We start from the raw sequence: 56,475 nt of genomic DNA on the forward strand, positions 1-56,475 counted from the left end.
GTGGCCGGTCACGTCGAGCGACTCGGCCGCGAGCTCGATCCGCCGGGCGTGCGCGACCTCCCGCTGCCACGCCTCGAACGCCTCCGCGCGGTCGGCGTCGCGCGCGTCGTACGCGGCCTGGAAGTCACCGGTGTCCGACCAGACCAGCGGGATGTCCTCGGCCGCGATGACGCGGCGGAACCAGGTGCGTTCCACCTCGGCCATGTGCCGGACCAGGCCGAGCAGGGACAGCGTGGACGGCGGCGAGGACTGCCGGCGCAGCTGCTCGTCGGTCAGCCCCTCGCACTTGCGGGCCAGCGTGGCGCGGTGGAAGTCGAGGAACGCGCGCAGCGTCTCCCGCTCGCCGGCCCGCAGCGGCGGGCCGATCCGTTCGATGGTCACGGGAGGTCCTTCCGGGGCGGGTCGGTCCCCCGGAGCCTAACCGTCGTGGATCATGAGGCAACCGGGTTACCGCAGCGAGGAGCGGGCTACCGGGAAGTCGAACCAGGTGTCCGGGTACGGCTCGTCCACGTACCGGTAGTGCCACCACTCGCGCGGGTAGTTCTCGAAGCCCTGCGCCGTCATCAGCTCCTTCAGCAGGGCCCGGTTCCGGCGGGCGGTGTCGGTGAGCCCGGGGGCGGCGGTGTGGGCGCGCGGGTCGAAGCAGTCGAACCCGGTGCCCATGTCGACCGAGTCGTCGGCGAAGCGCCGGCCGGCGGGCGCGGTGCAGGGCAGCAGCGGCTGGCCCGGCGCGTAGCCGGGCTGCGCGGGGGTGGGCACCGGGACCAGGGTCAGGTCGAGCGTGCTGCCCCGGCTGTGCGCGGTGGGCGCGCCCAGGTAGCCGTCGGCGAAGAGCCGGTCCTTCGGCACGTCGGGGTAGAACTCCGCCTTCATCTGTTGCTCCTGCGGGCGCTTCGCCCAGGCGACGAACTCGTTCACGGCCCGCTGCGGGCGGTAGCAGTCGTACACCTTCAGGCTGTGGCCGCGGCCGAGCGCGGCGGCCTGCACCCGGCTCAGCGCCTCCGCGGCCCGGCGGGTGAGCAGGCAGAGCGGCTCGGGGTAGCCGTCGATCGGCCGGCCGACGAAGTTGTGCGCGCCCGCGTACCGGATGTCGGTGCGCACGCCCGCGTCGACGGTGGCCAGGTCGACGATGTCGGCCGGGGCACGGGGGCCGGTCGGGGTGGCCGACGGCGTCGGGCGCGGCGCCGGTCGCTGGCAGCCGGCGGCGAGGGCCGTGACCACCACGACCAGGACCATTGCCGTACGTCTGCGCACGCTGCCGTGTCTACCACGGTGTAAGGAGGGGCCCCTTGTTAACAGACGTCTGTTAACAAGGGGCCCCTCCTTACACCAGCGTCGCGTGGAGGAAGTCGACCGCGGCGGCGTCGTCGTCGATGCCGCCCGCCTCGTGGCCGTTGAAGCGCCAGACCGTCAGCTCCTTCTCGCCCCGGTAGTCGTGGTAGGCGGCGTAGACCGTCGACGGCGGGACGATCTCGTCCATCAGCGCGACGGAGAAGCGGGCCGGCACGTCGGCGCGCCTGGCGAACGCGACCCCGTCGACGTAGCCGAGCGTGTGGAACACCTGTTCCGCCCGGTCCCGGTGCACGGCCAGGTAGTCCCGGATCTCGCGGAACGGCGCCGAGTCGGTGAGCCCCACGGCGCGGGGGATGTCGCAGAGGAACGGCACGTGCGCCACCGCCGCGCGCACCCCCGGGGCCAGCGCGGCGGCGGCCAGCGCGGCGGCCCCGCCCTGGCTGTGGCCCAGCACGGCGATCCGGGTCGGGTCGACGCCCGGCAGCTCGCGGGCCGCGTCGACGGCCCGGACCGCGTCGGTGAGGAAGCGCCGGTAGTAGTAGCGGCGGGGCTCCTCCACGCCCCGGGTGGCCATGCCGGGCGCCTGCGGCCCGGCCGCCGCGACGTCCGGGGTGTCGCCGCGGCTCCACCCCGAGCCCTGGCCACGGGTGTCCATCTGGAGGTGGGCGAAGCCGGCGGCGGACCAGAGCAGGTTCTCCAGCGGGTGGCCGCGTCCGCCGCCGTAGCCGACGTACTGCACCACGGTCGGCAGCGGCGTGGGCGCGCCGCGGGGCACCCGCAGCCAGGCCCGGACCGGCTGCCCGGCGAACCCGGGGAAGGTCACGTCGAAGACGTCCACCGCCGCCAGCGGGGTCGGCACCGGGGTCGCGGTCACCGGGTCGCCGCAGGAGCGGGCCTCGGCCAGCGTCTCGGCCCAGAAGGCGTCGAAGTCGGCGGGTTCGCGCAGGTCGCTGCGGTGCTGGCGGAGCTCGGCCTCGGTCAGGTCGGTGAACACGCCTGGCTTCCTCGTCGGGTCGGCGGGGGCGCGTCGCGGCACGGTCGCCGACGCGTTTCCGGAAGGTTTCCGCAAGTTGTCCGAACGCTAGGGCCGGGTCGATCTGTCGTCAAGCCCTCGGCGTACGGCAAGATGTCCGTGGGGCGGAACGGTTTTCCGGTCGGTCCGGCAGCCGGCGAAGGGAACACGGGTGAGCGCGGACGACGAGCGCAGGGTGACCATCACCGCGATCGCACGGGAGGCCGGTGTCTCCGTGCCCACCGTGTCGCGGGTGCTCAACGGGCGTTCCGACGTCGCGCCGGACACCCGGGAGCGGGTCGAGGAGCTGCTGCGCCACCACGGCTACCGACGCCGCAACAGCCGCACGGTACGCCGGGCGGACCTGGTCGACCTGGTCTTCAACGACCTGGACAGCCCCTGGGCCGTGGAGATCATCCGCGGGGTGGAGGACGTCGGCCACGCCGCCGGGGTGGGCATCGTCGTCTCGGCCGTGCACCGCGAGTCCAGCTCCACCCGGCAGTGGCTGCACAACCTGCGGGCCCGCGCCTCCGACGGGGTGATCGTGGTGACCTCGCACCTGAGCCCGGCGGTGCACGCGCAACTGCGCCGGCTCAACGTGCCGGTGGTGGTGGTCGACCCGGACGCCGGCGTGGCAGGGACGGACGTGCCGGCGATCGGCGCCACCAACTGGACCGGCGGCCTGGCCGCCACCGAGCACCTGTTGAGCCTGGGCCACCAGCGGATCGGGTTCGTCGCCGGCCCGCCGCACCTGCTGTGCAGCCGGGCCCGGCTGGACGGCTACCGGGCCGCGCTGGCCGCCGCCGGCGTGCCGGCCGACGACCGGCTGGTCCACCCCGGCGACTTCTACCACGCCTCCGGCTACACGGCCGGCGGCACCCTGCTCGACCTCGACGACCCGCCCACCGCGATCTTCGCGGCCAGCGACCAGATGGCCTTCGGCGTCTACGAGGCGGTGCGCCGCCGCGGCCTGCGGGTCGCCGACGACGTCTCCGTGGTCGGCTTCGACGACCTGCCCGAGGCGCGGTGGGCCTCGCCGCCGCTGACCACCGTGCGCCAGCCGTTGGTGGAGATGGGCCGCCTCGCGGCCCGCACCGTGCTGCGCCTGGCCCAGGGTGAGGAGATCGAGTCGCCCCGGATCGAACTGGCCACCGAACTGGTGGTGCGGGACAGCACCGCCGCCCCCGCCGGCCGCTGACCAGTCGGACTTTTCAGTCGCCTTCCGGAATTTCCGGCTTCCGCAGGCCGGGCGCGGCCGACAGCGCCACCGCCGCGGCGTGCCGACGGCGACGGGCCAGCAGCACCGCTCCCCCGGCCACCACCACCGCGCCCACCGTGAGCGGCACGCCGACGCCCGACCCGGCGCCGGGCCGCGCCGCGCCGCCGCCCAGGCCGGCGTGCCCGGCCAGCGCCGACGCGGCCCCGGTGGCGGGCGTCGGCGAGCGGTCCAGCTCGCCCGGCTCCACCAGACGGCCGACCGCCGCGTCCCGGGGCAGCCCGAATCCCCAGTCCAACAGCGCCGCGCCCTGCTGCCAGCCGCGCTGGGTGGGGATCTCCGCGCCGAGCAGGGTCACCACCAGCCGGCGCCCGCCGCGCTCGGCCGCGCCGACGTACGTGTGCCGGGCCAGATCGGTGAAGCCGGTCTTGCCACCCAGCGCGCCCGGATAGTGGTCCAGCAGCATGTTGTCGTTCTGGATCTGGAACGCCTTCTCGTGCAGCGCCGGCTGGGCCGGCACCTGCGCGGTGCGGGTGGCGGTGTAGCGCCGGAAGGCCGGCTCGCGGAAGCACACCCGGGCGATCAACGCCAGGTCGTACGCGCTGGTGAACTGCCCCGGACCGTCCAGCCCGGACGGCGTGACCGCGTGCGTCTGCCGCGCGCCGAGCCGATGCGCCTCGTCGTTCATCGCGCGGACGCCGCCGGCCAGCCCGTCCGGGCCGCCCCCGAGCCGGGCCAGCGCGTTGGCCGCCTCGTTGCCCGACTTCAGCAGCAGACCCAGCCAGATCGTCTCGATCCGGTAGCGCCCGCCCTCGGCCAGCCCCACGGCCGAGCTGCCCGGCTCGATCGCCAGGTCGCCGGCGGTCATGGTGACCTCCCGGTCCGGGTCCAGCCGGGGCAGCACGGTGGCGGCCAGCAGCAGCTTCTGCACGCTGGCCGGGACGCCGTACTCGTGCGGGCCGCAGCCGCCGAGCACCGCGCCGGTGTCCAGGTCGGCGACCAGCCACGAGGTCGCGGTCACCGGCGGCGGCGTCGCGGTCGCCGCGGGCGGCACGACGAGTCCGGTGGTGTCCAGCGCCGCGCCACCGACGGACCGGGCGGCCGGGTCGGGCGGCGGCGGGGCCTGCGGCGGACGGGTCGCCGGGGCCGGCACGTTCGGGCAGGGCGGCGCCCCACCGGGCAGCCGGCGGGCCGGCCCGCCGGTCCGGGTCGCCGCCACGACGGGTGTCACCGGCGCCGACAGCGGCAGGAGCAGGGCGGCGGCCAGCGCCACGGACGGTCCCCAGGTCCTCATGTCCCGCACGCTAGCCACGCCGACCCGAACGGGTCACCGGCTCCGGGATTCGCGCCCCGGTGGCGGTGTCGTGGCGTAGGGTCCCGCCCCTGCGGTCAGCGCGCCGCGAGCCCGTGGCCGCTGAGCGGGCCGACCCGCCACCCCCGGTGGCGGCACTCCGCGAGCAGTCCGGGCAACGCGGCGAGCCCGGCCCGCCAGGCGCCCGGCGCGGCGGCGCAGGAGGAGTCGTGCAGCAGGACCGTGCCGCCGCCGCGCAACCCGGCCAGGACGCGGCGGCGGACGCCGTCCCCGGTCGCCGACGCGGTCCAGTCCCGACCCCAGCAGCTCCACAGCACCGGCCGCAGACGCAGTCGCCGGGCGGCGACCAGGGCCGCGCCGGTGAGCACCCCGTACGGCGGGCGCAGGAACGCCGGCGGCCGACCGGTCACGTCCGCCACCAGGTCGTACGCGCGGGTCAGGTCGCGGACGGTGCCGGCCGGCCCGCGCAGCAGCAGGTTGTCGTGCGCCCAGCCGTGCAGCGCGACCTCGTGTCCGGCCGCCACCAGCCGGCGGCCCAGGTCCGGTCGGCGCCGCAGCATCACGCCGAGCACGAAGAACGTGGCCCGGATCCGGTGCGCGGCCAGCACGTCCAGGAAGTGGGGCGTCGACTCCGGGTCCGGGCCGTCGTCGAAGGTCAGCGCGACCCGGTCGGGCGACCCGACGCCGTGCAGACCGGGCAGCAGGCGCTGCCGGAGGGCCGGCAACGCGGTGACCGCCGGCGCCGCGTGGGCCAGCGGCAGCGCCACCGCCGCGGCCAGGGCGGCGGTCCTCACCGCAGTCCGCCGGTGGACTGGAGCAGCGCGGCGACGACGGCCACCGCGTCGCCGACCGGGTCCAGCAGCGGCCGACGCCCCGGGTCCGCCGGACCGGCCGGGGCGGCCCGCCGGGCGGCCTCGGCGACCAGTCCGACCGGGTCCTCCGGCATCGCGCCGGCGCGCGGCCCGGCCGGATCCCCGGACGCACCGCCGGCACACCGCCCGGCCGGGCCCTCGGGCCCGGGGTCGGGGCGCGACCCGGCGGTCGCCGGCGGCGGGGCGCGGTGCGGCGGCGGGGCCGGCGGGCCGGCGTCGAGCACCGCCGCAAGCACCGGGCCGAGCTGTTCCGGGGTGCCCGCCCACCGGGTGAGGCCGGACCGGGCCAGGACGTCGGCGTTCGCCCGCCCGTGCCCCGGCAGGGGACGATAGGTGACCACCGGCACCCCGGCCGCGAGCGCCTCCTGACAGGTCAACCCGCCGGCGTTCTCCACCACCACGTCCACGGCCCGCATCAGCGTCGGCATGTCGTCCACCCAGCCCAGCACGTGCCGGCCGGGACCACTCAGTCGCCGGCGCAGCGACCCGTTGCGCCCGCACACCACCACCGGCCGGGCCCCGGTCGCGCCGACCTCCGCCACCGTGGCCGCCATCTCGCCGACGCCCCAGGACCCGGCCACCACGAGGGCGAGCACGCCGTCGTGCGGCAGGCCGAACCGCTCCCGGGCCCGCCGCCGGTCGAGGCCGGCGCTGCCGGCGAACGCCCGGGAGACCAGCGGCTCCACCACCGCGACGTCGACGTCGGCGTCCCGTCGCAGCTCGGCGTGCCGCATCGTGCAGTAGACGTCCACGCCCGGCGCGAGCCAGGTCGGGTGCACCACGAAATCGGTCACGTAGGTGAGAATCGGGACACGGAGCCGGCCGCCGCGCCGCAGCGGGCCGAGAAGCTGGTTGGCGAACGGGTAGGTGGTCACCACCGCCCTCGTGTCCGGCGGGATGCGGCGGCGGATCCGGGCCCGGAACGGGCGCAGCAGCGCGCGGATGACGCGAACGGACACCCGGGACCGGCTGGTCAGCCGGAACAGCAGGTGGTAGCCCTGGGGGAGCCGGTGCAACACCCCCCGGTACGTCTCCCGCACCGCCCGGTGCACCGGCCCGGGCAGCAGGTGGAGGAGGTTCAACCGGTCCACCTGGAAGCCCCGACCGCGCAGGCGCTCCGCCAGCTCGTCGGCGGCCCGGTCGTGTCCGGCGCCGATGTCCGCGGAGACCACCACGATCCGTCCCGGGTGCGCCATGGGCGGCGCATACCCACCCGGACGGCGTCCACGCGGCGGGACCGGGACCGGTCAGGGCCGGCGAGCGGTCCGAGCGGGGACCGAACCCGGTCAGCGGGCCGACGGACGGATCCGAGCGGGAGCGGCGCGGCGGTCAGGCGCGGCGGCGGCCGGACCGCCGGAGCCGGCCCCGCCGGGCGGCGAGCGCCGCCACCGTTCCGCCGACGACGAGCGCCAGCAGGCCGGCGGCCGGCACGATGAGCGCCCAGTCGCCGTCGGCCATCCGGTGCAGCGCGGTGCCGGCCGGCCCCCGCCACGGTCGCGACGTCGGTGTCGCCGGCGCGTCGGCCGCGGGTTCCCGGGTCGCCGCCGGCGCGGCCGGCTGGTCCAGCTCACCCGGGTCGACCAGCCGGCCGACCGACGCGTCCCGGGGCAGCGTGAAGCCCCAGTCGAGCAGTTGCGCGCCCTGCTGCCAGCCGCGTACCGGGCGGGCCTCGGCGCCGAGCAGCGTCACCACCAGCCGGCGCCCGCCGCGCTGGGCGGCGCCGACATAGCTGTGCCGGGCCAGCTCGGTGAAGCCGGTCTTGCCGCCCAGCGCCCCGGGATAGCGGTAGATGAGCTGGTTCTCGTTCTGGATCTGGAACCCGCCCTTCTTCAGCGCGGGCTGGGCCGGGATCTGGGCCCGCTCGGTCATCGCGTACCGGCCGAAGCGGGGGTCGGCGAAGCAGGCGCGGGCGATCAGCGCCAGGTCGTACGCGCTGGTGAACTGCCCGGGGCCGTCCAGGCCGGACGGCGTGACGGCGTGGGTCTGGAGCGCGCCGAGCCGGCGTGCCTCGGCGTTCATCTGGTCGACCCCGGCCCGGGCACTGCCGGCGCCGAGCCGGGCCAGCATGTTCGCCGCGTCGTTGCCGGACTGGAGCAGCAGGCCCAGCCAGAGCGTCTCCACCGGGTAGCGCCCGCCGACCAGCAGGCCCACCGCCGAGCTGCCCGGCTCGATGTCCAGATCGGCGGCGGTGGCGACGGCCACCTGCCTCGGGTCGAGGCGGTTGAGCATGGTGGCGGCCAGCAGCAGCTTCTGGGTGCTGGCGGGGGTGCCGTACGCGTGCGGCCCGCAGGCGCCCAGCACGGCGCCGCTGTCCAGGTCGGCGACCAGCCAGGTGGTGGCGGTGACCGCCGGCGGCGCGGGACTGCCGGGCGGCGTGACGAGGCCCGGACCGGCCAGCGTCTCGCCGCCCACCACCTGCTGTTCGGGCACCGACGCCGGTGGGACGGGACGCGGCGGCCGGGACACCTTCGGCGCGGGCAGCCGTGGGCAGGGCGCCACGGCGCCGGGAGCGGGAGCGCCCCGCGCCGGGGCGGGCGCACCGGCTGCGAGCAGGGTGACGGCGGTGACGGCGGCCAGGACCCGGGCTCTCATGGAGAGGCACCTTACCCAGCGCGGCTCCGCCGGCGGCGCGGCTCACCGGGCCGGTGACGGTGTGCCGATCGTCCGGCCCCGCGCCGTGGTCGAGCCGGCGGAGCCGGGCGGTCCCGACCGGCCCGCCGCGACCGGCGGTCAGTCAGTGGACGCCGCGCAGCCACCGTCGCTGCCACGGCGTCTCCACCGCACGCGGATGGTAGTGCGCGCGCACCCAGGCGACCGCCCGCCCGGGGTCCAGCCCGTCCAGCACCGCCAGGGCGGCGAGCGCGGTGCCGGTGCGGCCCACGCCGCCGTGGCAGGCGACCTCGACCCGTTGACCGGCGTACGCGCGTCGCCGCGCCTCGCGCAACGCGTCCAGGGCGTCGGCGCGGTCCAGTGGGAGCCAGAAGTCGGGCCAGCGGATCCGCCGGACCGGCCAGGCCGGCTCGGGCCCGCGCGCCAGCAGCAGGGCGAAGTCGGCCGGGGAGGCCGGGGCGGCGACGCGGCGTCCTCGTACGGTGGCGCCGCCGGGCAGCGTGAGGAGACCGGCGGGTTCCGTCCACGGTGGCGTCGGGTGCACCAGCTCATTGTGCGGCGTGCCCCGGACACGCGGGTGCCCGCCGGAGCTTCTCCGGCGGGCACTCGCGATCGGCCCGGGGTCTCCCCCGGCGCGCCTGGCGTCAGCCGAGGCGACGGCGGCGCCAGGCCAGGGACCCCAGCAGCAGCACCGCGCCGGCACCGGCCAGGCCACCGCCGAGCTTCAGCGGCGTGCCGATGCTGTCACCCGTGACGGGCAGGTGACCGCCGTGGTGTGGCGGACGCGTCGGCCGCACCGGGAGTACCGTACCGGTCGTGCTGGCGGTCCGGCCGGTCGTCTGACCGGTGGCGGTGAACGTGTAGCGACCGACGCGGGTCGGACGGTAGGTGACGGTGAAGTTGCCGCTCCCGTCGGCGCGCACGGTGAAGTGCGTCGGCGGCGATTGCGGCGCGGCGAGGTTCGACGTGTGTGCCACCGACGCCATCACCACCGTGCTGCCGTCGCTGCGCCGCGCCGTTCCCTCGGCCGGCGCGGCGACCGGAAGGTTGGAGATGGCGACGTCGATGTCCACCAGCTCGTTGGGACCGAAGCCACTCCCCTCAAGGGTGAAGGTCTCACCGAGCGTGATGGTCGGATCGACCACGACGAGCGACGGTTGCGCGGGCGGATAGACCGGTGGCTGCGGCTGCGCCGCTCCGGCCGCGGTCGGCGCGGCCACGACGGCCAGGCCCACCGAGAGCGCCATGATGATGCGGGATAGCCGCATGATGGTTTCCCTCCTACTGTTCACATCTGGGTGCGGTGGTTATCTGGGTGGTCCACGGGGTGACGGTGGGAGTGAGCACCAGATCGGCCGTGCCGGCGCCGTTCTGGCCGGTGAGCAGCGTGACGTCGAGCGTCCGGGTCTGCCCGGGGCCGACCTCCACGTTCGCCACCGCGACCTGACGTCGACGGTCGAGCCCGCTGCCCATCGCGGTGTCGCGGCCGTCCAGCCGGCCGGCGAGGACCGCGCCGCCGCTGGGGGTGTGCACCGAGACGAACGTGCGGGCGGTGTACTTGTCGCCGGACAGGGCCATGCCCGTGACCGACTCCGTCAGACCCGACCGCGGGGCGGTGGAGTGCACCGTGACCCGCAGCCGCAGTTCGCGGCGTCCGTCCGGCTGGCATGTGCCGACCGTCAGGGTGGCCGAGAACCTGAGGTAGTAGCCGAGCTTCGCGCCGCTGCCGTCGTTGAGGAACACGCCGACCGTCGGCACGGTGTCCCGCTCCGGGAGCTGCCCGGCCAGCCGGGTCCCGGCCACCGCGCGTTGCTCCTCAGAACGGACACTCCAGAACAATATCCGACGTTCCTGTATCGAGCGGCTAATAACGGTTAGAAGCGCCCTCGGGTCAACCGTCCTGGTGAACAGCGCGTCGAACACCCCCGACGCGGCCCGCGCGTAGAACGCGTCCTGCGCCTTCACGTCCAGGTCCCGGTACGAGTCGCTGAGCAGCGTCCGCACGGCGGTGCCGCCGGCCAGCGCCGGACCGTCCGGCACCTGCACCGGGCCGATGACGTTGAGCAGGTACGACAGCATCACCGGGTCGACCGCCAGCACACCGTCCACCGTGATCCCGGTGCGCCGGCGCACCATCTCGCGGTAGAGCGCGGCGGCGGTAGGGAAGCTCGGGCTCAGATTGACGTCCGCCGGATACATCCCCGGCAGCTCGGACCAGAGCCGGCGCATCTCCGGGTCCACCTTGAGCGGTGGATCGAAGTACTGCAGATCCGTCGCGTTGCCCTGCCCCGCCAGTCGGATCCGGCCGGAGTCCGCGCGCAGCACGGCGTACGCGCCGAACATGCCGCCGGTGGCCCGCAATTCGGCCGGGTTCTGCGAGACGAGCAGGTAGCTGCGCGGGCCGTCCGCGCCGAGCAGCGGCGGCAACAGGCGGACGCCGCGGTCGGCGGCGGAGGTGAGCCCGCCCAACCGGTCCAACTCCTCCCGCAGCGCGGTGACCGCGTCACGTACCTGGGCCACCAGGCCGCGGGTCGGCACCGCCCGTAGCCGGTCCGCTGTCCGGCGGACCGCCTGGTCGGCGGCTGACACCTCGGCCGCGACCGCACGCAGCCGGCCCACGTCGAGCCGGCCCTGCTTCGGCACCAGCGAGGCGAGGTCGACCCGGAGCAGGGTGGGGAAGGCGAGCCGGGCCAGGTCGTCCACCGCCACCGAGATCTGCCGCACCGCCGTCAGGTTGTCCCCGGCGTACGGGACGCCCTGGCCGAGCCACCAGACCGGGTCGCCGGTCGCTGCGCGCGCGGCGCCGGCCTGCTCCTGGAGCGCGGCCAGGGTCCGCTGGGCCCGGGCCACGTCACCGTCGAGCACCTGGGCGCTGAGGTCCTTGGCCAGGCCGGCGGCGTTCACCAGGTGGGCCCGGGCCTGCCAGCCCCGGAACGTGACCCAACCGCCGGCGGTGGCCAGCACCGAGACGACGACCAGCCCGACCAGCAGGACACGACGGACGCGGGCCCGGCGGCGTCGCCGTGAGTGTCGGCGTCGGCGGTGCGACGCCGCGTGTTCCGTCACGTCACTCTCCTCGGGGTCGACCGGCCTGCGATCACCATTCGGTGCTCGTGTCGGATAGGAGTATGTATCGCATGAACTACACTTCTAGTCGCTTTTCGTGTTTTTCATCCTAACCGTGGCCACGTCGCGCAGCAGCGCCTCGATCCGGTCGACGCCGGCCCGCAGCGACATCTGCCGCAGGTAGGCGTCCCGCCCCCGGCGGCCCATGTCGGCCCGGGCGGCTGCGGGAATCGCCGCGGCCAGCCAGAACCGGTCGGCCAGGGCCGCCCAGTCCTCGGGCGGGCAGGACAGCCCGGCTCGGGCCCGCTCCACCAGCTCCGCGGTGTCGCCGCCGGCCGAGGCGACCACCGGCGCGGCGCAGGAGAGCGCGGCCGGCAGGGTGCCGGGCACGGTGCCGCGCAGCTCCGGCCGGTCGCGCAGCATGACGAGCTGGTAGTCGGCGGCCGCGTAGAGCTGGGGCATGTCCGCCGGCGAGCGCCGCTCGACGAACCGGACGTTGTCCGCGCGGAGTTCGGCGGCGAGGTCCCGCACCCGCCGCTCCTCCGCGCCCGAGCCGACCAGGACCAGGTCCATCCGGTCCCCCAGCGCCGCCGCCGCCCGGACCGCGGTCTCCAGACCCTGCCGTACGCCGATCGTGCCGGCGTGCATCACCACGCAGCGGTCGTCCCGGCGGATCAGCCGACGTGCGGCGGGACCGGGCCGCGCCGGGCGGAACAGTCGCTCGTCGGTCCAGTTGAGCACCGTGCGCACCCGGTCCGGTTCGGCCCCGCCGGCGAGCACCAGCTCGCGCATGGACGGTGCGCTGACCGCGATCGCGTCCGCCTCCCGGTACAGCCGGCGCAGGCCGGCGTCCAGCCGCCCCGACCAACCACGTGCCGCCCGCGACCGGGCCGGCTCCTCCTCCGCCCAGACGTCCTGCACGTGCAGCACCGTCGGCACCCCGGCCAGCATCCGCAGCAGGCCGGCCGCGGCGAAGGTCACCGCGGGGAGCTGGAGGACATACAGCGCGTCGAGGTCCCGCAGGTAGCGCCGGCCGGCGAGCGTCGCACTGCCGGCGAAGGAGAGCCAGCCGGCCGCCCGCGCGCGGGCGGAGCCCGCCCCGCCGGCGTACCGGGGCACCCGGCGGACGGTCAGCCGCTCGCTGCGCGTCCGGTGCCCCCACCGTTGCCGCCAGCCCGGATAGAGCTGGCCGCCCGGGTGGTCCGGGAACCCGGTGAGCACGCGTACCTCGTGGCCCCGGGCGGCCAGCTCCTCGGCCAGGCTGCCCGGGATGAACGCCGGTTCCGGCGGGAAGTGGTACGACAGGATGCCGATCCTCATGGCCGCGCTCCCGGCGCGGCCTGCCGGACCCCGGTCCACCGTGGCGCGTACGATGCCGGCATCCCCTCGCTGTCCGGCCGCGACCGCCGGCAGCCCACCGTCGCGGCGCCGCCCCGCGCGACCGCGCCGACCAGAGGGGTCCAGATGCCCGACGGGGTGCTCTTCGTCTGCCACGCGAACATGTGCCGGTCACCGATGGCCGAGTTCATCGCCCGCCGGTTGCTGGCCGGGCTCCCGGTGACGGTGGCCAGCGCCGGCACCGACGCGATCGACGGGGCGGGCATGCACCCGTACGCCGTCGAGGTGGCCGCCGGGGACGGCGCGGACGTGACCGCCTTCCGCACCCGCCGGCTGCGCCCGGAGCACCTCACCTCGGCGGCGCTGGTGCTGACCGCGACCCGGCGGCAGCGTTCGGCCTGCGCGGCGCTGGCCCCGGCCGCGTTGGGCCGGATGTTCACGCTGCACCAGTTCGCCCGCCTGGCCGCCGCGGCCCGGCCGGACGGCGCGCCCGGGACCACCCCGCTGCGGGCGGCCGTGGTGGCGGCCGTCCGTGCCCGGGGGCGGCTGCAACCCGCCCCCGACGGCACGGACGACCTGCGGGACCCGATCGGCGGCTCCCCGGCCGACTTCCGCCGGTGCGCCGAGGAGATCGAGCGGTCGATCCGGCCCCTGCGCGCGCTCATCGCGACAGCCGGGTGAGTTCCTGAGTACGGTCACCCACGACGGTCTGCGCACCCCGCTGGGTCGCCCCGACCCGGCCGGTGGGCACGGTGGGCGCGGCCGGCGGCACGACCACCTTGTACGTCTCGTACTGGTAGGCGTCCGCCTTGCCGACCTTGGCCATGTTGAGCACGCAGCCGAGCAGGCGCACCGACACCGAGCTGAGCGCCCGCGCCGCGGCGGCCACCTGGCCGCGCGAGGTCCGCCCCTGCTGGGTGACCAGGAGCGCGCCGTCGGCCTGCACGGCCACCACCACGCCGTCGGTGACCGCCAGCAGCGGCGCGGTGTCGATGATCACGATGTCCGCCGACTCGCGCAGCGCCACCAGCAGGTCCGCCATCGCCTTGGAGCCGAGCAGCTCACTCGGGTTCGGCGGGGTGGCGCCGCTGGGCAGGACCAGCAGCGACTTCTCACCCCACCGCTGCACCACGTCACCGACCTGCACGTCGCCGACGAGCACGTCGGTCAGCCCGACCCCGCCGTCGAGACCGAGGTAGTCGGCGGCCTTGGGACGGCGCAGGTCGGCGTCGATGAGCAGCACCCGCCAGCCCGCCTCGGCCAGCGCGATGGCGATGTTGCAGGCCATGGTGGTCTTGCCCTCGCCCTGCAGGGCGCTGGTGACCGCGATGACCCGGGCCGGCTCGTGTACGTCCACGAAGCGCAGGTTGGTGCGCAGCTTGCGGACCGCCTCGGCGCGGACCGAGGTGGCCGCGTCACCGACGATCAGCGGGGCGGCCTTCGCGCCGGCCTCGAACGGGATCTCGCCCAGCAGCGGGCTGCCGGTCACCCGCTGCAACGCCACGGCGTCGCGCATCCGCACGTCGGCCATGCCCCGCAGCACGGCCAGCGCGGCGCCGGCCAGCAGGCCGAGCAGCCCGCCCAGGACCAGGTTGCGCGCCGGTCGCGGCGAGACCGGGCTGGAGGTGACCCGCGGGCCGCTCACCACCTCGATCTTGATCGGTGGGGCCTTGCCGTCCGCCGGGGTCTCCACCTTCCGCACCAGCTCGGTGAACTCGGCCGCCAGGGTCTCGGTGAGCTTCAGCGCCCGGGTCTGGTTGGTGTCGGTGACCGAGGCCTTGAGCAGCACCTTGTCGGGCAGCACGTCCGTGGAGATCTTGCCGCGCACCTGGTCGGCGGTGAGTCCGAGCGGCGCGTCGGCGACCACGCTCTGCGCCAGCCGGTCGCTGGTGAGCAGGTCGGCGTAGGACTTCACCCGCTGTTGCAGGAACAGGCTGCCCTGGTAGGCGTCCATCACGCCCGGACTGGCCGTGGTGACGAAGAACGTCACCGAGGCCTGGTAGCGAGGCACGGAGCGAACCGTCACCAGGGCGGCCACGCCCAGCGTGAGCATGACCGTGACCAGCACGATCCACCAGTGGCGTCGGACCAGGCGCAGGTAGCCGAGGATGCTCATCCCGCTCCTCCTCGCGACACGCCGACCTGCCGATGAAGTTGCACAAAAGCCCCCTAAAAGCCCCAGTAGCCGTGCCAGGATCGAATCGCCTATTCACCCCGTTAGGTGACCAGACGAATGTAAACGACCGGAAAGCACGGACGACGTAAATCCGCTCATTCCGGATGAACACGTAGAGGGCAACCATGGATCGTGAAGCCACCGCCGCCGACGAGGCGCTGCGGACACGCAGTCACACCACCCACCGCGCCGCCACTCTCTCCCTGTTAACGCTGGACACGGCCGCGTGGTGCGGAGGATTTCTCGGCGCCGCCTGGACCCGCTACGAGTTCGACCTGACCGCCGCCGCGACCGGCCGCGCGCTCACCGTCGCGCTCGCCTGCGCCGCGCTCTACGCGCTGCTCACGCTGCTGCGCTCCCGGCTCTACGGCCGCTATCCGATCGGCAGCGCCGGGGACGCCCGCGGGCTGGCCGGCACCGCGGCGATCGCCGCCGCGATCACGCTCGCCGGCGTGCTGCCCTGGGCCGAACGACCGGTCCCCGCGACCACCCCGCTGGTCGGCGGCACCGTCGCGTTGGTGCTGATGGCGGCCGGCCGCGGACTGTGGCGGTTGCACGCCGACCGGCACCGCCCGGCGGCACGACACGCCGAGCGGTGCCTGGTCTACGGCGTGGACGCCGCCAGCGAACGGCTGGTCCGCGTGCTGCTGCGCGACCCGGACAGCAGCTACCGTCCGGTGGGTCTGCTCGACGACGCCCCGGAGAGCCGCGGGCTCCGGCTGGAAGGGCTGCGCGTGCTCGGCGGGCGGGAGCAGGTCGGCGCCGTGGTCCGGGCCACCCAGGCGCGTACCGTCATCTTCTCGATGACCGGCGGCGACCCGCGGCTGCTGCGCGACGTGCGCACCCGCACGCTGGAGGCCGGGGCCACGTTCAAGGTCCTGCCCCCGGTCCGTGAGGTGCTCGACCGCCCGGTCCACGCCACCGACGTCCGCGACCTCCAGCTCACCGACCTGCTCGGCCGTGCCCACCGGGTGGCCGAGCTGGCCGTCGAACGCGGCGGGCTGGCCGGCCGGCGGGTGCTGGTCACCGGCGCCGGCGGCTCGATCGGCTCGGAGCTGTGCCGGCAGATCGCCCGCTGCGAGCCGGACGAGCTGATGATGCTCGACCGGGACGAGTCGGCGCTGCACGCGCTCCAGATGTCCCTGCACGGCCGGGCGCTGCTGGACGGCCCCGAACTGATCCTGGCCGACATCCGGGACGCCGACGGCATCGCCCGGGTGATCGCCGACCGGCAGCCCGACGTGGTGTTCCACGCGGCGGCGCTGAAGCACCTGACGCTGCTCCAGCGGCACCCCGGCGAGGCGATCAAGACCAACATCTGGGGCACCCTGAACGTGCTGGAGGCGTGCCGGGACGTCGCCGAGTTCGTCAACATCTCCACCGACAAGGCGGCCAACCCGACGAGTGTCCTCGGCTACTCCAAGCGGATCACCGAACGGCTCACCGCCCACCGGGCCGCGCAGCTCGGCGGCACCTACCTCAGCGTCCGGTTCGGCAACGTGCTCAGCAGCCGGGGCTCGGTGCTGACCGCGTTCCAGGCGCAGATCCGGGCCGGCGTGCCGATCACCGTCACGCACCCGGACGTGACCCGCTACTTCATGACCGTGCAGGAGGCCGTGCACCTGGTGCTCCAGGCCGCGACCATCGGCCGCGGCGGCGAGGCGCTGGTGCTCGACATGGGCGAGCCGGTCCGGATCGCGGACGTGGCGCGGCGGCTGTCCGCCGAGGCGGACCACCCGGTGGACATCGTCTACACCGGGCTCCGGCCGGGCGAGAAACTGCACGAGCACCTCTTCGGCGCGGACGAGGCGGACAGCCGGCCGTTGCACCCGTTGATCTCCCACGTGCCGGTGCCCCCGCTGGACCCGGACGAGGTGCGCGCGCTGGACCCGTACGCCGACCCGGACGAGCTGGTGAAACGGATGGCGGCGTTCTGCGAGACGATCGGCGTGGTGCTGCCGGCGCTGCCCGGCCAGCGCTGACCGCCGCCGGCGGCGGGTGCGGCGGCACCCACCGCGGCTGCGCTCGCCGCCGGTCCGGCGGACCGGTAGGGTTGGCGGCGGTGTGCCGGGAAGCCTGGTCGGCGATGGATCCACCGACCCCTGCTCCCGGACGGACACCGTATGCCCCATCACACCCCGCCCTCCCGCCTGCTGGCTCGGCGGTCCTGGCCGGAAGCCCGCTTCCTGGCGGACGTGCTGCGCACCGAGACGGTCGGCGGCGGCCTGCTGCTGCTCGGCGCGGTCCTCGCCCTGGTCTGGGCGAACTCGCCGTGGCGCGCCGCCTACGCCGCGCTGGGCGACTGGGTGCCCTGGCCCGGCGGCGCGGCGCTGCACCTCGACCTCGGGCTCGCCACCTGGGCCGCCGACGGGCTGCTGGCGATCTTCTTCTTCGTGGTCGGCCTGGAACTCAAGCGTGAGTTCGTCGCCGGGGACCTGCGGGACCCCCGGCGGGCCGCGTTGCCGGTGGTCGCCGCCGTCGGCGGCATGGCGGTGCCGGCGCTGATCTACCTGGCGGTGACCGCGAGCGCCGGCGGCGCGGGGCTGCGCGGCTGGGCGATCCCCACCGCCACCGACATCGCCTTCGCGCTCGCCGTGCTGGCCGTGATCGGCTCGCACCTGCCGCAGGGGCTGCGGGCCTTCCTGCTCACCCTCGCGGTGGTCGACGACCTGCTGGCCATCACCATCATCGCGGTGTTCTACACCGCCGACTTCCACCCGCTGCCGCTGCTCGGCGCGCTGCTGCCGATCGCCGTGTTCGGGCTGCTGGTGCAGCGGCGACGCACCTGGTGGTGGGCGCTGCTCCCGTTGGCGGTGACCGCCTGGGTGCTGGTGCACGCCTCCGGGGTGCACGCCACCGTGGCCGGCGTGCTGCTCGGCTTCACCGTGCCGGTGCTGACCGGGCGGGGCGGTGAGCCCGGGCTCGCCGAACGGCTGGAACACCGCTGGCGGCCGATCTCCGCCGGCCTCGCCGTGCCGGTCTTCGCGTTCTTCGCCGCCGGGGTCTCGCTCGTCGACGTGGACCTGGGCGCGGTCGTCCGGGACCCGGTCGTGCTCGGCGTGGCCGGCGGCCTGGTGCTGGGCAAGGTGATCGGCGTGTTCGGCTCCACGTTCCTGCTCGCCCGGTTCACCCGCGCCGAGCTGGACGAGGAGATCACCTGGGCGGACCTGGTCGGGCTGGCGTTGCTGGCCGGCATCGGCTTCACCGTGTCCCTGCTCATCGGGGAGCTGGCGTTCGGCCCGGGCAGCCCCGAGGACGAGCGGGTCAAGGCCGCGGTGCTGGCCGGTTCGCTGATCTCCGCCGGCCTGGCCGCCGGGGTGCTGCTGCGGCGCAACCGGGTCCACCGCCGGATCAGCGAACGGGAGAGCCGGGACGACGACGGCGACGGCATCCCGGACGTCTACCAGGAACGGCCGGCCTGAGCCGGAACGCGCCGGCCGCCGCCCCCGGACGGGGCGACGGCCGGCGCGGGACGGGGATCAACGGTGGCGCTCGGCGCGACGGTCGGCGCCGTCCTCGGTCTCCTCCAGCGCGTCGGCGAACGGTTCGGTGAGGTCGTCACCAGGCACCGCGACCCACTCGGCGCGGTCCTGCTCGTCCGCGTGACCACCGGGAGGCGGTTCCGGCGCCGTGGCGCCCCCGGCGAAGCCGTACTCGTTGGGCTCATCGTGCCTGCTCATGCGCGAACCTCCCGGTCGTCCGAATCCTGGCGGCGGTGCCGTGACACCACCGCCAGGACACTTACCCACCGCGCCGGTTCCTGATCATCCGAGCGCCGCTCAGGTCAGCTCCCGGACCGCCTCGAAGACGAGCCAGAGACCACAGATGGCGAACAGCACGGCCGCGCCGTACCGGATGGTCCGCTCCGGCAGGTGCCGGCCGAGCATCCGGCCCACCAGGATGGCCAGCGCATCCGCCGCGACCATGCCGAGCGTGGAGCCGAGCCAGGTGCCGAACCAGCCGTACTTGGTGGCCAGCGTGATGGTCGCGAGCATCGTCTTGTCGCCCAGCTCGGCCAGGAAGAACGCCACGCCGACCGCGATGATCGCCGACTTGGTGCTGCGTTCGGCCTTCCGCTTCTCCTCCTCGGTGAGCTTGTCGCCGCGCAGCGTCCAGGCGCCGAAGCCGAGGAACGCCAGACCGGCGATGAGTGAGATCCAGCCCGTGGGCAGCACGCTGTTGAGGCCGACGCCGATGGCCACCGAGGCCAGGTGGACGATCGCGGTGGCGATGGTGATGCCGATGAGCACCGGCAGCGGTCGGAAGCGCGTGGCGAACGTCAGCGCCATGAGCTGGGACTTGTCGCCCAGCTCGGCGACGAAGATGACGCCGAAGCTGACCACCAGCGCGACGAGGAAACCCTCCATGTGAACCTTCCCGATCAAGCCGGGAGGAGAGACAGGGACGCCCTCGACCCGGCTGCGACAGCCTGAGTCGAAGGTCTCGCCCGCCCCGGGGACCGGGGCCGCGTGGCCGGATGCGGAACGCACCAGTGTGTCGACCATGACATTGGGGGCTACTCCCCTTCGCGCCGACCAGCCTAGCCGATCACCGTCGGCCCCGGTCGTCGGGTGTGACCGGGGCCGCGCCGGCCGTCACTCGGCCCGGGCCAGGCTCACCCCGAACAACCCGTCCGGGTCGGTCCAGAACGCCTGCCGCGCGAACCCGGCGCGGTCCAGCTCGGCGGCGACGCCCGCCGGCCGGAACTTGGCCGAGACCTCGGTGCGCAGCTCCTCCCCGGCGGCGAACGTGACGTCGAGGTCCAGCACCCGCACCCGGGTCGGACGCTCGGCGCGCAGCCGCATCTCGATCCACTCCCGGTCCGGGTCCCAGACCGCCACGTGGCGGAACGCGGCGACGTCGAAGTCCGCGCCCAACTCCCGGTTGATCACCCGCAGCACGTTGCGGTTGAACTCGGCGGTCACGCCGGCGGCGTCGTCGTAGGCCGGGACGATGACGCCCGGGTCCTTCACCAGGTCGGTGCCGATCAGCAGCCAGTCCCCGACCTCCAGCGCCGCGCGCATGGCGGTGAGGAACCCGGCCCGCTCCCCCGGCAGCAGGTTGCCGATCGTGCCGCCGAGGAACGCCACCAGGCGTCGGCCGCCGGTGGGCAGCCGGTCCAGGTGCCGGGTGAAGTCGCCGACGATGCCCCGCACCCGCAGCCCCGGGTACGCGGCGGCGATCTGGTCGGTGGACCCGCGCAACGCGCTGACCGAGACGTCCAGCGGCACGAACGTGCCCAGGTCGCCGTGCCCGGTGAACGCGTCCAGCAGCAGCCGGGTCTTCTCCGACGAGCCGGAACCCAGCTCGATCAGCGTCTTCGCGCCGGTCAAGGCCGCGACGTCGGCCGCGTGCGCGGCCAGCACCGCCCGCTCGGCCCGGGTCGGGTAGTACTCCGGCAGGCGGGTGATCTCCTCGAACAGCTCGCTGCCCCGGGCGTCGTAGAACCACTTCGGCGGCAGCCACTTCGGCGACGCGGTCAACCCGACCCGGACGTCCTCCCGCAGCGCCCGGTCGAGGTCCTGCTCCTCCAGGTGGATCTCCAGCGGCTCCGCGCCCATCAGGTGTCCTCTCTGCCATCGGTGGATGAGCCGGCCCCGGTCGGGGCCAGCTCGCGGATGTCCAGCTCGGCCGCGGTGGCCAGCACCAGCCGTCCGTCCGGCACCGCCTGCCAGCCGGGATCGTCGTCGAACGGTTCGGAGGCCAGCAGCACCGAACCCGGGCCGCGCCGCACCGACAGCGCGTGCCCGGCCACCGTCGCCGCCACCGTGACACCGTCGGTGAGCAACAGGTTCAGCCGCGAGCCGGGCGCCGCGGCGGCCACCGCGGCGACGGTGTCGGCCACCGCGTCGCCGAGCGCCGCGCCGGCCCGCAGCCGATGCCGGACCAGCGCCCAGAGCACCGCCGAGTCGGTCGGCACGTCCAGCGTGAGCAGGTCCCGCACCGGCAGCCCGGCGGCGAGCGGGACGAGACTGTCCGGCCAGCCCCGGACCACGCCGTTGTGGCTGAACAGCCAGCGCCTCTCGGCGAACGGCGCGGCGGCGGTCTCGTGCAGCGGCATGCCGACCGTGGCCGAGCGGACGGCGGCCAGCACCGCACCGGCGGACGTCACGGCCGCCAGCTCCGGCAGCGTCGTGTCACTCCACATCGGCTGGGCCCGCCGGTAGCGGACCGGGTCGGCGCCGTCCGGGTACCAGCCGACGCCGAAGCCGTCGGCGTTGATGGTGCCGCCGCCGCGCATGTCACGCGGCGCCCAGGACTGCCGCAGCAGCCCGTACGGCGGGTCGAACAGCAGGCTCCGCAGGGTGACCGGTGGGCCCAGGTACGCGAGGTGACGGCACATCCGGCCGGTTCACTCCCCGTCGCCGGCGTCGCGCGCGCAGCGGAACCCGCTGAAGATCTGCCGCCGGATCGGGTAGTCCCAGTTGCGGAACGTGCCCCGGCACGCCGACCGGTCGGTGCCGAACGAGCCGCCGCGCAGCACCCGGTGGTCGTCGCCGAAGAAGACCTCCGAGTACTCCCGGTACGGGAACGCGGTGAAGCCGGGATGCCCCCGGAACGTGCTGGCGGTCCACTCCCAGACGTCGCCGATGAGCTGGTGCACGCCCAGCGGCGAGGCGCCGTCCGGGTAGGCGCCCACCGGCGCCGGCCACAGGTGCCGCTGGCCCAGGTTGGCGTGCGCGGTCCCCGGGTCCTCGTCACCCCAGGGGTAGCGGCGGGAACGGCCGGTCGCCGGGTCCCACCGGGCCGCCTTCTCCCACTCCGCCTCGGTGGGCAGCCGCTTGCCGGCCCACGCCGCGTACGCCTGCGCCTCGTACCAGCAGACGTGCACCACCGGCTCGTCGTCGCGCACCGCGGACCAGCGGCCGAACCGACGGTACGCCCAGCCGTCGCCGTCACGCCGCCAGTGCAGCGGCGCGCTCAGCCCGGCCTCGACCCGGTGCCGCCAGCCGGCCCCGCTCCACCAGCGCGGCTGGTCGTACCCGCCGTCGGCGATGAACGCGCGGTACTGCCCGTTGGTCACCGGCGTCGCGTCGATGCGGTACGCGGGCAGTTCGACGGTGTGCGCCGGACGTTCGTTGTCCAGCGCCCACGGGTCGGTGGAGGTGCCCATGGTGAACGGCCCGGCCGGCACCAGCACCTCGCCGCCGACGTCGACCCGGGGCTCCGGCGGCGGTGGCGCGTCCAGCACCGGGGCGCCGGCGCGCAGTTGGTGGGTGGCGAGCATCGTCTCGTCGTGCTGCTGCTCGTGCTGCACGATCATGCCGAACGCGAAGCCGTCCTCGACCAGCCGGCGGTCGGTGAACCCGATGCCGTCCAGCAGGTCGTACACCTTGTCCCGGACCGTCCGCACGTACGCGCGGGCCTCGGCCGGGGGCAGCAGCGGCAGCGCCGGCCGGTCCTTGCGGGGCTGTTTGAACGCGTCGTAGAGGTCGTCGATGTCGCGGCGCACCGGCTCGCGCCCGCCGACGTCGCGGACCAGCCACAACTCCTCCTGGTTGCCGACGTGCGCCAGGTCCCAGACCAGCGGCGACATCAGGGTGGAGTGCTGCCGGACCAGGTCGTCGTCGTCCACCGCGTCGGTCAGCAGCGCGGTGCGGGCGCGGGTGCGTTCCAGCTCGGCCGCGATCCGGTCGCGCAGCCGCTCGGCGTCCGTGCCCGGTCGCTCGGTCGTGGTCACCGCTGTCCCCTCTCCGCGGCGGCGCGCCGCCGCCGGATCGCTCGGTGCGTCTCGTCGTACAGGCCGGCCGGCAGGTTCAGCCCCGGCAGGGCGGCCAGGGCCAGGTCGAACAGGGCCGCCGCGGCGGTGGCCAGCGCGGGGTCGGCCAGCCCGTGCCGGGCCGCGTCGTGCCACCGGTCGGCGACCGGACCGGCCGCGGCGAGCGCGTCGCCCGTGGTCGTCCGGTCGGCGAACAGCGCCGCCAGCACCGCCAGCGGCACCGTCCAGTCCCGGCCCGGCTGGGCGTCCAGGTAGCGCAGTTCCAGGTAGCCGCGTGGGCGTACCGGCGGGAAGAGCGTGCTGACGTGGTATTCCAGGTCGTCGGTGGTGGGTGGGCGGGGCAGCGCGCCGGCCAGCCAGTCGGTGAAGGTCACGTCCGCCGGCGGGGTCCAGTCCGGTCCGTCGCCGCGGACGCACAGCAGCGGCGCGGCGAGCGCGTAGTCGGTCCAGGCCGCCACCGGGTCGCGGTCGGCGCCGGCCGGCGACCAGACCGGACGGGTACGCGCCGGATCGATCGCCAGCCAGGCGGCCATCCGCGCGGACGCCCAACCGGTGGGCCGGCCGGCGTGCCGGTCGGCGGTGGCGAACGCGGCCAGCAGCGGCGGCCCGACGGCGTGCGCGGTCGCCCAGCGCTGGGCGAGCTGGTCGGGCTCGCCGGCGTCCAGGCAGACCTGGAGCCCGGCCGTGCTGTACATCATCGCCCGCCCGGCCGGCCCACGCCTGTCGAAGACATCCCGCATGGCGCGGTAGCGGGCGGTCTCCACGGCCGGTCGGGGCGGACGCCACGGGTCCATGCCGGTACGGCCCAGCACGAGGCCGGCGGCGTCCAGTCGGGTGCGTAGCTGCGTGATGTCGGCCTCGGTGGCCGAGATGAGCGCGGCGACCGACGGTCGCGGCGGGGTGGAGATCTCCACCTGCCCGCCGGGCTCCACGGTCACGGTGCCGCCGCGCCGGAGCTCGTCGGTCGGGCTGGTGGGGTCGAGGGTGACGGGGCTGTGCCGTCCCAACGCTGCGCGCAGTCGCTCACGGTCGACCGGTCGGGTCGGGTCCGCGGCGTCGTGCACGGTCCATTCCAGTTCGACGCCGGTGAGTGTGGGTGGACCGGTCTTGAAGCAGATCCGGGCCAGGTGCCCGCGCGCCGCGGCCTCGTCCCCCAGGACGGTGGCACGATCCAGCTCCGGCGACATCACCATGTGGCGGCTCCTCTCCCCGGGGACGGGCGACACACCGTCGCCCTGGGCCCGGCCGGTCCGGCACGGGGCCCGCGCCTTCCCCATCCTCTGTCTAGCAGACGGAATTCGCGCGCCCGGAGAGATGAATTTTTGTCCGGAATCTGATTGCGCCGGCGCGGGTCAGTCCTCGTCGTCGTCCTGGTCGCCGGCCCCGGGCTTCCGGGTGTCGTCCGCCGGCTTCTTCGGTGTCGGATCGGCCGGCGTCTTCGGGGACGGCTTCCCCGCCGGCGTCTTCGGGGACGCCGCCGGCACCAGGGTCCGGCAGTAGCTCTCCACCCGGTCGGGCCCACCGGCGGCGGCCACCAGGTCGGCGAAGCCCGGCGTGGTGAGGGCCCGGGCGCGCTGCGGCTCCGGCTTGGCCAACCAGGCCCGGCAGTGACCGACGAGCGCGCCGCCGACCGAAGGCGGCGCGGCGGGCCGGCTCCCGGACGGCGTCCCGGGCGACGAGGCCGCACCGGAGGCCGCGCCGGACGGACCGGCGGGGGTCGACCGCGACGGACCGGCGGCGGTCGGGGCGGGGCCCGCCGTGGTCGGGGCCGGCGGAACCACCGGTTGCGGGCTCCGGTCCAGCCGCACGGCGGCGAACGCCACCCCGGCGACCGCGGTGGCGGCGAGCCCGGACAGCGCGGCGGCGACGCGGAGCCGACGACGCGGACGGGACGCCGGAACCGGCGCGGCGACCGCCGGCGCGGCCCGGGCGGCCCGGAAGGCGGCGAGCGCCCGTTCCTCGCCGTCGAGTTCCCCCGCGGTGGCCGGGGCCGCCGCGGCGGCGAGCAGCCGGGTCAGCGGGTCGGCGTCGGCCGGCGGCACGGCGTGCACGGCGTCGAGCAGCCGGTCGGACTCCGCCCGATCGGCGGGCCCGTCGGACCGGTGAGGTCTCATGCCGTCTCCCCTCACGTCAGCCCTCCGCCGGCTCGGCCTCGGAAGCGTGCGGCGCCTGGCTGTCGGTACGGGGCCGGGGCGGGACCGCGCCCGGCACGTCCTCCGGCGCGGCGCGCTCCAGCAGCGCGGCCAGCCGGCGCAGCCCGCGGTGCGCCGCCGTGCGTACGGCGCCGGCCCGCCGGCCCAGCACCCGCCCGGCGGTCTCCGCGTCGAGCCCGATGACGGCCCGCAGCATCACCGCCTCGGCCTCGGCCGGTGGCAGCGTGCGGATCAGCGCCAGCGCGCTCTCGGTGCCGAGGGCCTCGCCGGCCCGGTCGGCGGTGTCGGCGTCCCCGGCCAGGTCGTTGAGGGCCTGCACGGGCACCGGGACCACGGGCCGGCGCCGTTGCCGCCGCAGGTGGTCCATGGCCCGGTTCCGGGCGATGGTGACCGACCAGGCGCGGAACTCGCCGCCGGTGAACGACGGCAGGTCCCGGGAGATCTGCAGCCAGGTCTCCGAGGCCACGTCCTCGGCGTCGCCCCCCACCAGCGTGGTCAGGTACCGCAGCAGGGCCGGCTGCAGGCTGCGGTAGAGGAAGCGGAACGCCTCCTCGTCCCCGGCCTGGGCCGCGGTGACCGCCTCGTTCAGCTCTCTGGTCACGGTCGCCGCCCGGGCCCCGCGATCGCGGGTCGGGCGTCCGTCGACGCGGGAGACCACACCGCCATCCGCACCCTCGGCCCCCCGCTGAACTGATCGGCGCCGGGCCGAGCCCGGGACGCACGCTGGATACCGCCGCCCGGCACGGCCGGCGGCGGGACATACCGTACCGGCGTCGCGGGGCGACCGGGAGCCGGGCCGACGTCGGGAGCGCGACCGGGCGGGCGGCATGGCCCGGACGGCCGAAAAACCGAGAGAAATGTCTACCGGTGAAGGCGGCGTGTCGGTGTAACGAAGGCCACCATCGAGTCGCTGCTCCCGCGCGGGAAGCGGACAGCCGCCGGGAGACCGGCATTTTCTGGCCGATCGTACCCGGCCGGTCACGGTCAGCCCACCGCCGCCGCGCCCTCGGCCGTTCGGCCGAGCGGGGCGCAGCCGCTCGCCGACGGCCACAGGAGAGATCGCCGGAAATACTCCGCGGCCGCTGTGGGTACGGTATGGGGATGCTCTCCTCCGACGTCGTACTCAGCGGTCGGTACCGCCTGGAAGACCGTGTCGCCACCGGCGGCATGGGCGACGTCTGGCGGGCCAAGGACCTGGTGCTCGGCCGCCAGGTGGCGGTCAAGGTGCTGCTTCCCGCCCTGGTCCGCGACCCGGACTTCATCGCCCGGTTCCGCTCCGAGGCGCGGATCATGGCGTCGTTGCGCCACCCCGGCGTGGTGCAGGTCTTCGACTGCGGCGAGGACGAGCTGCCCGACGGCAGCCGGGCCGACTACCTGGTCATGGAGTTCGTCGCCGGCGAGCCGCTGTCCCGGCGGATCGAGGACGCCGGCCAGCTCGGCGTCGACGAGACCATGTCGATCGTGGCCCAGACGGCCCAGGCGCTGCACGGGGCGCACGGGCGGGGCATCGTCCACCGCGACGTCAAGCCGAGCAACCTGCTCGTGCAGGACGACGGCACCGTGGTCCTGGTCGACTTCGGCGTGGCCCGCTCCACCAACGTCACCAGCATCACCAGCACCAACGCGGTGCCCGGCACCGCCCTCTACATGGCGCCCGAGCAGGCCGCCGGCCGCCCGGTCACCGGCGCCACGGACGTCTACGCGCTCGGCGCGGTGGCCTACTGCTGCCTGACCGGCAGCCCGCCGTTCACCGGCGACAACCCGCTCCAGGTCGCCGTGCGCCACCTCGACGACGAGCCGCCGGAGCTGCCGGCGGAGATCCCGGCGCCGGTTCGCGAGCTGGTGGCCCGGGCCCTGGCGAAGGACCCCGCCGACCGCTACCCGAGCGCCGCGGCGATGGCCGACGCGGCCCGGGCGGCGCGTACCGACTCGCCCACCGCGACCGTGCCGGCGGCGCTGCGCGGCGCGGCCGGGCCGGGGCACACCCGCGACGAGCAGCCGGTGGCCCGGCCGGCGGCCATGGTCGCGCCGCCGCGCCGCCCCGGCCGACGCGGCGCGCTGGTCGGCGCGGCGGGCGCGGTGCTGGTGGCGGTGACCGCTCTCGGCGCACTGCTGGCCGCCGCCCGGGAAGCGGACGCGCCGGCCACCCGGATCGACTCCACCCGGCCGGCGGTGGCACCGAGCAACTCGGTCGCGGACACCGCGGTCACCGGGGGGCCGTCGGCGGACGACGAGGACTACACCTACCGCCCGGTCGGTCCGAACGAGCGGCCCTCGGCCTCGGCCTCGGTGACGCCGAGCGCCTCGCCCAGCGCGTCGGTCGAGCCGAGCCCGTCGCGCGTGCCGTCGACGGCACCGACCGCGCCGAGCACCGCGCCGACCACCAGCGCGCCCCCGGTCGAGACCACCGCGCCGACCGAGACCACCACCACCACGACCGCCCCGGCCGGCGGCGACGCCGGCGGCGACCCGGGCGGTCAACCGGTCGCCGGCCGCTGACCCACCGCCGGGCGCGAGCCGGTCCCACCACCTGGGCAGCGGCTCGCGCCCGGCGTCCGGGGCGGCGACGGTGGTCAGTCCGCGCCGAGCGCCGCCACCACCGGCCGGGCCAGCGCGCGCCGGGCCGGCAGGACGGAGGCGAGCAGCGCGGCCAGCACCGCCACCGCGACGATCAGCCCGAGCCGCCCCCACGGCAGCACCACCGTGAAGTCGCCACCGACGCGGGCCACCACCGCCATCGCGCCCGCCGCGACGGCGATGCCCAGCGCGACGCCGAGCACGGTGCCGACCAGCGCGGTGAGCACCGCCTCGACCGCGAGCGCCGCCCGCATCCCGGCGCGGCTCAGGCCGACCGCGCGCAGCACGGCGGTCTCCCGGGTCCGCTCCACCACCGACAGGCTCAGCGTGTTGGCGACCCCCACCAGCGAGATGACCACCGCCAGGCCGAGCAGCACCGTGACGAAGCCCAGCACCAGGTCGACGGTGCCGGTGAGCATCCGCTTGTAGGCGGCCTGGTCCAGCACGTTGACCGTCGGATAGCGGGTGACCACCGACTCGACGGCGGACCGGGCGACGTCCGGGCTCACCCCGTCCGCCGGGTCGATCTCCGCCAGGTAGCCGCGTTCGGCGGGGAAGAGGCGGCCGAAGTCGGCGTCCACCAGCTCCACCACGTGCCCCGTCGGCACCCGGCCGCCGGCCGTCGCCGGCCGGTCGTCCGCCACCACGGCGGCGACCCGGAACGGCCGGCCGGCGACGGTGACCGTCGTGCCGACCGTCCAGCCCCGGGCGGCGGCCAGCTCGCGGTGCACCAGCACCGAGCCCGGCCCGAACGCGCCCGGGTCGCCGGCGTCCACGGCGGACAGCGTCCGGCGGACCAGCGCCGGGTGCGCGGCCCGCACCTCGACGCCGTCGGTCACCCGGCTGCGCTGCTCGTGCACCACGCCCAGCTCCGGCCGGGCGGCCAGCTCGTCGACGAGCCGGGCCGGCAGCTCCCCACCGATGCCGGTGACCAGGAAGTCCACCCCGACCCGGGCGTCCACCGCGCGTTCGATGCCGGCCTTGACGCTGCCGGCGCCGACCACGAACGACGAGACCAGCCCGATCCCGATCACCATCGCCGTGGCGGTGGCCGCGACCCGGCGCGGGTTGCGTACCGCGTTCGCCACGGCCAGCGTCGCCGGGGCGCCGAACAGCGCGCGGAGCGGTGCGCCCAGCACCCGGACCAGCGCCGGCACCAGGACCGGACCGAACGCCACGATGCCGCCGAAGGCCAGCAGTCCACCGGCCGCCACCAGCGGCACCTGCCCGGTGGTCCCGGCGCCGAGCAGCGCCGCGACACCGGCGGCGAGGATCAGCGCCCCGACCGCGAGGCGGACCCGGCCGGCCGGGCGGGCCGGCCGGGTCGCCGCGTCGGTCAACGCGGCCACCGGCGCGACCCGGGTGCCCTGCCAGGCCGGCAGCGCCGCGGCCAGCACGGTGAGCAGCACGCCCGACCCGACCGAGAGCAGCACCGTACGGGCCGTCACGGTGATCCCGTCGGCCACCGGCGCCCCGGTGCCGCCCAGCAACGCGCCCAGCCCGGCGGACAGCGCCAAGCCGGCCAGCACGCCGAGCACGGAGGCGAACAGCCCGGTCAGCGCCGCCTCGACCAGCGTGGCCCGGTAGATCTGCCCCCGGGTCGCGCCGACCAGCCGGAGCAGCGCGGTGCGCCGGGAGCGTTGGGCGAGCACGATGGCGAAGGTGTTGGCGATCACGAAGCCGGCCACCACCACCGCCACCGCCGCGAACGTGCCCAGCAGCAGCTCGAACTGCCGCAGGTCGCGCACCGCCTCGGCGACCGCCGCGTCGAGCACGGCCGCGCGGTCCCGGACCGGCACGCCCGGCCCCACCACCGCCCGGACCCGGTCGGCCAGCGCCACCGGGTCCACCCCGGGCCGGGCGGCCACCATGATCCGCCCGTATCCGCGCTCGCCGCCGACCACGAGGGCGTCCGCGCCGGTCAGCCCGATGAACGGGCCGCCGACGTCGCGGTTGGTGCCGGCCACGTCGACGGCGCCGACAAGCGTGTACGGCCGGGCCGCGCCGCCCGCGCCGCCGACGGAGACCGGGGCGCCGAGCACGAACCGCTGCCCGGCGACGGTCCGCTCGTCGAGCACCAACTCGCCCGCGCGCTGCGGCAACCGCCCGGCGACCACGTCGTACGACTGGAGGGCCGGTTCGGTGGGGATCGCGGCGAGGACCGCGTACCCGAGCACGGGCCGGCCGTCCGCGCCGACCACGCCGGCGGTGCCGGTCAGCTCCCCCGCGGCGGCGGCCACCCCGTCGACCGCGCGGACCCTGTCGACCAGGGCCGGTGACAGCGGCCGGGAGCCGGCGTACGCGGCCAGGTCGGTGTGCCTGTCGAACGCGCCGGCCCGCTCGTACGCGCCGGCCCGCATGCCGTCGGTGAGCATGAGCGTGCCGGCGACGAACGCGACGCCGAGCACGATGGCCAGCGAGGAGAGCAGCAGGCGCAGGCCCTCGGCGCGGACCTGGCGCAGGGTCAGGCGCAGCATCCCGCTCACCGCCCCACCGGGGTCACGGCCGGGTCGAGCCGGGCGAGCGCGTCGCGGACCTGGCCGGTGGTCGGCCGGTGCAGTTCGTCGACGAGCCGGCCGTCGGCCAGGAAGACCACCCGGTCGGCGTACGCCGCGGCGGCCGGATCGTGGGTGACCATGACGACGGTCCGGCCGAGCGTGTCCACCGCCTCGCGCAGCAGGCGCAGCACCTCGGCGCCGGCGCGCGAGTCGAGGTTCCCGGTCGGCTCGTCGGCGAAGATCACCCAGGGGCGGGTGATCAGCGCCCGGGCCACCGCGACCCGCTGCTGCTGGCCGCCGCTCAGCTCGGCCGGCCGGTGACCGAGGCGGTCGGCCAGTCCGACCGCGGCCGCCACCTGCCGCAGCCACGCCGGGTCGGACCGCCGGCCGGCGATGGCCAGCGGCAGCACGACGTTCTCCTCGGCGGTCAGCGTGGGCAGCAGGTTGAACCGCTGGAAGACGAAGCCGATCCGGTCCCGGCGCAGCCGGGTGAGCCGACGGTCGTCGAGCCGGGACAGATCCGCCTCGCCGATGCGGACCGTGCCGCTCGACGGCCGGTCCAGGCCGGCGAGGCAGTGCAGCAGCGTGGACTTGCCGGAACCGGAGGGGCCCATCACGGCGGTGAACCGGGCGGCGGCCAGGTCGAGGTCGACGCCGTCCAGCGCGACGACGCGGGACTGCCCGACGCCGTACTCCTTGCGCAGGTCACGGGCGGCGAGCGCGACGCCTGTGGTCGGGGTTGCGGGCAACGTGGTGCTCCTGTCGGACGCGGTCTGGTGACCCTTCCGACGCTAGGGCCGGCACCCCGGCGGTGATCTCCACCGGCGTGCTCGACCCGCGTACGCCTCCGGTCGCACCGCCCGGTCGCGCCGGTACGCCCCGAGGCGTACGCCGGGTCAACCGCCGGGCGTGACCAGCCCGCTCTCGTACGCCAGCACGACGGCCTGCACCCGGTCGCGGAGCTGGAGCTTGGCCAGGATGCGGCCCACGTGGGTCTTCACGGTCGCCTCCGCGACGTGCACCCGGACGGCGATCTCGGCGTTGGACAGCCCCTGCGCCACGAGCAGCAGCACCTCCCGTTCCCGCTCGGTGAGCTGGGCCAGCCGCGGGTCCTCGGCCGGGGCCGCGCCGAGCTGCCCGGCGAACCGGTCGAGCAGCCGCCGGGTGATCGACGGCGCCACCACCGAGTCGCCCTCGGCGACCACCCGGATCGCGGCCAGCAGCTCCTCCGGGGGCACGTTCTTGAGCAGGAAGCCGCTCGCCCCGGCGCGCAGCGCGGCGAACGCGTCCGCCTCGGTGTCGAACGTGGTGAGCGCCAGCACGCGCGGCCGGCGTGCGGCCGACCGGGCGCAGATCCGTCGGGTCGCCTCCACCCCGTCCATGGTGGGCATGCGCAGGTCCATCACCACCACGTCGACCTCGACCCGGTCCAGCACCCGCAGCGCGTCGGCGCCGTCGATGGCCTCGCCGACCACCGCCAGGTCCGGTTGGGAGTCGAGCACCATCCGGAAGCCGGCGCGCACCAGCGCCTGGTCGTCGACGATCATCACCCGCACGGTCATGCCGCCGCGCTCCCTTCCTCGGTGCCGGCCGCCGCGGGCAGCGGCAGCCGGGCCTCCACCCGCCATCCGCCGGCCAGCGTGGGGCCGGCGGCGAGGCTGCCGTCGTACACCCCGACCCGTTCCCGCATGCCGACCAGGCCGTGCCCCCCGGACGGCGCCGGGCGGACCACCGGGCGACCGCGCCCGTCGTCGACGGCCCGGACCGCGACGGCGTCGGCGGCCCAGTCGAGTGTCAGCTCGACCGACGCGCCCACGCCGGCGTGCTTGAGCGCGTTGGTCAGGCTCTCCTGCACCACCCGGTAGACGGTCAGCTCCAGGCCGGGCGGCAACGCCACCGGAGTGCCGGCGCCGCCGCAGTCGATCCGCAGCCCGGCGGCGCGGAACCGGTCGAGCAACGCGGGCAGCTCGACCAGCGCGGGACGCCGGTGCGCCGGCTCGTCGGCCATCGCGGCCGGTTCCGGCCGGCTGGGTTCCCGGAGTACGCCGACCAGCCGCCGCATCTCCTCCAGCGCCTGCCGGCCGGTGTCCGCCACCACCTTGGCCGCCTCGCGCGCGGTCGCCGGGTCCCGGTCCAGCGTGAACCGCACGCCGTCCGCCTGCACGATCATGACGGCCATGCTGTGCGCGACCACGTCGTGCAGCTCGCGGGCGATCCGGGTGCGTTCCTCGGCCACCGCGGCCCGTGACTCGGCCTCCCGCTCGCGTTCGGCCGTCGCGGCGCGCTCCTCCAGGCTGAGCACGTAGAGCCGCCGGGTGCGGACGTTCAGCCCGACCAGCCAGACCGCGCCGGTGACCAGGCCGTAGTAGAGCGCGCCCGCCCACCAGGGCGACGGCCCGGGCCAGGAGAGCGCGGAGAGCAGCACGCCGATCGCGGCGCCGATCCCGGCCAGGATCCCGTCGCGCGCCCGGTCGGCGTACTTGACCACGCTGTAGAGCGCGATCAGCACGCCGATGTCGTAGCCCAGCGGCCCCCAGCCGACGATCACCTGGGCCAGCGCGAGCACGGCCACCACGACGGCGACCGCGGACGGGTGGGTGCGCCGGAAGAACAACGCCGCCGCCATCGCCACGCCGACCGCGAACGCCGGCAGGCCGCCCTGCTCGGCCAGGAGGCCGAGCACGGCGAACACGACGACCAGCCCGGAGACGGCGGCGTCGAACGCGACGCCGCGCACCGGGCGGCCGAGGATCAGGCGGTCCACGGTCACCCAGCGTACGGGGCGGGCCGGGCGTGCTGCCGGGGCCCGGTCAGCGGGTGAGGAGGGCCTGCATGCGGGTGATCTCGGCGGACTGCTCGACGGCCACCGCGTTGGCGAACTCCTGCATGGCCTGGTCCGCGCCGACCCTGAGCAGGTCGGTGGACATCACCACCGCGCCCTGGTGGTGGGCGGTCATCATCTGCACGAAGAGGCGGTCGAACGCCGCGCCGCGGGCGGCGGCGAGCTGCCGCACCGCCTGGGTGGACTGCATCCCGCGCATGGTGGCGTGGTCGTGTCCGGTGACCTCGGCGGGCAGGTCGCGGGTGCTGAGCCAGGCCCGCAGCACGCCGACCTCCGGCCCCTGGGCGGCCCGGATCCGGTCGGCGACGGCGCGGATCCGGGGGTCGGCGGCCCGGTCGGGAGCGAGCGTCGCCATCTCCAGCGCCTGCTCGTGGTGCGGGATCATCATCCGGACGTACCAGACGTCGAGGCTGTTGAAACGCGGCGCCGAGTTGCGGACCTGCCCGCCGTCGCGGGTGGCGGCCGGCTCCCCCGGGCGTCCCGGCACCAGCACCGGCGGCGCCGAGCCGGTGGCGGCCGGTGTGGTCGGGGCGGTGGCGGCCGGGCTGGGCCGGGCCGCCGCCGGACGGGTGTCGTCGGGCCCGGTCAGCGCCAGGCCGCCGAGCACCAGGAGCGCCACCAGCGCTGTGACGGGAAGCCACACGCGTGCCTGCCGGCCGGTCATACGACCCTCCCTCCGGTCGAGGTGACAGCGATCCTATCCAGAGCGTAAAGTTCCTCGATGTGACCGGCATCACATTGATGATGGTCACCGATCGGTAAGGTGTGGCGAATCATCATCCCCCTTTCGAAGGGTGTTGCCGATGATCAACATCCGCATGTCCCGTACCCGGACCGTCAGCCTCGCCGCCGCCGGCCTGCTGCTCGCCGGCGTGGTCGCCGCACCGCCGAGCAGCGCCCAGGAACTGCCCCGCGCCCAGGCGGCGCCGGCCACCGCGGACAACGCCGTCCCCGGGGTCGACGAGATCTCCAGCAGCCCCAACCTGCGTCAGGTGGCCAACCTGCCGAAGCAGGCCCCGTTCGACACCACGGCCGCCCTGGGCACCGACATCGCCTTCCAGGGCCGGTACGCGTTCGTCGGCAACTACGACGGCTTCGTCATCTACGACGTGTCGCGGCCGAGCCGGCCGTCGATCGTGTCGCAGGTGCTCTGCCCCGGCTCGCAGAACGACATCTCGGTCAATGGCGACCTGCTGTTCCTGTCCACCGACTCGTCCCGCAGCGACGACTCGTGCGCCAGCACCGCCCAGCCCGCCTCCGTGCAGGAGTCCTGGGAGGGCATCAAGATCTTCGACATCCGCGACAAGCGCAACCCGCGCTACATCAAGTCGGTGGAGACCGCGTGCGGGTCGCACACCCACACGCTGGTGCCGGGTAAGAACCGGCGCGACGTCTACCTGTACGTCTCGTCGTACAGCCCACGGGCCGAGTTCCCGGACTGCCAGCCGCCGCACGACTCCATCTCCATCGTCAAGGTGCCGGTGAAGAACCCCACCACCGCCTCGGTGGTGGCCACGCCGAACCTCTTCCCGGACGGCGGCTACCCGGGCATCCCGGGCGAGAAGTCCGCCACCACCGGCTGCCACGACATCACCGCGTACCCGTCGAAGGACCTGGCCGCCGGCGCGTGCATGGGCGACGGCATCCTGCTGGACATCAAGGACCGGGAGGCGCCACGGGTCATCGAGCGGGTCACCGACACCGAGAACTTCGCGTTCTGGCACTCGGCCACGTTCAACAACGCTGGCACCAAGGTCGTCTTCACCGACGAGCTGGGCGGCGGCGGCGCGGCCACCTGCAACGAGGTCGTCGGCCCGAACCGGGGCGCGGACGCCATCTACGACATCACCGGTCGCGGTGACGCCCGCAAGCTGGCGTTCCGCAGCTACTACAAGATCCCCCGCGTCAACGCCGACACCGAGAACTGCGTGGCGCACAACGGCTCGCTGATCCCGGTGCCCGGCCGCGACATCATGGTCCAGGCGTGGTACCAGGGCGGCATCTCGGTGTGGGACTTCACCGACTCCCGCACGCCCACGGAGATCGCCTACTGGGAGCGCGGCCCGCTGGACGCCACCCAGCTGCGCACCGGCGGCTCCTGGTCGGCCTACTGGTACAACGGTCACATCTACTCCAGCGACATCCAGAAGGGACTGGACGTGCTGGAGCTGCGCGACCCGCGCACCTGGCTGGCGCAGTTCCTGCTGGTGCCCGAGTTGAACGCGCAGACCCAGGGGGGTTACCTGAGCTGGTGACCTGACGACGGCGGCACCGGGCCCGGCACCCCCGCGGGGGGCCGGGCCCGACCCTTGGGAGGGGACCCGGGACATGACGATCGAGCAGCGGACCGCCGTGCCGACGGACGCGCAGATCCGGGCGTTGCACGAACGGCACGCGCCGACGGAGGCGGCGTTCCACCTCGTCTGGACGCACTGCCGGATCGTGTGCGAGGTGGCGGAGCAACTGCTGGAGCGACACGGCGCGGGCCTGGACGTCGCCCTGGTGCGGGCCGGCAGCCTGCTGCACGACATCGGCGTCTACCGCCTCCACGACGCCGCCGGCCGGTTCGACCGGGCGAACTACGTCCGGCACGGCGTGCTGGGCCACGCGCTGCTGCGGGAGTCGGGCCTGCCCGAGACGCTCGGCCGGTTCTGCTCCCGGCACACCGGGGTGGGCCTCACCCGCGAGGACGTGCTCCGGCAGCGGCTCCCGCTCCCGGTCGCGGACTGGACCCCGGTCACCGACGAGGAGGTGCTGGTGATGTACGCGGACAAGTTCCACAGCAAGACGACGCCGCCGACGTTCGTCACCGCCGCCTCGTACTCGGCGGCCGTGCGGCGCTTCGGCGCGGACAAGGTCGCCCGGTTCGCGGCGCTCGTCGAGCGGTTCGGCGAGCCGGACCTCGAGGTGCTCGCCCGCCGGCGCGGGCACCCGGTCGGCTAACGCATCGGCAGCCGGTAGTCGCGGGCGCCGCCGCCGGCGGTCACCAGCCGCACCTCGCCGCTGCGCAGCCCGTACGTCACGGACCAGCGGGTGTGCGACTGGCGGACCGCGTCGAGCAGGCGCAGCGCGCCGGCGGCGTCGACCGTCCCGCCGGCCCGGTCCAGCTCCCGGGCCAGCACGCCGTACCGGTGGTCCTGGCGCAGCTCCCGGTCCGGCACGCCGACGGCGGGCACGTTGGTCAGCGCCTGCCAGGGGCCCCGACGCTTGTCGACGCGCAGTTTTCCGTCGACGAACTCGACCACGGCGGACGCCCCGGTGGCGTCGGCGAGCAGGTAGTGCAGCGGCGGGCCGCCGTCGAAGTCCAGGTTGTACCGCTCGAACACGGCCACCGCCTCGTCCACCGTGGCCGCCGCGTCGAGCACCAGGCGCAGGATGCGCACCGAGCCGACGGTGGGTCGCCCGGCCACCGGTTCGGCCCGCGCCCCGTCGTCGGCGGCGAGCCCCACGGCGAGACCGCGCTCGTTCATCCCGTCGAACGGCAGCAGTGGCGCGTCGAGCAGCCGTCGGTCACCGGCCGGGTCGGCGGGGACGCCCAGGTAGGAGATGTCCACGAGCGAGATCGAGGCGTACCCGTCCGGCGGGTCGGTGCGCAGCACCAGCGCCGGGTTCGGCTGCCAGTCGAAGTTGCGGGCGAACAGCGGCCGGTCCCGGTCGGCGAGCGCGGCGAACAGCGAGCAGCCGAACGGGCTCGGCGGCGTGCTGTCGGCCACCCCGGCGGTCGGGTCGTAGTCGCCGACGTAGGTCATCTCGTACAGCGGCAGGTCGTCGACCTTGCGCAGGCTGGCCAGCGTGCGCTCGGCCTGGCCCGGGTCCTGCCGGGACGCGGTCGGGGTGCCGCCGCCGGCCGGGCCGGCCGACGGGCGGCTCTCCCCGCAGCCGGTGCCGAGCAGCAGCAGTGCGAGACCGGTGGCGATGAGCGTCCTCCGCATGCCCGAGACGCTAGAAGAGACCACGCACGATGTCCATCGAGGAACCGGCGCGAACCGATGATCAAGGGGTACGCCGCGGGTTGACCAGCCGGCGCACCATCGGCGCGGCGTTCCACCGGGCCGCCCCGACCAGGTCCCGGGCGTGTTCCAGCACGGTGTAGTCGGGCCGGGCCACGCCGTCGGCGATGGCCCGGTCCAGGTCGTTGCCGCACCGGGTGAGCACGCTGTCGAAGTCGCGCCGGACCGGCTCCAGCAGGTCGTAGCCGAAGGAACGGTGCAGCCGGGCGAAGAGCGGCTTGTAGAGCCGGGCCCGCTCGTGCAGCCCGGACGAGTAGGACATCGGGTTCTTCGGCCGGCGCCGGACGTAGTCGGGCAGCAGGTCGGCGAAGGCCCGCCGGACGATCCACTTCTCCTGCCCGTCCCGCAGCTTGAGGTCCAGCGGCAGCCGCATGGCCAGCTCGACGACGCTGAGGTCGAGGAACGGCACCCGGGCCTCCACGCCGTGCCCCATGCTGGCCCGGTCCACCCGCTGCAACTCGGTCCGGCACAGGTTGCGGATCCTGTGCAGGAACAGCCGGCGGGACCGCTCCGGCCCGACCTGGTGGTACATGGGATAGCCGCCGAACAGCTCGTCCGAGCCGTCGCCGGTGAGCACCACCTTCACGCCCAGCTCGCGCAGCCGCCGGAAGATCGGCACCGAGACCACCGCGTTGATGATGTCGCCGTACTCGGTCAGCTCCGAGATCCGGATGGCCTCGCGCACGTCGGCGCGGCGGATGTCGCGCGGACGCAGCTCGATCACCTCGTGCGGCACGCCGAGGTCGGCGGCGAGCCGCCGCGCGTACGCCACGTCGGGGCTGTCCGGGGCGCCGACGGTCACCGCCACGCAGTCCGGATGCAGCTCCCGGGCGTGCAGCAACGCCAGCGAGCTGTCCAGGCCGCCGGACAGCACCACACCCACGGTGAGGTCGGTGTCCAACCGGGTCCGCATGGCGTCGGTGAGCGCGACGCGGACGAGCAGGGCGGCCTCGTCCGGGTCGTCGATCACCGGCAGTCCGGCGCCGAGCGTGAGCAGGTCGACGTGCGGGCGCAGCCGGACCGGATCGTCGGGCCCCGCCCAGCCGTGGTGCCCCGGCGGCACCTCGTTGATCGGCGCGCCGTGCCCGACCAGCGCCTTGACCTCGGAGGCCAGGTGCAGGCAACCCGGGCCGCGGGACCAGTAGAGCGGCTTCACCCCGAGCGGGTCCCGGGCCAGGTACGCCCGACCGCCGGCACGTTCGGCCACCACGAAGGCGTACTCGCCGCGCAGCCGGCGCACCGCGCCCTCGCCCCACTGGCGGAACGCGGCGAGCACCACCTCGGTGTCGCCGGTGGTGCGGAGGACGTGGCCGAGCCGGGTCAGCTCGGCGCGCAGCTCGTGGTGGTTGAAGACCTCGCCGTTGAAGCAGAGCAGGTGCCGCTCGTCGGGTGAGACCCAGGGCTGCACGGACCGGTCCCGGTCCACGATCCGCAACCGGCGTACGCCGGCCAGCAGGCCGTTCTCCTGCCGGGTCTCGGTCACCTCGCCGCGCGGGGCCAGCGCGGCCAGCATCCGCCGGAAGGTGGCCGGGTCGGCCTCCGGGCCGATGCTCAGCGCGATCCCGCACATCGGGTCAGCACCCCATCTCGGCCTCGTACGCCCGCCGGTACCGGCGACGGGCCGAGGGCGCGAGGCAGAGGTGCCAGGCCTGTCCCTCGTCGACCACGTTGATCTCGCCGGCCTCCTGCCGGCCCAGCAGCAGCCCGGCCAGGGCGGTACGCGCGCCGAACCGCTCGTACCAGTCCAGTTCGACGTCGGCCGCCCAGCCCAGGCAGTGCCCGCTGGGCACCATGGCGGCGTACCCCAGCCGGCGCAGCCGGTACTGGTGCTCGGCGCTGCGGGCCAGGCTGGTCACCCAGAGCGGCGGCGTGCCGGCGCGGGCGACCGTGGCGAACTCCCGGGCCAGGTCGTTGAGGAGAGCGATCATCTCGCGACGGGCCCGGCGGAACAGCAGACCCGCGGTACGCGGGCTGGCACCCGGGCGGACCCGGCGCCGGACCGCGTGCAGCCCGCGTCCCAGCACCGTGGCGGGCTGCTCGCGGTAGCGGAACTCCAGCAGCCCGCGGCGGCGCAGCCACTCCAGGTCGACGAGTTCGATGCTGGTGCGCACCTGGTCGTCGGTACGGAAGGTGGGGCTGTCCCGCCACCACAGCACGTCGACGCGGGAGAGCAGGAAGATCCGGACCAGCGCGGTCAGGTCGTGCGCCGAGCTGCGCGCGTTGGGCTGGTAGCGGGCCATCTCCAGCAGCAGCGTCTCCCGCGCGCCGACCAGTCCCTGCGGGGTGGCGTCCAGGACCGCGGCGATGGCCGGCTCGCGCAGCCGCTGGTCGAGCAGCACCTGCCGGGCGGTGGTCGAGGGCGCGTCCGCCAACGCGCCCACCTCGACCAGCAGGTCCGCCACCGCCGCCCGGTAGGCGGCCAGGTCGGGCCCGGCGTGCCGGTCGACGGCCGGCAGCCGGCGGGCGGGAGCGGTGGACGCGGCGGTGGGGCCGGGCTGGCGACCGGGGCTACGGCTGGGCACTCGCATGGTCTGCGTCCCCTCTCGTCGGGACACGGTGCAACGGGGTCTGGACCTCACGTAATCACCCGGGACGGGAGTGCCGGGGGCAATGCGCCCACTCTCCTCCGAACGGTTCTTTACAACGTTGTATCCAACGCTGTACAAACGTGTGCACCGCAGTGACCTCCGTCGACTCCGAGGCAGGCCCGATGCGACACCTCCACCGCGGCGGCGTGCTCGCCGCCGTACTCACCCTGACGCTCGCCGGGGCGGCGCCCGCGCCCGCCGCCGGGCCCGACCGCTACCGCAACCCGGTCTCCGCCGGGTTCGCCGACACCTTCGCCGATCCGGTCGTGGTCCGCGGCGACGACGGCATCTGGTACGCCTTCGGCACCTCCGACCCGCTGCGCGAGGGCGAGGGCCGGGCCCACCGGGTGCCCATCGCCCGCTCCACCGACCTGGTCGACTGGAGCTACGTGGGCGACGCGTTCAGCGCCGACCAGCGGCCCGCCTACGCCGCGCCCGGCTCCGCGTTCTGGGCGCCCGACGTGCGCCGGATCGGCGGGCGCTGGGTGATGTACATGACCGTCACCGACACCACCGTCTCCGACGACACGTTCGACACCGCCGTCGGCGTGGCCACCGCGCCGAGCCCGGCCGGCCCCTGGACGTTCGTCGACACGCCGGTGGTCGCCCCGCGCCCCGGCGCCGGCGGCGGCTACCTGTGGACCATCGACCCGAGCCAGCTCACCGGCGCCGACGGCCGCTCCTACCTCTACTACGGCAGCTACTACGGCGGCATCTCGGTCACCGAGCTGACCCCCGACGGGCTGCGCGCGGTCGGCACGTCGACAGCGGTCGCGGTGGACAACAAGTTCGAGGGCGCGTACGCGCTGCGCCGCGACGGCTGGTACTACCTCTTCGCCTCCACCGCGAACTGCTGCGCCGGCCCGGCCACCGGCTACTCCGTCCAGGTCGGCCGCGCCCGCGACCCGCGTGGCCCGTTCGTCGACCGCGAGGGCCAGCGCCTCGACGTCTCCCGGGCCGGCGGCACGCCGGTGCTGACCCAGAACGGCAACCGGTGGATCGGCACCGGCCACAACGCGGTGCTCACCGACCTGTCCGGGCAGGACTGGATCGCCTACCACGCGATCGACCGGGCCGACCCCTACCTGGACGAGCCGTTCGGCGTCAACGAGCGGCCGATGCTGCTGGACCGCCTCGACTGGATCGACGGATGGCCGACCGTGAACGCCGGCGCCGGCCCCTCCGACGGCGCCCGTCCCGCACCGGTCACCAACGGTCGCGTCGACGCCCGCTTCGACACCGCCGACCTGCGCGGCTGGCGGACCGGGTCCGGCTCGTGGCGGGCCGCCGGCGGCGTGCTGACCGGCACCGGGACGCTCACCTCGCGTACCGGCCTCGGCGGCGACCTGCGGGTCGAGACCGACCTGCGGCTGACCGGCGCGACCACGGCCGGGCTGCGGCTCGGCACGGTGGACGTCCGGGTCGGCGGCGGCCGGCTGGCCGCCGGGACCGCCAGCGTGCCGCTGCCCGCCGGCACCGACCTGCGCGACCGGCACAACCTCGCCGTGGAGGTCCGCGGGCGGCAGCTCGTCGCCACGCTCAGTCCGTCCCGGCTCGGCGACCCGGTCGCCCGGGTGTCGGTGCGGCTCCCCCGGCCGGCGAACGGCCCACTGGCGCTGCGCGCCGAGGGCGGACCGGCCGAGTTCGACAACGTCAGCGCCGCCCGCCTGTACCGCCCGGTGCGGCACGAGGTCGCCCCGCCCCGGGTCGGCCCGGTGCTGCGCGACTACTCCGACGAGTTCTCGGGCGGCCTCGACCCGGCCTGGCGGTGGGTGCGCCAGGACCCGGCCGCGACCGTGTCCGGCGGCGCGCTGCGCTGGCCGGTCCAGGACGCCGACCTCTCCGGCACCGCCAACACCGCCGGGGTGCTGCTGCGCGACGCGCCGGCCGGTGACTACGTCGCGGAGACCAGGGTGACGCTCGACCTGGGCGAGGAGACCGTCCGCAACTACCAGCAGGCCGGCCTCGTCGCGTACGTCGACGACGACCGGTTCGCCCGGCTGAGCCAGGTGGCCATCTGGAACACCCGGCAGGTCGAGTTCGGCTACGAGCTGCCCTTCGCCGGCCAGCCGGTCTACGGCGGCAGCATCGTCGGCACCCCGGGGACCACGACCTGGCTGCGGCTGGCCCACCACGTCGACCGGGTCACCGGCGAGCACGAGTTCCGCGCCGGCTCCAGCCGGGACGGGACGCACTGGACGTGGGGCGCGGTGTGGACCTTCCCGGCCGACACCACGCCGCGGATCGGCCTGGTCGCCCACGGCGGCGCGACGCCGGCGGTGACGGCGGAGTTCGACTACCTCCGCTTCCACCGCTGACCGCGTCCGGGGCCGCCCCACCACGTGGGCGGCCCCGGCTCAGCCGCCGGGGCGCGGGCAGGTGGCGGTCAGCTCGGTGACGGTGCGGGTGTCGCCGTCGTAGCTGCGGGCGGCCACGAACTCCCCGCCCGGGCGGTCCGCGCCGGCGACCGCCCGGGCGCGGCGGCGGTCCGCCCCCCGGAAACGCAACGCCAGGCTCAGGTGCGGCACCCAGCGACCGGGCAGGTGCCACGGGTGCGGGCCGGACGCCTCGGCGAGCACGTCCCAGACCGCGCCGTGCAGCGCGACCAGCTGCGGCGTCGGACGGACCAGCCAGACCAGCGGCGCGCTGCCGTCGAGGACCGCCAGCCGGTCGAGCCGGACGGGCAGCGGCAACGCGGCGTCGCAGAGGTCGGCGAGACGCTGCTCGGCGCCGGGCGGGAAGTCGTCGACCGACGCGAGCGTCAGGTGCGGCCGGTTGGTCGGGTGTGTGTTGCGGGCGAGGCTGGGCAGGCCGGCGGCGGCGAGCCGGCTCCAGGCTGCCCGCACCGTGGCGTCCAGCTCGGGTGAGCAGAGCAGTTCCACCGTCCGCACGGGATCAGGCTAGTCCCCGGCGGACGGCGGGGACGTCCGGTACCCGGTTGCGGACCGCCCGGGTCAGAGCCAGCCGGCCTCGCGGGCCCGCCGGACCGCCTCGGCCCGGTCGGCGGCGCCGAGTTTCTGCACGCAGGCGCTCAGGTGGTTGCGGACGGTCCCGGCGGCCAGGTGGGTCCGGCGGGCGATCACCGCGACCGGGGTGCCCAGTTCCGCCAGTCGCAGCGTCTCCAGCTCGCGCGGGGTCAACGGGCACTCGGGCAACGTCAACGCGTCGGCGGCGAGCGCCGGGTCGACGTAGCGCGCGCCGGAGTGCACCCGGCGGATCACGTCGGCCAGCGCGCCGCCGGGAGCGCCCTTGGCGAGGAACCCGCGCGCCCCGGCCGCCAGCGCCGGCCGGAGCTGGGCGGGCCGGCCGTGACCGGTGAGGATCACCGGGGCGCACCCGGGCAGCAGGCGGGTCAGTTCGGCGGCGACCGCCACGCCGTCGGGCGGCGGCATCTCCAGGTCCAGCACGGCGACGTCCGGGCGGTGGGCCAGCGCGGCGGCCAGGGCGGCCCGCCCGTCGGCGGCGTGCGCCACCACCTCGATGTCCGGTTCCAGGTCGAGCAGCGCGGCCAGCGCGAGCCGGATCAACTCCTCGTCGTCGGCCAGCAGCACCCGGATCACGGCGTCACCGGCACGGTCGCCACCAGGCTGAACACGCCGTCCTCGGTGGAGGCCCGGACGCGGCCCCCGGAGGGGGCGAGCCGGTCGGCGAGGCCACGGAGGCCACCGCTGAAGGCGTCCGGGCCGTCGCCCCGGACGCCGTCGTTGCGTACGGTCAGCGTCACCAGCCCATCGTCCCGGGTGATCTCGATCCGGCACCAGCCGGCCCGGCTGTGCCGCAACACGTTCGTGCCGGCCTCGCGCAGCACGGCGGCCAGGTCGGCGGCGACCGGGGCGGGCAGCGCACCGACCGGCGACTCGACCGTGCAGCGCACCCCGCTGGAGCGCAGCACCTCCCCCACCGCCGCCGCCTGCTCGGCCAGGTCGACGACGCGGTAGCCGTGCACGGTGGCGCGGACCCGGGTCAACGCCGACGCGGCGAGCCGACGCGCCTCGGCCGCCTCCCGCCCGGCGCGGGCGCCGTCCACCGACGCCAGCCGCTCGGCCAGCTCGGCCTTCAGCGCGATCACGGTGAGATCGTGGCCGAGCAGGTCGTGCACGTCGCGGGCGAACCGCAGCCGCTCCTCGGCCGCGGCGAGCCGCGCCCCGGCCGCCTGCCCCTGCCGGGCCTCGACCAGCAGGTCCCAGAACCACACCTGGACCCAGGTGAGCAGCGCGATCCCGGCGCCCACCCCGCCGGTGACCAGCAGCGCCGTGGGCAGCGGTCCGCCGGTCGCCACGGTGACCCCGGCCGCGGCGGTGAGCACCCCGGCCGCCGCGGCCACCGCCACCGCCGGCCGGAACAGCAACGGCGTCATGCCGACCAGCGACGCGCCCAGCCACGCCCAGGTCGGCCAGGCGCCGCCCGCCACCGGCCCGACCAGCGGCAGGCTGAGCAGCGCGGCCACCGCCAGCGCGAGATGCCGGCGGTGCCGGGCCGGGGCGGCGAGCCAGGGCGTGACCGCCGCGTGCAGCACCGCCACCTGGGCCACCGTGAAGCCGAGCAACCCCACCACGCCGAGCACCGCCCGCACCGGGTCCGGCTCCCGGAGCAGGCCGACGGCGGGCAGCAGCACCGTGGTCCACCCGTTCGTGCCCAGCGAGAGCAGGGTGACGCGCCGGGCCCGGCGCAGCCGGTGGTCCGCCGGATCGACAGTCATGCCCGCCGATCCTAGGGGTGGCACGCCGGGTCCGTGCCAGCTCAGTGACGCGGAAAGAAAAATGCTAAGACAGTTTCCGGGTCAACTGTTGTGACAGCAAAAGCAATTCACCTTCCTCCGGGTGCATTCCCCGGGATCGGATGATACGAATGGGAGCGGGGAACGGAATTCGCGTTGACCGGCCGCTCAGGTCGGCTTGACCAGCACTGATGCGAGCCGGGCGAAGCCGGACGCTCCCACCCCACCCTGCGCCCCGACGCAGGAACAATTGCCGTTGTCCCACCTCGCGTGGGACGAGAAAGAGGAAGAGGAAATGTCGCGAGTCACCCGCAACATGATTCGTTCGCTGTTCGCCGCCGGATGCGCGGCCGGCCTGGTCGCGGTGGCCGCGCCGCCGGCCAGCGCCGCGACGTACACCGGATACCTTCAGGGCACCTGCGCGCAGGCCTCGGGCAGCGCCTACCGGCTCCAGATGAAGATCCCGGTGAACGAGCTCAACGTGCCCGTCGTCTACGCCAACGGCAGCACCGGCACGGTCAGCGCCACCACCGCCTTCATGACCATGAACGTCGAGTGGTGCTCGAACGGCAGCGCGGTCACCTACGCCAAGATCGTGTCCAGCAACGCGGACCGGACCAGCGGCGGCGTCACCACCAACCTCGAACGGAAGAGCTACACCAAGTCCGGCACGCCGCCCACCGCCGTCGGCGGGCCGTACACCCTCGGCACGGCGGCCACCTGGGGGCGCAACTTCTCCGGCACCGTCAGCGGACAGCCGTTCGGCGTCGGCGGATCGCTGACGTTCACACCGGCGAACTTCACCTCGACCATGACGGTCAAGGTGTACCCGACCGACGCCCGGGTCGAGTGCACCGGCACCGCGGTCGGCCACCCGGAGTTCTGCTCCCTCAACTACTGATCCGACCCCGCCGCGCGGCGACGCTCCCGACCGGTCGGGAGCGTCGCCGCGCGGTGGGACGTGGGGACCGCGTCCATGCCTCATGTCACGACTGACCCGTGCGTTCCGCACGGTTTCCCGATGACGGACGCGCCTGGCCCGGTGCGTCCCGCGCCGGCAGGGTCGGGGCATGACGGAGATGACGGTGGGCGTACCCCGGCGGTGGGCCGGCTGGGCGCGGGCCCGGCACCTGGCCGGGATGGTCGTGGCGATGGTGGCCGGCATGGTGGTGCTCGGCCCGCTGTGGCGGATCGGCGGGGAACTGCTGGGCGGCGCGGGCGTGCTCGCCCGGCCGGACGTGGACGCGCTGCTGATGGCCACGAACATGGCAGTGGGCATGGTCGCCTGGATGTGGTACCGGGGCGACGGGTGGCCCGCCGCCGGGGAGATGAGCGCGGCCATGTACGTGCCGTTCCTGCTCCTCCTCCCGGCCTGGTGGGCGGGGTGGGTCGGGGACGACGTGCTGCTGCTCGGCGGTCACCTGCTGATGCTGCCGGCGATGGCGCTGGTGGCGCTGCGGCACCGGCACCCGGCGACCGCGCCGCCCCGCCGGCACCCGGCGGTGGCGGCGGTGGCGCGTCGCTGGCCGGTCGGCCTGGCGCTGCTGATGACCGTCGACATGTGGTTCGCCCCGGGCGTGGTGTCGCCGTGGTCGCTGCTCGTGCTGCCGGCCGGCTACCTGGTCATCGGCGCGTGGCGACGGCAACTCGGCGACCGGTGGCAGCTCACGGTCCAACTCGTCGGGCTGGCCGTCTGGGGCGGCCTGGCGGCGGTGGCGCTGGCCGCGCCGGCCCACGTCGCCGGCACGCTTGTCGGCCTGGGCTGGCTCGGGCACGCCGGCTGGGACCTGTGGCACCACCGCGCCGACCGGGTGGTGCCGCGCGGGTACGCGGAGTGGTGCGGGGCGCTCGACGTGGTCGTGGGGGTGACCACCCTGCTGGCCGTCGCGGCGGGGTGAGCCGGCCGGCGCACCGGACCCGGACGGGGTCGCGCGTGGTGCGGCGAACGTTTACGCCGGTCGCCGCGACCCGCGTCCGGCGGTGATGAAAGGCTTGCCGCATGAGCGCCGCACCGACCCCGACCGAGCCCACCACCCCCGCCGTCGACGAGGACACCGCCGCCTTCGCGGACCTCGGGCTGCGCGCCGAACTGCTGGGCGCGCTGTCCGCCCTCGGCTACGAGGAGCCCACGCCGATCCAGAGCGAGGCCATCCCGCCGCTGCTGGCCGGCCGGGACCTGCTCGGGCAGGCGGCGACCGGCACCGGCAAGACGGCCGCGTTCGCCCTGCCGCTGCTGCAGCGGATGCCCACGCCGCGCCCGGACGGCGACCCGGTCTCGCTGGTGCTGGTGCCGACGCGGGAGCTGGCGGTGCAGGTCTCCGAGGCGTTCCACCGCTACGGCAAGGATCTGGGCGCCCGGGTGCTGCCGATCTACGGCGGCCAGCCGATCGGCCGGCAGCTCCGCGCGCTCGACCACGGGGTGGACGTGGTGGTCGCCACGCCCGGGCGCGCGCTCGACCACATCGCCCGGGGCACGCTGCGGCTGAGCTCGCTGGCCACCGTGGTGCTGGACGAGGCGGACGAGATGCTCGACATGGGCTTCGCCGAGGACATCGAGGCGATCCTGGAGCACGCCCCCGAGGGCCGGCAGACGGTGCTCTTCTCGGCCACCATGCCGGCCCGCATCGACGGGCTGGCCCGGCAGCACCTGACCGACCCGGTGCGGATCCGGATCGAACGCGAACGCCAGGTGGCCGGCGAGGCGCCGCGGGTACGGCAGAGCGCCTACATCGTGGCGCGGGCGCACAAGCCGGCCGCGCTGGGCCGGGTGCTTGACGTCGAGTCGCCCACCGCGGCGATCGTGTTCTGCCGCAGCCGGGAGGAGGTGGACCGGCTGACCGAGACGATGAACGGTCGGGGCTACCGGGCCGAGGCGCTGCACGGCGGGATGAGCCAGGAGCAGCGGGACCGGGTGATGGGCCGGCTGCGCTCCGGCACCGCGGACCTGCTGGTCGCCACCGACGTGGCGGCCCGCGGGCTGGACGTCGAGCAGCTCACCCACGTGGTGAACTACGACGTCCCGTCCGCGCCGGAGTCGTACGTGCACCGGATCGGCCGGGTGGGCCGGGCCGGCCGGGAGGGCGTGGCGATCACGCTCGCCGAGCCGCGCGAGCACCGGATGCTGAAGACGATCGAGCGGGTCACCGGCCAGCGGATCACGGTGGACAAGATCCCGACGGTGGCCGACCTGCGGACCCGGCGGTTCGAGCTGACCCAGGCCGCGGTGCGGGAGTCGGTGCTCGAGGACGACCTGGAGCCGTTCCGGGCGGTCGTCGAGTCGCTGACCGACGAGTTCGACCTGATGGAGGTCGCGCTCGCCGCGGTGCGGTTGGCGCACGAGGCCACGCTGCCCGGCACCGCCGACGAGGAGGAGATCCCCCAGGTCGCGGTCCGCCCGAACCGGGAGGGCCGGCCCGGCGCCGAGGGTCGGGACCGGCGCGGTGGCGGCCGGTCCCGCGCCGCCGGCATGACCCAGGTCTTCATCGGGTTGGGCCGCCGGGCCGGGGTACGACCGCAGGATCTGGTCGGCGCGATCACCGGGGAGACCGGGGTGAGCGGGCGGGACATCGGCTCGATCGAGATCGCCGACCGGTTCTCCCTGGTGGAGGTGCCGCAGGGCATGGCCGACGAGGTGATCCAGGGCCTGCGGGGCAGCACCATCAAGGGTCGCAAGGCCACCGTCCGGCGGGACCGGGAGGGTGAGGGCGACGGTGGTGGTGAGCGTCGCTTCGACCCCCGGGACCGGCGCGACCGCCGGTAGCCGGCCCGACGGCGGTCGCCTCCTGCGTTCCGCACCACGAACCCCCGTCGCCCGGCGGGCGACGGGGGTTCGACGGGGCCGGTCAGGCCGCGGTGAGCGGCTGGCCGCCGAGGCTCTGGGCGTCCACCTCGGCCGGACGCAGCGCCAGCGCGAGCACGTCCGCCACGTCGGCGAGGGTGTGCACGGTCAGCGCCTCGCGCACCTCGGCCGGCAGGTCGTCCAGGTCCGGCTCGTTGCGCTTCGGGATGATCACCTCGGTGAGGCCGGCCCGGTGCGCGGCGAGCAGCTTCTGCTTCACGCCGCCGATGGGCAGCACCCGGCCGGAGAGCGTCACCTCGCCGGTCATCCCGAACTCGGGCCGCACCGGCCGGCCGGTGACCAGGGACGCCAGCGCGGTGACCATGGTGATGCCGGCGCTGGGACCGTCCTTCGGCACCGCGCCCGCCGGGAAGTGCACGTGGATCCGCCGCCCGGCGAGGGCATTCGGGTCGATGCCGAGCCGTCGTCCGTTGGAGCGCAGGTAGGACAGCGCGATGTGCGCCGACTCCTTCATCACGTCCCCGAGCTGACCGGTGAGGGTCAGGCCCGGCTCGCCCTCCATGCTGGTCGCCTCGATGAAGAGCACGTCCCCGCCCGCGCCGGTGACGGCCAGGCCGGTGGCCACGCCGGGCACCGCCGTACGTTCGGCCGACTCCGGGGTGAACTTGGGCCGACCCAGGTAGCGGGCCAGGGTGGCGGTGTCGACGCGGACCGGCGCCGGGTCGGACGCCAACGCCACGGTCACCTTGCGCAGGATCTTCGCCAGCGCCCGTTCGAGCTGCCGGACGCCGGCCTCCCGGGTGTACTCCCCGGCGATCAGCGCCAGCGCCTCGTCGGCGACGGTCACCTCGTCGGCGGTCAGCCCGGCCCGCTCCTGCTGCCGGGGCAGCAGGTGGTCCCGGGCGATGGCCACCTTCTCGTCCTCGGTGTAGCCGTCCAGCGTGACCAGCTCCATCCGGTCCAGCAACGGGCCGGGGATGTTCTCCACCACGTTGGCGGTGGCCAGGAAGAGCACGTCGGACAGGTCGAGGTCGACCTCGAGGTAGTGGTCACGGAAGGTGTGGTTCTGCGCCGGGTCGAGCACCTCCAGCAGGGCCGCCGCCGGGTCGCCGGAGTAGCCGACGGCCAGCTTGTCGACCTCGTCGAGCAGCACGACCGGGTTCATCGAGCCGGCCTCACGCAGCGCCCGCACGATGCGGCCGGGCAGCGCGCCGACGTAGGTGCGCCGGTGGCCCCGGATCTCGGCCTCGTCCCGCACCCCGCCGAGCGAGACCCGGACGAAGGTGCGACCCAGCGCCCGGGCCACCGACTCGCCCAGGCTGGTCTTGCCGACGCCGGGCGGGCCGGCCAGGGCGAGCACCGCGCCGGAGCCGCGTCCGCCGACCACGCCGAGGTTGCGCTCCGCGCGGCGGTTGCGCACCGCGAGGTACTCCAGGATGCGGTCCTTCACGTCGGCCAGGCCGGCGTGGTCCGCGTCGAGCACCGCCCGGGCCGCGGCCAGGTCGGTGTTGTCCTCGGTACGCGTGCTCCACGGCATCTCCAGGACCGTGTCCAGCCAGGTACGGATCCAGCCCGCCTCGGGCGAGGCGTCGCTGGCCCGCTCCAACTTGCCGACCTCGCGCAGGGCCGCCTCGCGGACCTTGTCCGGCAGGTCGGCGGACTCGACCCGGGCCCGGTAGTCGGCGGAGCCGTCCGGCTCGTCCTCGCCGAGTTCCTTGCGGATCGCGGCGAGCTGCTGCCGGAGCAGGAACTCCCGCTGGGACTTCTCCAGCCCTTCCCGGACATCGGTGTTGATCTGCTCGGTGACCTCCTGCTCGGCCAGGTGCTCCTTCACCCAGCCGACCAGCAGCTCCAGCCGGGCGGTGACGTCCGGCGCGGCGAGCAGCTCGGTCTTCTGCGCCAGGCTGAGCCAGGGCGCGTAGCCGGCCGAGTCGGCCAGCTCGGAGAGGTCGGTCATCCGCTCCATGGCGTCGATGACCTGCCAGGCGCCGCGCTGCTGGAGCACCGAGGTCATCAGCGCGCGGTACTCGCGGGCCAGTTCCCGGGCCCGGCCGGCCGGCGCGGGTTCGTCGAGGGTCGTCGCCTCGACCCAGAGCGCCGCACCCGGGCCGGGCACGCCGGAGCCGATGCGGGCGCGGGCGATGCCGCGCACCACGGCCGCCGGTTCGCCGCTGGGCAGTCGGCCCACCTTCTCGAGGGTGGCGACCACGCCGACCGAGCCGTACTCGCCGTCGATGCGGGGCACCGCCAGCAGCGTCTTGTCGCCGGTGGCGCGGGCCGCGTCGACAGCGGCCTGGGTGGTCGGGTCGAGGGTCACCGGGACGACCATCCCGGGCAGCAGGACGGCGTCGGTCAGGGGAAGTACCGGAAGAGTTGCCATCGAACACCTGCCATCAGTTGGTTGAGCGTGTCTGGCTCAAGTAACAAACCGTGCACCTTGTTCCGGCTTGTGACCCACGCCACGTCCACCCGCTCCGACCCTATTGCCGGTCCATCGTTTACCCCGACCCGCCGAATAGAAAGTGTCGGGTATTGTTGCGGAATTACCGCCAGGTAGGTCAAACTCTTAGCCACACCCCGCCCGACACAGGGAGTAATGGCGATGGCAAGGAAAGTAATCACCGTTCTGACGGACGACCTCGACGGCGGAAAGGCCGATCGGACCGTCGAGTTCAGCCTGGACGGCGTGGCCTACACGATCGACGTCTCCGACGAGAACGCGGGCGTCCTGCGTAAAGCGCTGGACCCGTACATCAACGCTGGCCGGCGCATCGGCCGCGGACCAGTCGACGCCGGCCGCGCGGCGCGGCGCGCCACCCGGCCGAGCACCTCGGGAATGGACCGCGAGCAGAACCGCGCCATCCGCGAATGGGCCGCCAAGAACGGCTACGAGATTTCCGAGCGCGGGCGCATCCCGGTCTCCGTGGTGGAGGCGTACAAGAGCCGCTGAGGCTCCCGGTTCACGGTCGGGCGCCACGGGGTCACGCTGGGAATCAGCGGGGCCCCGACCGGCTTTTTCGGTCGACAATTTTCATCCGGCTCGATCGACTCGGCAGCAACTTTCTCGACGCGCGCACCGCGCGGTGCGTGACCCTGCCGTACCCAGCCTTTCGCGCTGACCGCAGCGACGACGCGGCCGGTGCACGGGCCGCCACCCGGGTCCCGTCGCCGGCACCCGGGGGCCGCCGGACGGTCGGGCGGACAGCGCCGCCGCGTGCTTCCTCGACGGCGGCGAGCCACCGGCCGCACACCGGGGCGACGGCACCGGCGACCCAGCCCGGAAGGCCCACCGACGACTCGGCCCGACCCACCCGCGAAGCGGCCGGAGCCGCCCGGGCGTACCCGGGCGGCTCCGGCCGTCGGCGTGCGGGTCAGTTGACCTGGATGCGCACCACGTCGATGGCGGGGGTCTGGTTCGCCCGCTCCATCATCGGGATCCGGTGCGAGCCGTCGCCGGCCCAGACCGAGCACTGGGCCAGGCCCGAGTCCGGCAGACCCGGGATCTGGATCAGCACGTCGTCCGGCTGGGACCCGCCCCGGCCGTCCTCGGTGGCGACGAAGAAGGCCGGCACGTCCTGCGGGTTCGGGGGCTGCCGGGTGCTGCCGAGCATCCGGCACGCGGTGTGGAAGTGACCGCGGACCAGACCCTGGTCGTTGAGCAGCGAGCTCTCCAGGTAGTAGCCGCCCTGCCCGGCGGCGAGGAAGCGGTCCCGCACCAGGTTCCTCGTGGTGACCCGGAGCGTGAACGGCTGGTTGCGCTGCACCTGGTTGGGGAACTGCGTGATGAGCAGCGACGGGTTGTTCGCCGCGGCGCCGACCTCACCGAACGCGGTGCTCACGCAACGGTTGCCGTTCTGGAAGCCGTTGTGCGCCTCCAACTTGCTGTTGGCGCAGTCCTTGGCCAGCACGTTCAGGCCGTTGTTCTGGCCGCCGCCGTTGTTGTTCCCGCCGTTGTTGTTCCCGCCGTTCTGGCCACCGTTGTTGTTGCCGCCGTTCTGACCGCCGGTGTTGCCGCCGTTCTGGCCGCCGTTGTTGGCCCCGCCGGTGTTGCCGCCGTTCTGCGCGTTGTCGGCCAGGGCGCACGGGGCGAGCTTGTCCAGACCCTGCGGACGCTGGCCGCCCCGCCCGATGGCGGTGGCGATCCGGTTCAACGTCGCGGTCCGCTTGTCGGCGAGCGGCCGGAGGATCGCGTTGTTGATGAAGTCGCCGCCGTTGCGGCCGTCCGCCGCGAGACGTCGGTTCGCCTCGGCGATCTGGCTGTCCAGCAGGGCCAGGTTGCGGTCCACCTCGGCGCGCGCCCGGGCGGGCACCTGCGGCAGCTTGCTCTTCACGTCCGGGCAGGTCACGGTCGGGGTGCCGGCGCCGGCGCCGCCCCCCTTGGTCTGCTGGCACTCGGCCGCCGACATCTGGCCGTCACCCCAGTGGTTCCGGACCCAGCGGCCGTTCTGCCAGGTCCGGGTGGTGCTGCCCTGGCCGCCCGGCGCGGTCGCGCCCGCACTCGGGGCCACGCAGGACGCCGAGGCCGCGCGGGTGGTCGTCCGCCGGTCCTGGGCGGACGAGATCTGGGTGACGGCGACGATGCCGCCGAAGACCGCGAGCGTGCCGACCACGGCCAGCATCCGCTTGCTCCGCGCGTTACCGGATGACCGGCGCGCCCGTGTGGACCTGCGCATCGAATTGTTCTCCTTCTCGATCCGGTAGTTGACTGGTGATCCCGGCGGAATTCTTCGGGGTGAGATCACTGCGACGTCGGAGCCGCGCGTCAATGGCCGACGGTGCCCTTTCCGCACCGTCTCCGCGCCGTCCGGGCGCGGCGGAAGATCTGCGTCCATTCCCGCTTAGGTACGGAGCGCCGACGGCGAAGGTTCAACCGGGGATCGGAAAAAAATCGGCGGGCCGGCCGGTGGCCGGAGCGGGCCGGTCAGTCGACGCAGAGATGGTCGAAGGCGAAGCCGCCGTCGAAGGACTCCCGCCGGTCGGCGAGGCGCCGCACCTGCTCACGCAGTTCGGTCCGGTCCACCAGGGACGCCTCGTCGGCGGCCGGGTCACGCAGCTTCTCCCCCAACGCCGTGGCGGCCAGGTCCTCGGCGAGCCGACCCGGATCCACCCCGCAGGAGAAGCCCCGGGACGTCAGTCGCACCCGCTCCACCCGGCAGCGACCGGGCCGCACCTCGACCCAGCTCCAGCCCTCGGCCGGGCCACCGGTCCACCGCACGTGCAGGCCGCGCACGATCGGGTCGGCCAGCCGGCCCGCCACGTACGCCTGGACCGCGTCGGCGCGGGCCACCGCGCCGAGGTCGTTGACCGGGCCGCGCCGGCCGTCCGGCAACCGGCCCACGATGTCGCGGAACCCGACCGTCTCCCCGCCGTCCGGCCCGGTGCCGGCCGCGTAGGCGCGGGCGTCGAGCACGTACTCGACGAACCGGCGAACCTGCTCGCCGCCGAGCGTCGGTGACTCGACGCGCAGCAGCGGCAGGCCCACGGCGTCGCAGACCGCGTCGGTCAGACGCTCGGCCCGGCGGGCCGGCGAACCGTCCGGCGTGGGCGCGGCGAACCGGACGGCGAACCGTGGCCGACCGGTGTCGGCGGCGCACACCACCAGGTCGAGGCCGGCCCGTCCGGCGGTGCTCCACTGGCTGCCGGTGACACCGGGCGGCCGGCCCTGGACCAGTTCACCGAGGCGCCGGTCGGCGTACCCGAGGTGGCCGGCGCGGGCCAGCCGCGCCGGCGTGGCGGTCGGGATCGGCCGCAGCCAGGAGGCGGCCACGCTGCCGGTGCTGGTCATGTCGCACAATCCGTCCGTCGCTCGGTCGACGTCCGAGTGTATGGCGTCGATCATGGCGATCACCTCGGCGGTGCGGAGGAATCCGGGCACCCGTCGGGCGGTGCGCCGTCGGGGTCGGCCCTCTAGGCTCGGCGGGTGCACAGCGGACGGACCCCGGAGCGATTCACCAAACGCAGCCTCGTCGCCGTTTCCCACGCCATCGAACGAGCGGCGCTGGCCGAGGCGGAGGACGGCCCGCTCGTCGTGTTCGCGCTGTTCCAGCGGCTGCCGTACTTCGCCCGGGAACGGGAGATCTACCGACGGATCGCCGACCGGGCCGCCGCGACGGTGGTCGCCATGGTCGGCGGCCCGCCGCCGGACCTGCCCGACCGGGTGTACGGGGTGGCGTTGGACGAGGCGGAGGAGCTGGCGCGGGAGTGGAGCGTGGTGGCGCTGACCCCACGCTTCGGCGGCACGCTGGTGGCGTACGACCGGGCCGAGGTCGCGCCCGCGCCGACGCTGGAGGCCGGTCGGCTCTTCGACGGTCGCTGGGGGTTCCGCCGCGACGCGGCACTGCACGAGGTCATCCGGCTGCGCGAACAGCTCGCCGAGCGGCTGCCCGGCCCGGCCCGCACCGCGCTGGACGAGGCGGTCGCCCGGGTACGGGACATCCCGGCCGGGCCGGGCGAGTCCCGGGCCGAGGCGGCGCTACGGCTGCTGGCCCGGCGCGGCGACCGGAACGCGCGACCGGCCGAGCCGACGGACGGGATGCTCGACGAGCCCGCGCTGCGCCGGTGGACCGGCGCGGACGGGGTGACCGCCTCCGGCACGCTGCCGGTGGCGCTGGTCGGCCTGCGGGTCGACGAGCCGGCCGGCGCGCCGGAACGCTTCGGCCGACGCAGCACCGCCCGGGAGAGCCAGGCCGTGCTCGGCGCGGTCACCGGCGTGCTGCGGCCGGTGGACCGGGCGGTACGCGTCGCCGACAACGAGTTCCACCTCGTCCTGCCCGCGCTCTCCGAACCGGAGGCGTTGGCCGTGGTGGGCCGGCTGCACGAGGCGATCTCGGCGCTGGCGCGGTCGTACCCGTTCGTCGCGTACACGATGCACGCCGCGGTCGCGGTGACCACCCGACGGCCGCTGCCGACGGACGACCTGCGGGCCGCCGTGGAGTGGGCGGTCCGGGAGGGGGTGCCGGTGGCGGGTCTGCCGCCGGAGCCCGCCCCGGCCGGCGCCCGCTGACCGGTCGTCCGCCCACCACGGTCACGCCACGGGCGCCGGAACGAGGGGAGCACGTCGTGCGGGTGGTGTCGCTGGTGCCGTCGCTGACCGAGGCGGTCGCGGCGACCCGGCCGGAGGCGCTGGTCGGCGCCACGGACTGGTGCACGCACCCGGCCGGGCTGGACGTCCCCCGCGTCGGCGGGACGAAGTATCCCGACCTGGATCGCGTCCTCGCCCTCGCGCCCGATCTGGTGCTGCTCAACGAGGAGGAGAACCGGCTGGTCGACGCGGAGGCGCTGCGCGCGGCCGGGGTGCCGGTGCGGGTCACCTTCCCGCGTACCGTGCCGGAGGCGCTCGACCAGCTCGGCGCGCTGGTCGAGGCGCTCGGCGTGTCGGTCGAACCGTCCTGGCTGCGGGCGGCCCGCCGGGCCTGGGCCGCGCCGCCCGTCCCCGAGCACGTCCGGACCGCGGTGGTGCCGGTGTGGCGCCGCCCGTGGGTGGTGCTGGGCCGGGACACGTTCGCCGGGGACGTGCTGCGTCGGCTCGGCGTGGCCAACGCCTGGGCCGACGACCCCGAACGCTATCCCCGCCCGGCGCTCGACGCGCTGCGCGCCCGGTCGCCGGAGCTGGTGGTACTGCCGGACGAGCCGTACCGGTTCACCGCCGACGACGGACCGGAGGCGTTCCCCGGGGTGCCGGCGGCGCTGGTCTCCGGCCGGCACCTCACCTGGTACGGCCCGTCGCTGGCCGAGGCGCCGGCGCTGCTCGCCGCGCAGCTCGCCACGCCGGTCTGAGGCGGCGCCCCGGTCAGGCGATCGGGGTGGCGTGCACCGGGTCCAGCTCCATCAGCGTGGTGTCGTCCACGTCGTACCCGACGGCGTTGTGCACCGCGACCACGCCGGCGACCTGACCGGCCAGCCGGCCGGCGAGTTCGACGGCGCTGCGTCGGTCCAGCCGTCCGTCCAGGGCGACCTCACCGCCGCGGACCTGGACCGTGACCAGGCCGTCCCGGACGGCGAGCACCCGACGCAGCACCTCCTGGACCACGTCCTCGCGGATCTCCGCGTCGGAGCGCAGGTGCACCCGGAGCAGGTCGCCGCGGGTCACGATGCCGGCCAGCCGGCCGAGGTCGTCGAGGACCGGCAGCCGCTTGACCGCCTCCCGGTCCATCAGCCGGGCCGTGGCCGGCAGTGACGCCCGCCCGTGGGTGGTGACCGCCGGCGCGGTCATCAGGTCCCGGGCCACCAGCGCGCCCGCCTTCTCCCGCGCGGCCCGCCGGCGCCGCCCCTCGAACACCCGGCGCTCCTCGATGCGGCCGGACCACTCCACCTTGTGCAGCAGATCCGCCTCGGAGATCACGCCGAGCACCCGGTGGAACGAGTCCACCACCGGCACTCCGCTGACCCGCTCCCGCACCAGCACGTCCACCACGTCCCGGTACGGCGTCTCCGCGTCCACCGTCGCGACGTCCCTGGTCATCACGTCGGCCACCTGCCATGTCCTCATCACGACCTCCTCGCACGGGTCCCTCACCGGCGACGCTAGGCGGCCGGGGGACGGCGCGGCAGGGGCGGCGGACCGGTCGCGGACGGGTCGACCGGACCGGGCCGGGACGGGACCAACGGCCCGGTCCCGAGGGCCCCGACGGCCCTGCTCCCGGCCGCCGCGCGGCGGTGGAATGGAACTGCCACCGG

At 75.2% G+C, this 56,475-nt stretch carries 49 protein-coding genes (1 of these 49 running past the window's edge); 14 read left to right on the forward strand and 35 right to left on the reverse strand.

The window, feature by feature from the left end; translation table 11 throughout:
* From OG767_RS18050 to OG767_RS18060, 3 genes are all read right to left on the reverse strand, one after another.
* Positions 1 to 381, reverse strand: partial view of a DinB family protein gene (locus OG767_RS18050; RefSeq protein ID WP_405089625.1) — the 5' portion only. 126 nt of this gene lie to the left of the window's left edge; only the first 381 of its 507 coding nucleotides appear in the window; its start codon is at positions 379 to 381; its stop codon lies off the left edge, out of view.
* A 66-nt stretch (positions 382 to 447) separates the two neighbouring features.
* The gene (locus OG767_RS18055; protein WP_405094242.1) at positions 448 to 1,236 is read right to left on the reverse strand and encodes a M15 family metallopeptidase; all 789 of its coding nucleotides are present in this window, start codon (positions 1,234 to 1,236) and stop codon (positions 448 to 450) included.
* Positions 1,237 to 1,324: 88 nt separating this feature from the next.
* Positions 1,325 to 2,287 carry an acetylxylan esterase gene (locus tag OG767_RS18060; RefSeq protein ID WP_405089626.1) on the reverse strand — a complete coding sequence of 321 codons (963 nt, stop codon included), beginning with the start codon at positions 2,285 to 2,287 and terminating at the stop codon, positions 1,325 to 1,327.
* Positions 2,288 to 2,477: 190 nt separating this feature from the next.
* Here OG767_RS18060 and OG767_RS18065 point away from each other — a divergent pair, with 190 nt between their 5' ends.
* Positions 2,478 to 3,503: a LacI family DNA-binding transcriptional regulator gene (locus OG767_RS18065; RefSeq protein ID WP_405089627.1), complete on the forward strand. Its 1,026-nt coding sequence runs from the start codon at positions 2,478 to 2,480 to the stop codon at positions 3,501 to 3,503.
* 13 nt (positions 3,504 to 3,516) lie between these two features.
* Here the strand turns inward: OG767_RS18065 and OG767_RS18070 are convergent, their stop codons facing one another.
* The 8 genes from OG767_RS18070 to OG767_RS18105 form a co-directional block, all read right to left on the reverse strand.
* A complete protein-coding gene (locus OG767_RS18070; RefSeq protein WP_405089628.1) occupies positions 3,517 to 4,815 on the reverse strand; it encodes a D-alanyl-D-alanine carboxypeptidase family protein in 1,299 nt (432 codons plus the stop codon).
* A gap of 95 nt (positions 4,816 to 4,910) precedes the next feature.
* Positions 4,911 to 5,627, reverse strand: a complete 717-nt coding sequence (locus OG767_RS18075) for a polysaccharide deacetylase family protein (RefSeq protein WP_405089629.1) — start codon at positions 5,625 to 5,627, stop codon at positions 4,911 to 4,913.
* Positions 5,624 to 6,901: an MGDG synthase family glycosyltransferase gene (locus OG767_RS18080; RefSeq protein WP_405089630.1), complete on the reverse strand. Its 1,278-nt coding sequence runs from the start codon at positions 6,899 to 6,901 to the stop codon at positions 5,624 to 5,626. Before OG767_RS18080 ends, OG767_RS18075 begins: the two co-directional genes overlap by 4 nt.
* Positions 6,902 to 7,034: 133 nt before the next feature.
* Positions 7,035 to 8,297, reverse strand: coding sequence for a D-alanyl-D-alanine carboxypeptidase family protein (locus OG767_RS18085; protein WP_405089631.1), 1,263 nt, complete (start codon positions 8,295 to 8,297; stop codon positions 7,035 to 7,037).
* A gap of 142 nt (positions 8,298 to 8,439) precedes the next feature.
* Positions 8,440 to 8,859 carry a protein-tyrosine phosphatase family protein gene (locus OG767_RS18090; RefSeq protein WP_405089632.1) on the reverse strand — a complete coding sequence of 140 codons (420 nt, stop codon included), beginning with the start codon at positions 8,857 to 8,859 and terminating at the stop codon, positions 8,440 to 8,442.
* 100 nt (positions 8,860 to 8,959) lie between these two features.
* Positions 8,960 to 9,583 carry a hypothetical protein gene (locus OG767_RS18095; protein WP_405089633.1) on the reverse strand — a complete coding sequence of 208 codons (624 nt, stop codon included), beginning with the start codon at positions 9,581 to 9,583 and terminating at the stop codon, positions 8,960 to 8,962.
* Between the two features lie 13 nt (positions 9,584 to 9,596).
* A complete protein-coding gene (locus OG767_RS18100) occupies positions 9,597 to 11,381 on the reverse strand; it encodes a DUF4012 domain-containing protein (protein WP_405089634.1) in 1,785 nt (594 codons plus the stop codon).
* 84 nt (positions 11,382 to 11,465) lie between these two features.
* Entirely contained in the window at positions 11,466 to 12,701 is a 1,236-nt protein-coding gene (locus OG767_RS18105; protein WP_405089635.1) for a glycosyltransferase family 4 protein, read from the reverse strand.
* A gap of 144 nt (positions 12,702 to 12,845) precedes the next feature.
* Here OG767_RS18105 and OG767_RS18110 point away from each other — a divergent pair, with 144 nt between their 5' ends.
* A complete protein-coding gene (locus OG767_RS18110) occupies positions 12,846 to 13,400 on the forward strand; it encodes a low molecular weight phosphatase family protein (RefSeq protein WP_405089636.1) in 555 nt (184 codons plus the stop codon).
* Here the strand turns inward: OG767_RS18110 and OG767_RS18115 are convergent.
* Positions 13,381 to 14,835 (reverse strand): polysaccharide biosynthesis tyrosine autokinase, encoded by a 1,455-nt coding sequence (locus tag OG767_RS18115; RefSeq protein WP_405089637.1) that lies wholly within the window; start codon positions 14,833 to 14,835, stop codon positions 13,381 to 13,383. The two genes, OG767_RS18110 and OG767_RS18115, sit on opposite strands and share 20 nt — an antisense overlap.
* Positions 14,836 to 15,020: 185 nt before the next feature.
* On the opposite strand from OG767_RS18115, the gene OG767_RS18120 reads away from it, so the two are divergent.
* Positions 15,021 to 16,877, forward strand: coding sequence for a polysaccharide biosynthesis protein (locus tag OG767_RS18120; protein ID WP_405089638.1), 1,857 nt, complete (start codon positions 15,021 to 15,023; stop codon positions 16,875 to 16,877).
* A gap of 141 nt (positions 16,878 to 17,018) precedes the next feature.
* Complete coding sequence (gene nhaA / locus OG767_RS18125) at positions 17,019 to 18,317, forward strand: Na+/H+ antiporter NhaA (RefSeq protein ID WP_405089639.1); 1,299 nt, start codon at positions 17,019 to 17,021, stop codon at positions 18,315 to 18,317.
* A 57-nt stretch (positions 18,318 to 18,374) separates the two neighbouring features.
* On the opposite strand, the gene OG767_RS18130 is transcribed toward nhaA, so the two are convergent.
* The 8 genes from OG767_RS18130 to OG767_RS18165 all read right to left on the reverse strand — a co-directional run bounded on the left by OG767_RS18130 (position 18,375) and on the right by OG767_RS18165 (position 25,369).
* Positions 18,375 to 18,575 (reverse strand): hypothetical protein, encoded by a 201-nt coding sequence (locus OG767_RS18130; protein ID WP_405089640.1) that lies wholly within the window; start codon positions 18,573 to 18,575, stop codon positions 18,375 to 18,377.
* A 99-nt stretch (positions 18,576 to 18,674) separates the two neighbouring features.
* Positions 18,675 to 19,262, reverse strand: a complete 588-nt coding sequence (locus OG767_RS18135; RefSeq protein WP_107162705.1) for a TMEM165/GDT1 family protein — start codon at positions 19,260 to 19,262, stop codon at positions 18,675 to 18,677.
* Between the two features lie 228 nt (positions 19,263 to 19,490).
* Positions 19,491 to 20,456, reverse strand: coding sequence for an L-histidine N(alpha)-methyltransferase (gene egtD / locus OG767_RS18140; protein ID WP_405089641.1), 966 nt, complete (start codon positions 20,454 to 20,456; stop codon positions 19,491 to 19,493).
* On the reverse strand, positions 20,456 to 21,238 hold the full coding sequence (gene egtC, locus OG767_RS18145; RefSeq protein ID WP_405089642.1) for an ergothioneine biosynthesis protein EgtC: 783 nt from the start codon (positions 21,236 to 21,238) through the stop codon (positions 20,456 to 20,458). The genes egtD and egtC overlap by 1 nt, the downstream gene beginning before the upstream one ends.
* A 9-nt stretch (positions 21,239 to 21,247) precedes the next feature.
* Entirely contained in the window at positions 21,248 to 22,576 is a 1,329-nt protein-coding gene (gene egtB / locus OG767_RS18150) for an ergothioneine biosynthesis protein EgtB (protein ID WP_405089643.1), read from the reverse strand.
* The gene (gene egtA, locus OG767_RS18155) at positions 22,573 to 23,808 is read right to left on the reverse strand and encodes an ergothioneine biosynthesis glutamate--cysteine ligase EgtA (RefSeq protein ID WP_405089644.1); all 1,236 of its coding nucleotides are present in this window, start codon (positions 23,806 to 23,808) and stop codon (positions 22,573 to 22,575) included. Before egtA ends, egtB begins: the two co-directional genes overlap by 4 nt.
* 159 nt (positions 23,809 to 23,967) lie before the next feature.
* Positions 23,968 to 24,729 carry a hypothetical protein gene (locus OG767_RS18160; RefSeq protein ID WP_405089645.1) on the reverse strand — a complete coding sequence of 254 codons (762 nt, stop codon included), beginning with the start codon at positions 24,727 to 24,729 and terminating at the stop codon, positions 23,968 to 23,970.
* Between the two features lie 16 nt (positions 24,730 to 24,745).
* Positions 24,746 to 25,369 (reverse strand): RNA polymerase sigma factor, encoded by a 624-nt coding sequence (locus tag OG767_RS18165; protein WP_405089646.1) that lies wholly within the window; start codon positions 25,367 to 25,369, stop codon positions 24,746 to 24,748.
* A gap of 500 nt (positions 25,370 to 25,869) precedes the next feature.
* On the opposite strand from OG767_RS18165, the gene OG767_RS18170 reads away from it, so the two are divergent.
* The gene (locus OG767_RS18170; RefSeq protein WP_405089647.1) at positions 25,870 to 27,267 is read left to right on the forward strand and encodes a protein kinase domain-containing protein; all 1,398 of its coding nucleotides are present in this window, start codon (positions 25,870 to 25,872) and stop codon (positions 27,265 to 27,267) included.
* Positions 27,268 to 27,341: 74 nt separating this feature from the next.
* Here the strand turns inward: OG767_RS18170 and OG767_RS18175 are convergent, their stop codons facing one another.
* The 5 genes from OG767_RS18175 to OG767_RS18195 form a co-directional block, all read right to left on the reverse strand.
* The gene (locus tag OG767_RS18175) at positions 27,342 to 29,822 is read right to left on the reverse strand and encodes an ABC transporter permease (protein WP_405089648.1); all 2,481 of its coding nucleotides are present in this window, start codon (positions 29,820 to 29,822) and stop codon (positions 27,342 to 27,344) included.
* 5 nt (positions 29,823 to 29,827) lie between these two features.
* Positions 29,828 to 30,592 carry an ABC transporter ATP-binding protein gene (locus tag OG767_RS18180; RefSeq protein ID WP_405089649.1) on the reverse strand — a complete coding sequence of 255 codons (765 nt, stop codon included), beginning with the start codon at positions 30,590 to 30,592 and terminating at the stop codon, positions 29,828 to 29,830.
* 147 nt (positions 30,593 to 30,739) lie between these two features.
* Complete coding sequence (locus tag OG767_RS18185; RefSeq protein ID WP_405089650.1) at positions 30,740 to 31,405, reverse strand: response regulator; 666 nt, start codon at positions 31,403 to 31,405, stop codon at positions 30,740 to 30,742.
* Positions 31,402 to 32,613 (reverse strand): sensor histidine kinase, encoded by a 1,212-nt coding sequence (locus OG767_RS18190; RefSeq protein WP_405089651.1) that lies wholly within the window; start codon positions 32,611 to 32,613, stop codon positions 31,402 to 31,404. The genes OG767_RS18185 and OG767_RS18190 overlap by 4 nt, the downstream gene beginning before the upstream one ends.
* A gap of 40 nt (positions 32,614 to 32,653) precedes the next feature.
* Positions 32,654 to 33,349 carry a DUF305 domain-containing protein gene (locus OG767_RS18195; RefSeq protein ID WP_405089652.1) on the reverse strand — a complete coding sequence of 232 codons (696 nt, stop codon included), beginning with the start codon at positions 33,347 to 33,349 and terminating at the stop codon, positions 32,654 to 32,656.
* A 154-nt stretch (positions 33,350 to 33,503) separates the two neighbouring features.
* On the opposite strand from OG767_RS18195, the gene OG767_RS18200 reads away from it, so the two are divergent.
* Together OG767_RS18200 and OG767_RS18205 are read left to right on the forward strand one after the other, a co-directional pair.
* On the forward strand, positions 33,504 to 34,940 hold the full coding sequence (locus tag OG767_RS18200; protein WP_405094243.1) for an LVIVD repeat-containing protein: 1,437 nt from the start codon (positions 33,504 to 33,506) through the stop codon (positions 34,938 to 34,940).
* Between the two features lie 73 nt (positions 34,941 to 35,013).
* Positions 35,014 to 35,628, forward strand: coding sequence for an HDIG domain-containing metalloprotein (locus OG767_RS18205; RefSeq protein ID WP_405089653.1), 615 nt, complete (start codon positions 35,014 to 35,016; stop codon positions 35,626 to 35,628).
* On the opposite strand, the gene OG767_RS18210 is transcribed toward OG767_RS18205, so the two are convergent.
* The 3 genes from OG767_RS18210 to OG767_RS18220 all read right to left on the reverse strand — a co-directional run bounded on the left by OG767_RS18210 (position 35,625) and on the right by OG767_RS18220 (position 39,223).
* Positions 35,625 to 36,617, reverse strand: a complete 993-nt coding sequence (locus OG767_RS18210) for a linear amide C-N hydrolase (RefSeq protein WP_405089654.1) — start codon at positions 36,615 to 36,617, stop codon at positions 35,625 to 35,627. The genes OG767_RS18205 and OG767_RS18210 overlap by 4 nt on opposite strands.
* Before the next feature lie 61 nt (positions 36,618 to 36,678).
* A complete protein-coding gene (locus OG767_RS18215; protein WP_405089655.1) occupies positions 36,679 to 38,265 on the reverse strand; it encodes an asparagine synthetase B family protein in 1,587 nt (528 codons plus the stop codon).
* A gap of 4 nt (positions 38,266 to 38,269) precedes the next feature.
* The gene (locus tag OG767_RS18220) at positions 38,270 to 39,223 is read right to left on the reverse strand and encodes a hypothetical protein (protein ID WP_405089656.1); all 954 of its coding nucleotides are present in this window, start codon (positions 39,221 to 39,223) and stop codon (positions 38,270 to 38,272) included.
* Positions 39,224 to 39,405: 182 nt separating this feature from the next.
* Here OG767_RS18220 and OG767_RS18225 point away from each other — a divergent pair, with 182 nt between their 5' ends.
* Complete coding sequence (locus OG767_RS18225) at positions 39,406 to 41,601, forward strand: family 43 glycosylhydrolase (protein ID WP_405089657.1); 2,196 nt, start codon at positions 39,406 to 39,408, stop codon at positions 41,599 to 41,601.
* Between the two features lie 39 nt (positions 41,602 to 41,640).
* On the opposite strand, the gene OG767_RS18230 is transcribed toward OG767_RS18225, so the two are convergent.
* The 3 genes from OG767_RS18230 to OG767_RS18240 all read right to left on the reverse strand — a co-directional run bounded on the left by OG767_RS18230 (position 41,641) and on the right by OG767_RS18240 (position 43,982).
* A complete protein-coding gene (locus OG767_RS18230; protein WP_405089658.1) occupies positions 41,641 to 42,174 on the reverse strand; it encodes a 2'-5' RNA ligase family protein in 534 nt (177 codons plus the stop codon).
* A 63-nt stretch (positions 42,175 to 42,237) separates the two neighbouring features.
* A complete protein-coding gene (locus OG767_RS18235) occupies positions 42,238 to 42,843 on the reverse strand; it encodes a response regulator (protein ID WP_396778014.1) in 606 nt (201 codons plus the stop codon).
* Complete coding sequence (locus OG767_RS18240) at positions 42,840 to 43,982, reverse strand: sensor histidine kinase (protein ID WP_405089659.1); 1,143 nt, start codon at positions 43,980 to 43,982, stop codon at positions 42,840 to 42,842. Before OG767_RS18240 ends, OG767_RS18235 begins: the two co-directional genes overlap by 4 nt.
* 313 nt (positions 43,983 to 44,295) lie before the next feature.
* On the opposite strand from OG767_RS18240, the gene OG767_RS18245 reads away from it, so the two are divergent.
* The 3 genes from OG767_RS18245 to OG767_RS18255 all read left to right on the forward strand — a co-directional run bounded on the left by OG767_RS18245 (position 44,296) and on the right by OG767_RS18255 (position 47,760).
* Positions 44,296 to 44,901, forward strand: a complete 606-nt coding sequence (locus tag OG767_RS18245; protein WP_281941679.1) for a hypothetical protein — start codon at positions 44,296 to 44,298, stop codon at positions 44,899 to 44,901.
* A 169-nt stretch (positions 44,902 to 45,070) separates the two neighbouring features.
* Entirely contained in the window at positions 45,071 to 45,898 is an 828-nt protein-coding gene (locus OG767_RS18250; RefSeq protein WP_405089660.1) for a hypothetical protein, read from the forward strand.
* Between the two features lie 101 nt (positions 45,899 to 45,999).
* Positions 46,000 to 47,760, forward strand: a complete 1,761-nt coding sequence (locus OG767_RS18255) for a DEAD/DEAH box helicase (RefSeq protein ID WP_405089661.1) — start codon at positions 46,000 to 46,002, stop codon at positions 47,758 to 47,760.
* 82 nt (positions 47,761 to 47,842) lie between these two features.
* Here the strand turns inward: OG767_RS18255 and lon are convergent, their stop codons facing one another.
* Entirely contained in the window at positions 47,843 to 50,179 is a 2,337-nt protein-coding gene (gene lon / locus OG767_RS18260; protein ID WP_405089662.1) for an endopeptidase La, read from the reverse strand.
* A 222-nt stretch (positions 50,180 to 50,401) separates the two neighbouring features.
* Here lon and OG767_RS18265 point away from each other — a divergent pair, with 222 nt between their 5' ends.
* Positions 50,402 to 50,749 carry an Lsr2 family protein gene (locus tag OG767_RS18265; RefSeq protein WP_357297122.1) on the forward strand — a complete coding sequence of 116 codons (348 nt, stop codon included), beginning with the start codon at positions 50,402 to 50,404 and terminating at the stop codon, positions 50,747 to 50,749.
* A 421-nt stretch (positions 50,750 to 51,170) separates the two neighbouring features.
* On the opposite strand, the gene OG767_RS18270 is transcribed toward OG767_RS18265, so the two are convergent.
* Together OG767_RS18270 and OG767_RS18275 are read right to left on the reverse strand one after the other, a co-directional pair.
* A complete protein-coding gene (locus OG767_RS18270) occupies positions 51,171 to 52,472 on the reverse strand; it encodes a hypothetical protein (RefSeq protein ID WP_405089663.1) in 1,302 nt (433 codons plus the stop codon).
* A 248-nt stretch (positions 52,473 to 52,720) separates the two neighbouring features.
* Positions 52,721 to 53,584 carry a hypothetical protein gene (locus OG767_RS18275; protein WP_405089664.1) on the reverse strand — a complete coding sequence of 288 codons (864 nt, stop codon included), beginning with the start codon at positions 53,582 to 53,584 and terminating at the stop codon, positions 52,721 to 52,723.
* 135 nt (positions 53,585 to 53,719) lie between these two features.
* On the opposite strand from OG767_RS18275, the gene OG767_RS18280 reads away from it, so the two are divergent.
* Positions 53,720 to 54,802: a DICT sensory domain-containing protein gene (locus OG767_RS18280; RefSeq protein ID WP_405089665.1), complete on the forward strand. Its 1,083-nt coding sequence runs from the start codon at positions 53,720 to 53,722 to the stop codon at positions 54,800 to 54,802.
* A 56-nt stretch (positions 54,803 to 54,858) separates the two neighbouring features.
* Complete coding sequence (locus OG767_RS18285) at positions 54,859 to 55,575, forward strand: helical backbone metal receptor (protein ID WP_405089666.1); 717 nt, start codon at positions 54,859 to 54,861, stop codon at positions 55,573 to 55,575.
* A gap of 13 nt (positions 55,576 to 55,588) precedes the next feature.
* Here OG767_RS18285 and OG767_RS18290 read toward each other — a convergent pair whose 3' ends face one another.
* Positions 55,589 to 56,287 (reverse strand): CBS domain-containing protein, encoded by a 699-nt coding sequence (locus tag OG767_RS18290; RefSeq protein ID WP_405089667.1) that lies wholly within the window; start codon positions 56,285 to 56,287, stop codon positions 55,589 to 55,591.
* Positions 56,288 to 56,475: the final 188 nt, after the last annotated feature.

It is taken from the genome of Micromonospora sp. NBC_01392, assembly GCF_045040125.1.
GTDB lineage: Bacteria > Actinomycetota > Actinomycetes > Mycobacteriales > Micromonosporaceae > Micromonospora.

What these genes read in the sequence shown, in the direction of transcription:
- OG767_RS18170 (WP_405089647.1), top strand. Translation starts at nt 25,870, where the DNA reads ATGCTCTCCTCCGACGTCGTACTCAGCGGTCGGTACCGCCTGGAAGAC.
- OG767_RS18055 (WP_405094242.1), bottom strand. Translation starts at nt 1,236, where the DNA reads ATGGTCCTGGTCGTGGTGGTCACGGCCCTCGCCGCCGGCTGCCAGCGA.
- OG767_RS18255 (WP_405089661.1), top strand. Translation starts at nt 46,000, where the DNA reads ATGAGCGCCGCACCGACCCCGACCGAGCCCACCACCCCCGCCGTCGAC.
- OG767_RS18095 (WP_405089633.1), bottom strand. Translation starts at nt 9,583, where the DNA reads ATGCGGCTATCCCGCATCATCATGGCGCTCTCGGTGGGCCTGGCCGTC.
- OG767_RS18245 (WP_281941679.1), top strand. Translation starts at nt 44,296, where the DNA reads ATGTCGCGAGTCACCCGCAACATGATTCGTTCGCTGTTCGCCGCCGGA.
- egtC (WP_405089642.1), bottom strand. Translation starts at nt 21,238, where the DNA reads ATGTGCCGTCACCTCGCGTACCTGGGCCCACCGGTCACCCTGCGGAGC.
- OG767_RS18215 (WP_405089655.1), bottom strand. Translation starts at nt 38,265, where the DNA reads ATGTGCGGGATCGCGCTGAGCATCGGCCCGGAGGCCGACCCGGCCACC.
- lon (WP_405089662.1), bottom strand. Translation starts at nt 50,179, where the DNA reads ATGGCAACTCTTCCGGTACTTCCCCTGACCGACGCCGTCCTGCTGCCC.
- nhaA (WP_405089639.1), top strand. Translation starts at nt 17,019, where the DNA reads ATGCCCCATCACACCCCGCCCTCCCGCCTGCTGGCTCGGCGGTCCTGG.
- egtD (WP_405089641.1), bottom strand. Translation starts at nt 20,456, where the DNA reads ATGGGCGCGGAGCCGCTGGAGATCCACCTGGAGGAGCAGGACCTCGAC.
- OG767_RS18210 (WP_405089654.1), bottom strand. Translation starts at nt 36,617, where the DNA reads ATGCGGAGGACGCTCATCGCCACCGGTCTCGCACTGCTGCTGCTCGGC.
- OG767_RS18185 (WP_405089650.1), bottom strand. Translation starts at nt 31,405, where the DNA reads ATGACCGTGCGGGTGATGATCGTCGACGACCAGGCGCTGGTGCGCGCC.
- OG767_RS18225 (WP_405089657.1), top strand. Translation starts at nt 39,406, where the DNA reads ATGCGACACCTCCACCGCGGCGGCGTGCTCGCCGCCGTACTCACCCTG.
- OG767_RS18135 (WP_107162705.1), bottom strand. Translation starts at nt 19,262, where the DNA reads ATGGAGGGTTTCCTCGTCGCGCTGGTGGTCAGCTTCGGCGTCATCTTC.
- OG767_RS18200 (WP_405094243.1), top strand. Translation starts at nt 33,504, where the DNA reads ATGTCCCGTACCCGGACCGTCAGCCTCGCCGCCGCCGGCCTGCTGCTC.
- OG767_RS18120 (WP_405089638.1), top strand. Translation starts at nt 15,021, where the DNA reads ATGGATCGTGAAGCCACCGCCGCCGACGAGGCGCTGCGGACACGCAGT.
- OG767_RS18105 (WP_405089635.1), bottom strand. Translation starts at nt 12,701, where the DNA reads ATGAGGATCGGCATCCTGTCGTACCACTTCCCGCCGGAACCGGCGTTC.
- OG767_RS18175 (WP_405089648.1), bottom strand. Translation starts at nt 29,822, where the DNA reads ATGCTGCGCCTGACCCTGCGCCAGGTCCGCGCCGAGGGCCTGCGCCTG.
- OG767_RS18240 (WP_405089659.1), bottom strand. Translation starts at nt 43,982, where the DNA reads ATGACTGTCGATCCGGCGGACCACCGGCTGCGCCGGGCCCGGCGCGTC.
- OG767_RS18250 (WP_405089660.1), top strand. Translation starts at nt 45,071, where the DNA reads ATGACGGAGATGACGGTGGGCGTACCCCGGCGGTGGGCCGGCTGGGCG.
- egtA (WP_405089644.1), bottom strand. Translation starts at nt 23,808, where the DNA reads ATGGTGATGTCGCCGGAGCTGGATCGTGCCACCGTCCTGGGGGACGAG.
- OG767_RS18205 (WP_405089653.1), top strand. Translation starts at nt 35,014, where the DNA reads ATGACGATCGAGCAGCGGACCGCCGTGCCGACGGACGCGCAGATCCGG.
- OG767_RS18195 (WP_405089652.1), bottom strand. Translation starts at nt 33,349, where the DNA reads ATGACCGGCCGGCAGGCACGCGTGTGGCTTCCCGTCACAGCGCTGGTG.
- OG767_RS18070 (WP_405089628.1), bottom strand. Translation starts at nt 4,815, where the DNA reads ATGAGGACCTGGGGACCGTCCGTGGCGCTGGCCGCCGCCCTGCTCCTG.
- OG767_RS18265 (WP_357297122.1), top strand. Translation starts at nt 50,402, where the DNA reads ATGGCAAGGAAAGTAATCACCGTTCTGACGGACGACCTCGACGGCGGA.
- OG767_RS18220 (WP_405089656.1), bottom strand. Translation starts at nt 39,223, where the DNA reads ATGCGAGTGCCCAGCCGTAGCCCCGGTCGCCAGCCCGGCCCCACCGCC.
- OG767_RS18110 (WP_405089636.1), top strand. Translation starts at nt 12,846, where the DNA reads ATGCCCGACGGGGTGCTCTTCGTCTGCCACGCGAACATGTGCCGGTCA.
- OG767_RS18130 (WP_405089640.1), bottom strand. Translation starts at nt 18,575, where the DNA reads ATGAGCAGGCACGATGAGCCCAACGAGTACGGCTTCGCCGGGGGCGCC.
- OG767_RS18275 (WP_405089664.1), bottom strand. Translation starts at nt 53,584, where the DNA reads ATGACCAGCACCGGCAGCGTGGCCGCCTCCTGGCTGCGGCCGATCCCG.
- OG767_RS18270 (WP_405089663.1), bottom strand. Translation starts at nt 52,472, where the DNA reads ATGCGCAGGTCCACACGGGCGCGCCGGTCATCCGGTAACGCGCGGAGC.
- OG767_RS18160 (WP_405089645.1), bottom strand. Translation starts at nt 24,729, where the DNA reads ATGAGACCTCACCGGTCCGACGGGCCCGCCGATCGGGCGGAGTCCGAC.
- OG767_RS18080 (WP_405089630.1), bottom strand. Translation starts at nt 6,901, where the DNA reads ATGGCGCACCCGGGACGGATCGTGGTGGTCTCCGCGGACATCGGCGCC.
- OG767_RS18115 (WP_405089637.1), bottom strand. Translation starts at nt 14,835, where the DNA reads ATGAGCATCCTCGGCTACCTGCGCCTGGTCCGACGCCACTGGTGGATC.
- OG767_RS18085 (WP_405089631.1), bottom strand. Translation starts at nt 8,297, where the DNA reads ATGAGAGCCCGGGTCCTGGCCGCCGTCACCGCCGTCACCCTGCTCGCA.
- OG767_RS18290 (WP_405089667.1), bottom strand. Translation starts at nt 56,287, where the DNA reads ATGAGGACATGGCAGGTGGCCGACGTGATGACCAGGGACGTCGCGACG.